The 56360-nt window shown below is 64.4% G+C and carries 55 protein-coding genes and 1 tRNA gene (2 of these 56 running past the window's edge); 30 read left to right on the top strand and 26 right to left on the bottom strand.

The window, feature by feature from the left end:
- On the bottom strand, positions 1-644 hold the 5' portion of the coding sequence (locus CHB65_RS04100; RefSeq protein WP_089383786.1) for a GNAT family N-acetyltransferase. Its footprint begins 4 nt before the window's first position; the window shows 644 of its 648 coding nt (coding positions 1-644); its start codon is at positions 642-644; its stop codon lies off the left edge, out of view.
- Positions 645-768: 124 nt separating this feature from the next.
- Positions 769-1545, bottom strand: a complete 777-nt coding sequence (locus tag CHB65_RS04095; RefSeq protein WP_089383785.1) for a helix-turn-helix domain-containing protein — start codon at positions 1543-1545, stop codon at positions 769-771.
- 233 nt (positions 1546-1778) lie between these two features.
- On the opposite strand from CHB65_RS04095, the gene CHB65_RS04090 reads away from it, so the two are divergent.
- The 5 genes from CHB65_RS04090 to CHB65_RS04070 are packed head-to-tail and all read left to right on the top strand — an operon-like array spanning position 1779 to position 5815.
- On the top strand, positions 1779-2186 hold the full coding sequence (locus tag CHB65_RS04090) for a hypothetical protein (protein ID WP_089383784.1): 408 nt from the start codon (positions 1779-1781) through the stop codon (positions 2184-2186).
- Positions 2183-2989, top strand: a complete 807-nt coding sequence (locus tag CHB65_RS04085) for an electron transfer flavoprotein subunit beta/FixA family protein (protein ID WP_089383783.1) — start codon at positions 2183-2185, stop codon at positions 2987-2989. The genes CHB65_RS04090 and CHB65_RS04085 overlap by 4 nt, the downstream gene beginning before the upstream one ends.
- Positions 2986-4101: an electron transfer flavoprotein subunit alpha/FixB family protein gene (locus tag CHB65_RS04080; protein WP_089383782.1), complete on the top strand. Its 1116-nt coding sequence runs from the start codon at positions 2986-2988 to the stop codon at positions 4099-4101. The genes CHB65_RS04085 and CHB65_RS04080 overlap by 4 nt, the downstream gene beginning before the upstream one ends.
- Positions 4098-5480, top strand: coding sequence for an FAD-dependent oxidoreductase (locus CHB65_RS04075; RefSeq protein WP_089383781.1), 1383 nt, complete (start codon positions 4098-4100; stop codon positions 5478-5480). Before CHB65_RS04080 ends, CHB65_RS04075 begins: the two co-directional genes overlap by 4 nt.
- Complete coding sequence (locus CHB65_RS04070; RefSeq protein WP_089383780.1) at positions 5477-5815, top strand: ferredoxin family protein; 339 nt, start codon at positions 5477-5479, stop codon at positions 5813-5815. Before CHB65_RS04075 ends, CHB65_RS04070 begins: the two co-directional genes overlap by 4 nt.
- A 64-nt stretch (positions 5816-5879) precedes the next feature.
- On the opposite strand, the gene CHB65_RS04065 is transcribed toward CHB65_RS04070, so the two are convergent.
- The 4 genes from CHB65_RS04065 to CHB65_RS04050 all read right to left on the bottom strand — a co-directional run bounded on the left by CHB65_RS04065 (position 5880) and on the right by CHB65_RS04050 (position 11048).
- A complete protein-coding gene (locus tag CHB65_RS04065) occupies positions 5880-6308 on the bottom strand; it encodes a universal stress protein (protein ID WP_089383779.1) in 429 nt (142 codons plus the stop codon).
- A 145-nt stretch (positions 6309-6453) separates the two neighbouring features.
- Complete coding sequence (locus tag CHB65_RS04060; protein ID WP_089383778.1) at positions 6454-7497, bottom strand: tyrosine-type recombinase/integrase; 1044 nt, start codon at positions 7495-7497, stop codon at positions 6454-6456.
- Complete coding sequence (locus CHB65_RS04055) at positions 7490-7870, bottom strand: DUF5805 domain-containing protein (protein ID WP_089383777.1); 381 nt, start codon at positions 7868-7870, stop codon at positions 7490-7492. The genes CHB65_RS04060 and CHB65_RS04055 overlap by 8 nt, the downstream gene beginning before the upstream one ends.
- A gap of 1114 nt (positions 7871-8984) precedes the next feature.
- Complete coding sequence (locus CHB65_RS04050; RefSeq protein ID WP_089383776.1) at positions 8985-11048, bottom strand: transposase; 2064 nt, start codon at positions 11046-11048, stop codon at positions 8985-8987.
- Between the two features lie 219 nt (positions 11049-11267).
- Between CHB65_RS04050 and CHB65_RS04045 the strand changes: the two genes are divergently transcribed.
- On the top strand, positions 11268-11747 hold the full coding sequence (locus CHB65_RS04045; RefSeq protein WP_089383775.1) for a winged helix-turn-helix transcriptional regulator: 480 nt from the start codon (positions 11268-11270) through the stop codon (positions 11745-11747).
- 252 nt (positions 11748-11999) lie between these two features.
- Positions 12000-12170 (top strand): hypothetical protein, encoded by a 171-nt coding sequence (locus tag CHB65_RS17285; protein WP_179213572.1) that lies wholly within the window; start codon positions 12000-12002, stop codon positions 12168-12170.
- A 167-nt stretch (positions 12171-12337) separates the two neighbouring features.
- On the opposite strand, the gene CHB65_RS04040 is transcribed toward CHB65_RS17285, so the two are convergent.
- On the bottom strand, positions 12338-12601 hold the full coding sequence (locus tag CHB65_RS04040) for a hypothetical protein (protein WP_089383774.1): 264 nt from the start codon (positions 12599-12601) through the stop codon (positions 12338-12340).
- A gap of 239 nt (positions 12602-12840) precedes the next feature.
- On the opposite strand from CHB65_RS04040, the gene CHB65_RS04035 reads away from it, so the two are divergent.
- Positions 12841-13518, top strand: coding sequence for a type 1 glutamine amidotransferase (locus CHB65_RS04035; protein WP_089383773.1), 678 nt, complete (start codon positions 12841-12843; stop codon positions 13516-13518).
- Between the two features lie 47 nt (positions 13519-13565).
- Here CHB65_RS04035 and CHB65_RS04030 read toward each other — a convergent pair whose 3' ends face one another.
- From CHB65_RS04030 to CHB65_RS04020, 3 genes are all read right to left on the bottom strand, one after another.
- Positions 13566-14471 (bottom strand): hypothetical protein, encoded by a 906-nt coding sequence (locus CHB65_RS04030; RefSeq protein WP_089383772.1) that lies wholly within the window; start codon positions 14469-14471, stop codon positions 13566-13568.
- Between the two features lie 68 nt (positions 14472-14539).
- Entirely contained in the window at positions 14540-16285 is a 1746-nt protein-coding gene (locus tag CHB65_RS04025) for a coiled-coil domain-containing protein (protein ID WP_089383771.1), read from the bottom strand.
- A 183-nt stretch (positions 16286-16468) separates the two neighbouring features.
- Positions 16469-17299, bottom strand: a complete 831-nt coding sequence (locus tag CHB65_RS04020) for an MBL fold metallo-hydrolase (RefSeq protein WP_089383770.1) — start codon at positions 17297-17299, stop codon at positions 16469-16471.
- Positions 17300-17427: 128 nt separating this feature from the next.
- Between CHB65_RS04020 and CHB65_RS04015 the strand changes: the two genes are divergently transcribed.
- From CHB65_RS04015 to moaC, 3 genes are all read left to right on the top strand, one after another.
- A complete protein-coding gene (locus tag CHB65_RS04015) occupies positions 17428-18210 on the top strand; it encodes a Sir2 family NAD-dependent protein deacetylase (RefSeq protein WP_089383769.1) in 783 nt (260 codons plus the stop codon).
- Between the two features lie 70 nt (positions 18211-18280).
- Entirely contained in the window at positions 18281-19798 is a 1518-nt protein-coding gene (locus CHB65_RS04010; RefSeq protein WP_089383768.1) for an NAD(P)H-hydrate dehydratase, read from the top strand.
- A complete protein-coding gene (gene moaC / locus CHB65_RS04005) occupies positions 19791-20330 on the top strand; it encodes a cyclic pyranopterin monophosphate synthase MoaC (RefSeq protein WP_089383767.1) in 540 nt (179 codons plus the stop codon). The genes CHB65_RS04010 and moaC overlap by 8 nt, the downstream gene beginning before the upstream one ends.
- A gap of 27 nt (positions 20331-20357) precedes the next feature.
- On the opposite strand, the gene CHB65_RS04000 is transcribed toward moaC, so the two are convergent.
- Positions 20358-21179 (bottom strand): HD domain-containing protein, encoded by an 822-nt coding sequence (locus tag CHB65_RS04000; RefSeq protein WP_089383766.1) that lies wholly within the window; start codon positions 21177-21179, stop codon positions 20358-20360.
- A gap of 77 nt (positions 21180-21256) precedes the next feature.
- Positions 21257-22546, bottom strand: coding sequence for an MFS transporter (locus CHB65_RS03995; RefSeq protein WP_394335405.1), 1290 nt, complete (start codon positions 22544-22546; stop codon positions 21257-21259).
- Between the two features lie 287 nt (positions 22547-22833).
- On the opposite strand from CHB65_RS03995, the gene CHB65_RS03990 reads away from it, so the two are divergent.
- Positions 22834-23184: a DUF2209 family protein gene (locus CHB65_RS03990; protein WP_281251547.1), complete on the top strand. Its 351-nt coding sequence runs from the start codon at positions 22834-22836 to the stop codon at positions 23182-23184.
- Entirely contained in the window at positions 23184-24506 is a 1323-nt protein-coding gene (gene hflX / locus CHB65_RS03985; RefSeq protein WP_089383763.1) for a GTPase HflX, read from the top strand. The genes CHB65_RS03990 and hflX overlap by 1 nt, the downstream gene beginning before the upstream one ends.
- A gap of 30 nt (positions 24507-24536) precedes the next feature.
- Here hflX and aroC read toward each other — a convergent pair whose 3' ends face one another.
- Positions 24537-25724 carry a chorismate synthase gene (gene aroC / locus CHB65_RS03980; protein ID WP_089383762.1) on the bottom strand — a complete coding sequence of 396 codons (1188 nt, stop codon included), beginning with the start codon at positions 25722-25724 and terminating at the stop codon, positions 24537-24539.
- A gap of 88 nt (positions 25725-25812) precedes the next feature.
- The gene (locus tag CHB65_RS03975) at positions 25813-26952 is read right to left on the bottom strand and encodes a S1C family serine protease (protein WP_089383761.1); all 1140 of its coding nucleotides are present in this window, start codon (positions 26950-26952) and stop codon (positions 25813-25815) included.
- Between the two features lie 132 nt (positions 26953-27084).
- On the opposite strand from CHB65_RS03975, the gene CHB65_RS03970 reads away from it, so the two are divergent.
- From CHB65_RS03970 to hpt, 3 genes are all read left to right on the top strand, one after another.
- Positions 27085-28440 (top strand): oxidoreductase, encoded by a 1356-nt coding sequence (locus tag CHB65_RS03970; protein WP_089383760.1) that lies wholly within the window; start codon positions 27085-27087, stop codon positions 28438-28440.
- 24 nt (positions 28441-28464) lie between these two features.
- The gene (locus CHB65_RS03965) at positions 28465-28686 is read left to right on the top strand and encodes a hypothetical protein (RefSeq protein ID WP_089383759.1); all 222 of its coding nucleotides are present in this window, start codon (positions 28465-28467) and stop codon (positions 28684-28686) included.
- A gap of 61 nt (positions 28687-28747) precedes the next feature.
- Positions 28748-29317, top strand: a complete 570-nt coding sequence (gene hpt, locus CHB65_RS03960) for a hypoxanthine/guanine phosphoribosyltransferase (RefSeq protein WP_089383758.1) — start codon at positions 28748-28750, stop codon at positions 29315-29317.
- A gap of 132 nt (positions 29318-29449) precedes the next feature.
- Here hpt and CHB65_RS03955 read toward each other — a convergent pair whose 3' ends face one another.
- Positions 29450-29731: a transcriptional regulator gene (locus tag CHB65_RS03955; protein WP_089383757.1), complete on the bottom strand. Its 282-nt coding sequence runs from the start codon at positions 29729-29731 to the stop codon at positions 29450-29452.
- 118 nt (positions 29732-29849) lie between these two features.
- Here CHB65_RS03955 and CHB65_RS03950 point away from each other — a divergent pair, with 118 nt between their 5' ends.
- Both CHB65_RS03950 and CHB65_RS03940 read left to right on the top strand, forming a co-directional pair.
- Positions 29850-30815, top strand: coding sequence for a sugar phosphate nucleotidyltransferase (locus CHB65_RS03950; protein WP_089383756.1), 966 nt, complete (start codon positions 29850-29852; stop codon positions 30813-30815).
- Between the two features lie 461 nt (positions 30816-31276).
- Positions 31277-31801 carry a type II toxin-antitoxin system RatA family toxin gene (locus tag CHB65_RS03940; RefSeq protein ID WP_089383755.1) on the top strand — a complete coding sequence of 175 codons (525 nt, stop codon included), beginning with the start codon at positions 31277-31279 and terminating at the stop codon, positions 31799-31801.
- 27 nt (positions 31802-31828) lie between these two features.
- On the opposite strand, the gene CHB65_RS03935 is transcribed toward CHB65_RS03940, so the two are convergent.
- A complete protein-coding gene (locus CHB65_RS03935) occupies positions 31829-32365 on the bottom strand; it encodes a multiprotein bridging factor aMBF1 (protein WP_089383754.1) in 537 nt (178 codons plus the stop codon).
- 107 nt (positions 32366-32472) lie between these two features.
- Between CHB65_RS03935 and aroA the strand changes: the two genes are divergently transcribed.
- Positions 32473-33795: a 3-phosphoshikimate 1-carboxyvinyltransferase gene (gene aroA / locus CHB65_RS03930; RefSeq protein WP_089383753.1), complete on the top strand. Its 1323-nt coding sequence runs from the start codon at positions 32473-32475 to the stop codon at positions 33793-33795.
- A gap of 27 nt (positions 33796-33822) precedes the next feature.
- On the opposite strand, the gene CHB65_RS03925 is transcribed toward aroA, so the two are convergent.
- Positions 33823-35181 (bottom strand): adenylosuccinate synthase, encoded by a 1359-nt coding sequence (locus tag CHB65_RS03925; protein WP_089383752.1) that lies wholly within the window; start codon positions 35179-35181, stop codon positions 33823-33825.
- A 272-nt stretch (positions 35182-35453) separates the two neighbouring features.
- Between CHB65_RS03925 and CHB65_RS03920 the strand changes: the two genes are divergently transcribed.
- A complete protein-coding gene (locus CHB65_RS03920) occupies positions 35454-35759 on the top strand; it encodes a hypothetical protein (protein ID WP_089383751.1) in 306 nt (101 codons plus the stop codon).
- A 574-nt stretch (positions 35760-36333) separates the two neighbouring features.
- Here CHB65_RS03920 and CHB65_RS03915 read toward each other — a convergent pair.
- The 3 genes from CHB65_RS03915 to btuC all read right to left on the bottom strand — a co-directional run bounded on the left by CHB65_RS03915 (position 36334) and on the right by btuC (position 39747).
- Positions 36334-37323, bottom strand: a complete 990-nt coding sequence (locus CHB65_RS03915) for a class I SAM-dependent methyltransferase (RefSeq protein ID WP_089383750.1) — start codon at positions 37321-37323, stop codon at positions 36334-36336.
- A gap of 91 nt (positions 37324-37414) precedes the next feature.
- The gene (locus CHB65_RS03910; RefSeq protein ID WP_089383814.1) at positions 37415-38596 is read right to left on the bottom strand and encodes an ATP-binding cassette domain-containing protein; all 1182 of its coding nucleotides are present in this window, start codon (positions 38594-38596) and stop codon (positions 37415-37417) included.
- A gap of 8 nt (positions 38597-38604) precedes the next feature.
- Positions 38605-39747 (bottom strand): vitamin B12 ABC transporter permease BtuC, encoded by a 1143-nt coding sequence (gene btuC / locus CHB65_RS03905; protein ID WP_089383749.1) that lies wholly within the window; start codon positions 39745-39747, stop codon positions 38605-38607.
- A gap of 62 nt (positions 39748-39809) precedes the next feature.
- Here btuC and CHB65_RS03900 point away from each other — a divergent pair, with 62 nt between their 5' ends.
- On the top strand, positions 39810-41003 hold the full coding sequence (locus CHB65_RS03900; RefSeq protein WP_089383748.1) for a PGF-CTERM-anchored ABC transporter substrate-binding protein: 1194 nt from the start codon (positions 39810-39812) through the stop codon (positions 41001-41003).
- Between the two features lie 92 nt (positions 41004-41095).
- Positions 41096-41872 (top strand): glycerophosphodiester phosphodiesterase, encoded by a 777-nt coding sequence (locus tag CHB65_RS03895; RefSeq protein WP_089383747.1) that lies wholly within the window; start codon positions 41096-41098, stop codon positions 41870-41872.
- 8 nt (positions 41873-41880) lie between these two features.
- Here CHB65_RS03895 and CHB65_RS03890 read toward each other — a convergent pair whose 3' ends face one another.
- The 3 genes from CHB65_RS03890 to CHB65_RS03880 all read right to left on the bottom strand — a co-directional run bounded on the left by CHB65_RS03890 (position 41881) and on the right by CHB65_RS03880 (position 45611).
- Positions 41881-43065 (bottom strand): MFS transporter, encoded by a 1185-nt coding sequence (locus CHB65_RS03890; protein WP_089383746.1) that lies wholly within the window; start codon positions 43063-43065, stop codon positions 41881-41883.
- A 77-nt stretch (positions 43066-43142) separates the two neighbouring features.
- On the bottom strand, positions 43143-44249 hold the full coding sequence (locus tag CHB65_RS03885) for a methyl-accepting chemotaxis protein (RefSeq protein WP_179213570.1): 1107 nt from the start codon (positions 44247-44249) through the stop codon (positions 43143-43145).
- Between the two features lie 183 nt (positions 44250-44432).
- Positions 44433-45611, bottom strand: a complete 1179-nt coding sequence (locus CHB65_RS03880) for a M24 family metallopeptidase (protein ID WP_089383744.1) — start codon at positions 45609-45611, stop codon at positions 44433-44435.
- Positions 45612-45917: 306 nt separating this feature from the next.
- On the opposite strand from CHB65_RS03880, the gene CHB65_RS03875 reads away from it, so the two are divergent.
- From CHB65_RS03875 to CHB65_RS03855, 5 genes are all read left to right on the top strand, one after another.
- Positions 45918-46892, top strand: a complete 975-nt coding sequence (locus CHB65_RS03875; protein ID WP_089383743.1) for a transcription initiation factor IIB — start codon at positions 45918-45920, stop codon at positions 46890-46892.
- Positions 46893-46982: 90 nt separating this feature from the next.
- Entirely contained in the window at positions 46983-47462 is a 480-nt protein-coding gene (locus CHB65_RS03870; protein WP_089383742.1) for an NUDIX hydrolase, read from the top strand.
- Positions 47463-47614: 152 nt separating this feature from the next.
- A complete protein-coding gene (locus tag CHB65_RS03865; protein WP_089383741.1) occupies positions 47615-49882 on the top strand; it encodes a DUF7527 domain-containing protein in 2268 nt (755 codons plus the stop codon).
- Between the two features lie 126 nt (positions 49883-50008).
- Positions 50009-50081: transfer RNA gene (locus CHB65_RS03860), tRNA-Thr, on the top strand.
- Between the two features lie 30 nt (positions 50082-50111).
- The gene (locus CHB65_RS03855) at positions 50112-50327 is read left to right on the top strand and encodes a hypothetical protein (protein ID WP_089383740.1); all 216 of its coding nucleotides are present in this window, start codon (positions 50112-50114) and stop codon (positions 50325-50327) included.
- A 41-nt stretch (positions 50328-50368) separates the two neighbouring features.
- Here CHB65_RS03855 and CHB65_RS03850 read toward each other — a convergent pair whose 3' ends face one another.
- A complete protein-coding gene (locus CHB65_RS03850) occupies positions 50369-51517 on the bottom strand; it encodes an acyl-CoA dehydrogenase family protein (RefSeq protein ID WP_089383739.1) in 1149 nt (382 codons plus the stop codon).
- A 147-nt stretch (positions 51518-51664) separates the two neighbouring features.
- Between CHB65_RS03850 and CHB65_RS03845 the strand changes: the two genes are divergently transcribed.
- Complete coding sequence (locus tag CHB65_RS03845) at positions 51665-52513, top strand: RIO1 family regulatory kinase/ATPase domain-containing protein (protein ID WP_089383738.1); 849 nt, start codon at positions 51665-51667, stop codon at positions 52511-52513.
- A 92-nt stretch (positions 52514-52605) separates the two neighbouring features.
- On the opposite strand, the gene CHB65_RS03840 is transcribed toward CHB65_RS03845, so the two are convergent.
- Positions 52606-53388 carry a helix-turn-helix domain-containing protein gene (locus tag CHB65_RS03840; protein ID WP_089383737.1) on the bottom strand — a complete coding sequence of 261 codons (783 nt, stop codon included), beginning with the start codon at positions 53386-53388 and terminating at the stop codon, positions 52606-52608.
- A 95-nt stretch (positions 53389-53483) separates the two neighbouring features.
- Here CHB65_RS03840 and CHB65_RS03835 point away from each other — a divergent pair, with 95 nt between their 5' ends.
- On the top strand, positions 53484-55004 hold the full coding sequence (locus CHB65_RS03835; RefSeq protein ID WP_089383736.1) for an aldehyde dehydrogenase family protein: 1521 nt from the start codon (positions 53484-53486) through the stop codon (positions 55002-55004).
- A gap of 250 nt (positions 55005-55254) precedes the next feature.
- Positions 55255-55734 carry a hypothetical protein gene (locus CHB65_RS03830; RefSeq protein ID WP_089383735.1) on the top strand — a complete coding sequence of 160 codons (480 nt, stop codon included), beginning with the start codon at positions 55255-55257 and terminating at the stop codon, positions 55732-55734.
- A 163-nt stretch (positions 55735-55897) separates the two neighbouring features.
- Here CHB65_RS03830 and CHB65_RS03825 read toward each other — a convergent pair whose 3' ends face one another.
- On the bottom strand, positions 55898-56360 hold the final stretch of the coding sequence (locus CHB65_RS03825) for a phosphohexomutase domain-containing protein (RefSeq protein WP_089383734.1). 1004 nt of this gene lie beyond the right edge of the window; the window shows 463 of its 1467 coding nt (coding positions 1005-1467); the start codon falls outside the window, past its right edge; its stop codon occupies positions 55898-55900.

Here is a 56360-nt window from a genome sequence, read left to right as displayed (position 1 = left end):
CGTTCGCGTGCGGCGGGTGGCCTCCGGACGTCGGTCGCGATCGGTTCGTTCAGTTCGAGCGCCATTCGAAGGTCCACCTCCCTGGCTTCGGTGACGAACCCGAGTCGACGGTACACCGTGATGGCGGCCCGGTTGTGTGTCTCGACGTGTAACACCAATCGCTCTCGACCTCGCTCCGCGGCCGTCGCGATCACGTGCCTGCAGAGCTCCGTCCCCAGCCCCCGTCCCCGGTACTCGGGATGGACGAACACCGCCAACTCCGGATCGGGTACGTCCATCGGCGTGTAGACCGCGTGTCCGAGCAGGCGGCCGTCCTCGGCTTCGGCGACGACGTTCCATCCCTCCTCGAACAACAGTTCGATCCATTCCCGTTGACGCCGCGCACCGATCGGCGGAACTCCCTGAGCTCGGTCGGCGGGCCCGAAGGCGTCATACATCTCGAGTAAGGCCTCCAGATCGTTTTCGGCTGCGGGCCGAAGCGTCCATCGACGTCCCTCCTTGTCCAGAAACCGTGGGCATCGGGGGGGACACACCGGGGTTCCAACACAGCGGCCGCTATCCCAGCCGCCGCAGGCGCTCCCCGACGACTCGGACCGCTTTCCCTCCGTCGTCGTCCGGTCCGATCGATCCCTTTGAGCGCTCATACAGGATAGTGGTCGTGCGGTCGGCTTAATGCCGGGGTTGGGCTCTCACGTACTGGGAATACCGTGGCCGTCCCGCCCGCACCCGACGATCCGTCACTCCGCGGACGGGCCGCTTGCGCTCCGATCAGCGGTACGTCCGGGATCCGATCGTCGAATCGTGATCGTACACCGCCTCGACCAGCGTCGCTTCGAGGCCCGTCAGGCGCTGTGAAGCGGCCGAGCGTGAGATACCGAGCCGCTCCGCGATGTCGGCGAGATCAGCCCCACGAGGCCGTTGATAATAGCCCTCCTCGACGGCAACCCGAAGTGCCTGCCGCTGTTTCTCCGTGATGTTGTCCACTTCGACCGTGACCCGGTCGGTCGGGCCCTCCCCATCGATGCGGGCGATTCGCCTGAGTTCCACCGTCGCGCCGCGGTCCCGGAGGGCATCCACGATCGCCGGCAGCTGTTCCCGATGTGGGATCGTGAGCGACACGACGAACTCGTCGCGACGGACGCCCTCGATCGACGGGACACAATCGTGGCTCCGAAATACCGGGCAGATACAGCCGGCATCGGTCCGTCGTCCGCGGAACTCCACGCCTCGATCGGTCTCGACCGTCGCACGACAATCGAACGGTCCGTCCACCGTGTCCGCCGTCTCGGTTCCGGTCGAACACCCCATGTCGGGACACGATAGCCGCTGTGTGTCGACCGTTCGCACCTCGTCGCCGACGAGTGGACACGCGGCCGGGTCGCGGCGACGAACCCGTAGCTCGGCACGCAACGGCTCCTGACGGGCGGTTCGGTCCATCGAGGGTTCTTTGGAGTCAGCTGACCCCTCCGTTACACCCCGGCTCGCGTCCCCCCCGGACCGGGACTCCCTCTCGTCCGTCCCGACGATGGCGTCCGTCGACATCATATGTGACCGTCGCCGTTCTTGACGTTTAGTACCCGGAGGATGTTTTCATTCGCTAAGAACCCCCGACGCAGGCTGTGATCACTCGCTGAGGGACCGCCGGCGGCTGCACTCCAGCACTCGTCATCGCTACTGTAGCACTCGGAAGTGGGAGGCCGTCATCCGCACCTCCCAGTATAAAAAAAGCTGTATAATCTGTATGAACCGGTAGGGGGGCTCGGACCGATCTCACATGTATGGAGGGAAACCGAGACGAACCGCCGCCGGAGGGCGGAACGAACGACTCGGATGTATCGGAGGGTGAGTGCTGCCGATACGTCATCCGTTATCACGAGCCCGATCCACCGATGGACGACCATTGGCTGCTTGAGTGGTGTCTTGGGTGGATAGCCGACCCCGACGTTCGTCGGGTCGATAACGAGCAGGTCGAGGGATCCGCGCCGAACCGACTGATCGTCGAACTCACCGTCGGGCCCGAGGAATGTCGTTCCTCGAGGCTGCGACAGCGTCTCGTCGATCGGGTGACCGAGCGAGTCGATGCGATATCCATCACCTGTCAGCCGATTCCGGAGACACCGGAGCTGCCGGGGACGTCCCGTCCGTCCATCGGCTTCATCGAAAACGGGACGGAGGTGTCGGGATGACGTCCCCGAACGCCGAGGGATGGACCGTCGTCGTCGGGGTCAAGCAGGTCCCCGACTCCGACGAGGTCAGGATCGATCCCGATACCGGCCGGCTCGACCGGGCGAACGCCCCGGCCGTGCTCAACGGCCCCGACCGGGACGCACTGGAGGCGGCGCTCTCCATTCGGGACGCCGTGGGCGGAACCGTCACGGCCATCACGATGGGGCCGCCGACGGCGACCGCGGTGCTCGAGGAGGCCGTCGCCATGGGCTGTGATGACGCGGCGTTGGTCACCGATCGCGCCTTCGCCGGCAGCGATACGTGGCCGACGAGCTACGCGCTCGCGATGGCCGCGAAACACCTCAATGCGGACGTCGTCGTCTGCGGCGAGGAGACGACGGACTCCTCGACCGGGCAGGTCCCGCCGGGGATCGCCGCCCACAACGGGTGGGCCCAGCTCACCTATGTGGAGGACGTCGAGCCGCTTCCGGAGGAGAATCGATTGGCCGCACGCCGTGACGTCGAGGGCGGTCATGAGCGAGTTGCCGCGGATCTCCCCGTCGTCGTGGCCGTCGCCTATGGCGAGTTCGACGCCCGACCCGCGGGGTTACATCGGAAGATCTTCGCCGAGAACGACTTCGAGCCGGATCAACTCACCGCCGAGGACCTCTCGATCGATCCCGGCGACGTTGGCATGGACGCCTCGCCGACGCAGGTCGGCGGGATGGACACGGTCGAACCGGTCGAACGGAAAAACGAGATACTCGAGGACGTCGCCGACCTGCTTGAACCGATCGCGGCGACGGCGGAGGTGGACGGATGACCCAACAAGACGACGAGATGGCGGCGGAAGGAACCGAAGTCGACGAGGTCGAACGCGCCAGCGACGTCTGGGTGTTCTTGGAGGAACACGCCGGCGACGTCATGCCGGTCGCCTGGGAGCTGTTGACCGAGGGACGACGGCTCGCCGACGACCTCGGGGAGGACCTCGTCGCGCTCGCGATCGGCGAGGACCTGGAGGACGTCGCAACGGAGGCGCTCGCACGCGGTGCCGACCGCGTGCTCGTTGCCGACGATCCGGTCTTCGAACCGTACCGCGCGGACCCGTACGGCACGCAGTTCCGGGAGATGGTCGAACGGCGACACCCCTCGATCGTGCTCATCGGCGGCACCCACACCGGCCGCGACTTCGCCGGTCGGGTCGCAGTCCCCGCCCACGCCGGGCTCACCGCCGACGTCACCGAACTCGATGTCGACGAGGACGGACAGCTGCTCGCCCGCCGGCCGGCCTTCGGCGGCAACGTCCTCGCGACGATCGTCTGTCCGGAACATCGCCCGCAGATGGCGACGGTTCGGGCGGGCGTCTTCGAGGCTGCCGACCCCGACCCCGACGAGCTCGCGACGCTACGCGCCACCGATGACTCCATCGCGGACAACGACCGCATCGAACCCGTGGAGGTGTTCATCGACGAGGTCGACACCATCTCGGAGGTCCTCGTCCGCGACGTGACCGAACGGGCCGACGTCACTGACGCGGACCGGCTCGTCGCCGTCGGCGGCGGGGTCGAAGGCGACCTCGGGCCGGCGATCGAACTCGCGGAGGCGTTGGACGCTGACCTCGCGGCGAGCCGCAAGGCGGTCGATGAGGGCTGGATCGAGGGCGCGAGACAGGTCGGACAGACCGGAAAGACGGTCAGACCCGATCTCTACGTCGCGCTCGGCATCTCCGGGGCGATCCAACACGTCGAAGGGATGAACGACGCCGGCACGGTTATCGCGATCAACGACGACCCGAACGCACCGATATTCGACCACGCCGACTACGGGATCGTCGGCGACCTCTTCGAGGTCGTGCCGCAACTGACGGCGCTCCTCGAGGGCGACGAGGAGGTCCCGGACGCCGGGGCCGCCGATCCCGAGGAGGTATTCCAATGAGCGACGATGTACGCGTCAACGGCGAGGAACCGACCACCGGGGAGGCCGAGTCCCCCGACTACGACAACGCGTTCGATGCGATCGTCGTGGGTGCCGGCCTCGCCGGGAGCGCCGCGGCCGTCACCATGGCCAACGAGGGGCTTGACGTGCTCGTGATCGAGCGCGGACGGTACCCGGGCGCGAAGAACGTCTTCGGCGGCGTCCTGTACACGCCGACCCTGCGGGAGCTGGTCGACGTGACCGCCGCCCCCGTCGAGCGATACGTCGCCGAGAAGCGGTTCAGTATGCTCTCGGAGACGGACGAGACGGCCGTTTCGCTCCGTCCCGGCGAGTGGCACGACCCGCCACATAACGACTCCTACACCGTTCTTCGCGGGGAGTTCGACCGCTGGTTCGCCGAGCAGGCCGTCGAAGCCGGCGCCGTCCTCGTCACCGAGACGACGGTCACCGGGCTGCTCCGTGATGACAGCGGCAAACGAATCCGCGGCGTCGAAACCGACCGACCCGACGGCGCGATCACCGCGGACTACGTGGTCCTCGCGGAGGGCGGAAACTCGCTCGTGAGCGAGGGAGCCGATCTCAAATCCGTCGAGCGCGCGGAGAACATCGCCGTCGGCGTCAAGGAGGTCCTCGAGTTCCCCGAGAACGACACCGCGATCCCCGACCGCTTCCGGCTCTCGGACGACGCCGGCGCGTCGTATCACTACTTCGGTGAGGGTGCCGTCGGCAGCGCCGTCGGCGGCGGCTTCATCTACACGAACGAGGACACGATAAGCGTCGGATTGGCGTACCGTCTCGCGGACGCCCGCGGCCGACAGCCGAAACCGGAGCAGACGCTGAACGCGTTCAAGTCGCATCCGGCGGTCGCCCCCCTCGTCCGGGGGGCACGCACCGTCGAATACGGCGCAAAGACGATCCCCGAAGGCGGCCACGAGTCGGTCCCACAGCTCGTCCACGACGGCGCGGTCGTCGTCGGCGACGCCGCCGGTCTCGTGTTGAACAACGGTGTCCACCTCGAGGGGACGAACATGGCGATAGAGAGCGGCCATCTCGCCGGGGAGGCCATTGCGGCGGCCGCTCAGCGGGGGCGAACCGACGAGGCCGCGCTGCGATCGTATCCGGAGCGACTTGAGGCGTCGTTCGTCGTCAAGAACTTGGAGCGGTACGGCTGGTTGATGGAGCGCGTCGAGGCCGACCGCGACCTCATCTTCGAGGAGCTGCCCCACGCGCTGGCCGATGCCGGCGCGGAGTACTTCCGGATGGACCGGGAGCCGAAAGAGCATCACGCCGAGGCGGCCCGTGACCGCGTGCTGGAGGCGGTCGGCGGGTGGCGTGGCGCCGCAAAGCTCGCGTACCGCTACCGTGAGGTGATTCGATGAGTACCACTACCCCAAACGTTCCGAACGTCACGCCGGAGGAACCGTCCGTCACGAACGACTCGCTCGCAGACCGGCTCTACACCGTCCGGTATGACGACGCCGGTGACTCACACCTCGGGGTGAAGCTCCCGGGTATCTGTGCCGAAAAGTGTCACAGCTACGACTGCACGTCCGTCTGTCCCGCAGACGTCTGGCGGGAGGGCGAGGACGGGGTTCCACACATCGCCTACGAGAACTGTCTCGAGTGTGGGAGTTGCCGGTGGGCGTGTCCACACGGCAACGTCGAGTGGAACTACCCGACCCGCGGCGCCGGGGTCTCATATAAAAAGGGCTGACCGACGAAGGGGTCGACGATCCCTCCATTATCTCACCGCACCGCTCTTTTGTCAATCCAATCCCCTATTTTACCAACGTCGTCGGCACGTCGGTTTTCCTGACGACCGCTTCCGCAACGCTTCCGATGAACAGCCGTGCGACACCGTCGCGACCGTGTGTGCCCATCACGACGCCATCGAATCCGGCTGAGTCGACGTACTCGACGAGTCGCTCCTCCGGTTCACCGGTGAGAAACGACACCGTCACCGCCCCGTCGTCCGCCATCTCCTTGATCGCCTCGAAGACTCGCTGTGCGGTTTCATCCCCCACCTCGTCCAATTCGTCGACGGCCGCTTCATACACCTCGGGGGTATCCGTCGGTAGCATATCGTACTCGAGATACGCAACGTGTGCGGCCACGAGGTGTGCGTCCGGAAACGTCTCCAGTGCGTACGCCAGCGCCCTGCGACCGAGCGGTGAATCGTCCATCGCGACGAGAATTGAACGGGCCATATACGGCCTCGATTCCCGGCCCTCATAATCTCTCTGGCGGTCAGCGTTACGTACATGCACGAGATCGTGCGTCGGATCCGTGCACGAATTCTCTATTGCGATATACGATTTATGAGTTCACCACGGGACAGAAATCGGTCGGCTCCTAGACGACGGATTTCGACACTAAGCGGTAGATGTTCCGCTCGTACGTCTCACGCACCTGATCGCCCCAGTTGTGGGTGTAGGTGTCGATGATGTCGTCGGCGACGTCGCCACGGAGGTACTTCACGATCCCGCGGTCCCCGGTACGGTCGCGCAGATGTGTGGTGAAAAAGTGGCGGAAGTAATGGGGGGTCACGTTTTCGCTCGCGCCGCCGCCGGGGCGATACCATCCGACCGCTTTCGTATATCGAGTGACGATATGGCGGACGGCTTCGGGATCCAGACGCTGGCCCCACCCCTCCGAGGTGCCGACGAACACCGGCTGTGCGGGCGATGGCGTATCCGGCCGGATCGCGAGCCAGGCTTTGAGCTCGTGAGCCAGTTCGTCATCGATCGGGATCACGGTCTCCCGTTTTCGCTTGTTCGAGGCCGTCCGCTCTTCGCCATTGAGTACCTCCCCAACCGTCGCATCCGGCGTAACGTACAGCGAATCCGGCCGGTTCGCGAGTGCCGGCCGGGTTCCGAGGTCGTAGGCGGCAGCGAGTTCCGGGTCATCGATCGAGAGGTCCCGAAGATCGAGGTTACAGAGTTCGCCGACCCGTACGCCCGTTTTCAACAGGGTGCAGATCAACGCACGGTGCAGGGGATGGGAGATTCCGGCGAGGAACGTACGCATCTCCGCTATCGGGATATCCCGGCGTGTGGGGTCTTTATCGACCGTTTCGTCCATCTCCTCCATCACGAGCGTCATCGGGTTCCCCTCGAAGACGCCCACCTGCGTCATATACGCGTAGAAGCGATGGAGATACGCCGCATACGTCGCGACGGTGCTGTCGGCGAGTTGCCCCCGAATCGAATGAATAAACGCCATACAGTCCCTGTGTGTCGCCTCTCCGGGCGATTTGTTCTCGATGAAGTCCTCGAATCGACGGAGCACGCGCTCGTAGGACGTCCGCGTTCGTTCGCTCTTTCCATGATAGGTGAGGTCTTCAAGGAAGTACCCGATGGGATCCTCGGGTTCTTCGGTGGTGATCCGACTACTCATCGATCAACACGTATCCTCCGTCCCGCCCGCTGTACCGCACACGGTTTCGATCCTGAAGCGCATCGAGCGCTGAGTCCAACCGATCCTCGAGGTCACCGCGAACTTCATCGATCAGATCGTCCCACGACCGTGGACCCTCGGCAAGTGCCCGTTCGATCCGCTCTTCAAGCACATTACCCCTGGGGTTAGACCCATCAGAAGACGCTTTCGGAGGGTTATTGGGGTCTTGAAGTGTGAACCCACGTCTCCCGGCCTGTACCATCGTTTTGACGAACTCGCTTTGTGACATGCCGAGTTCCTCGGCGTGTCGCTCCCACTCGTGTTTTTGTGCCGCCGGAACGTACGTTTTGACCGTTCGCCTCTCGCTTGACATCGATATCGGTCCCTCGCAGGCCAGTCACTTCAATGTGTCCCAGCATTTTGGATAAGGTCACTTATACTCGTTTGTAGGACTTTTAAACCCGGTCGATAGGTGCTATAAAATGGGATTATACAAACTAGGGCCTATTTCTTATTATATTGCTTTCCCTACAGAAGTACTATAATATATGATTAATTCTGTCTTTTAGTATCGGTCAGATAGTTGGCCTGCATCCAAAGCTAAAGCCGTCCTCGCTCCGGGTCGCTGTGGGATCTCCCCCAGAGTATTTTCGGCGGTTTCCTCGGAGCCGTGTGTTCCCAGTTATCCCTTCTTCCTGTGATGGGTATGTGTGTATTGAAACGTGTGGATTCAACGATCGATCCCTGTATGCGAACATCTTGTGCGGGTCCTTTTCAGGGTAAGAGCCGCTCTCCGTCTTGAGTCCCCCGACGTGACGCGGTTATCGGTCCTGGATACCGGCTCGAAGGGTGTCCGCGGCGTCGATCCGGCGTCGTGCGCTGTTGAGAACGGATTACCACCAATAGGCGACTCACCCGGTGATGACCCGGCGATCAGCCCCAAGCTTGTCGCTTTCTCTTGCCGTGTTCCCCGCCGCTTGTTGCCTCAGATCTATTGTGTACCCGTCTGAGCCGTTACTGAACCGATGTGGCGCATTCGGGATCGTACACTTGATCGACGTCGCTACGGCGCGTCCATGTATGTGGGATTTAGGCGGCGAGGCTGTGGGCCTGTGAGATCGGTGATATTTCACATCCAATTTCGGGGCGGACACCCCATCACGGGCCAAGCGGTTGCCCCCCGTGTTTTCGGTTGATAATGTATGTCCCCTCACTATCTGTTTTATTCCATCCAACAAATTCTGTCCCGGCCCGATCGAATAAATCGTATGTTGCGATACAGAAGAAGGAGCCCTGACGTTGGGCAATTTCACAAGATGGAGAGCAAAACGTCGAATGCAGGAGTATTCTAACACCAAACACTGGCTGAAATTATATCTGATAGAACGATCACCACTACCAGTCGGTAGTTCAGAGAAGAAACCCGGAAAACATCGACGACACAGTAGTGTCGCCACTAACGAGGGGAAAACCCGGAACCAAAAACGTCAGTCGGGGGGATCTAATCCGACGTAATCCTTCGCAATCGTCAGGAACAGATCTGCTGTCACGAGTGGTTCATATCGGAACTCGGACTCAGCCCGTAGCTCCAACTTCACCAGTAGATCGGTGAGTCGCCACACATTGTACAGCGTACACGCGTACAGGAAATTGAAGAACCGGTACTCGTGGCTCATCGACGTGGTACGGACACGGAAACTCTTGATCTGCTTGAACCCGTTCTCAATCCCCCACCGATGCTTGTACTTCCTGATCACCCGCGCCGCCATATGCGCCTTCTCCAACTCGGACATCTCGTCACCGTCCTCACCTGTATCGCCCGGAAGTTCGAGATCAGGGTGATTCGTCTCAAACAGCATATACAACTCCTTGTCTTCCTCACTTCCCGGCAGCTCCTGCTCTTCTTCCTCTTCACGCACCTCATCAATCACGTCACCAAACATCTGCCCCACATCTTTTGTATCCGCATCAGTCGCTTCTGCGAAATCGCGGAGTAACTCCTGACGAAGCACATCCTCTTCGCCTGACTCCTCACCTGCTTCGTCATCTACAGTATCCTCATCGTCCTCTATCGCGTCATTCGTCCGCTCAGCATTCATTGCTGGCACATACACACGCTTCCGTCCACCCTCATCATCGTCGATTGTCTCCTCAGCGGTGAAGTCATCAAGCGTTGTCCCCTCATCAGCGTCAGCGGTGCTGGCCTCATCACTCTCGATATGGACGAGCTTCCCTTGGCGGCGAAGACGCGTACATGTCGCACGCTCACTCGAATGCATTTTCCCCGGATTCAAATACCACACACCGTGATCCTCACAAACCTCTTTCACCGGATCGTGGGCAAACTCCCGATCCATCATCACCAACTCAATATCAACCATGTCCGTCGCAGTCTCCAAGAGCTGGTCAACGATAGCGACACGTGAGAGTCCACGATGCACGGGAATCGCATCCAATACGAGTGGAATATCTAATCCGACAATTTGGATGCTCGCCCACTGAAAGTAGAACTCCGTAGACTCGTCTTCATCATCGTCCTTGTACCCGAGCAACCACGTGTTCGTCACGTTACCGTCTTCGTCAGACTCGATTTTCCGTTTCGTTCGATACGGATTCGACTTCGTGATGTCAATGCTCACGAGGACGCCGTCAACGAGTTCTGAGTCACGGCGTGCCCGCTCGATCAACTCACGTGTCGTGTCACGATGCATTTTCCGAGCTGCATCCGGCCCAATTTTCTGTAAATGATGGCGATGAGTACTGCCCGTCTGAACGCGGTCACGCGTTGTCTCTGCCGCGAAGTTCCACGTACCGTTCTCCGCGTACATCTCTTCGCGTGAACCGATGAACGCATGGGCTTCGAGGAATGCGTTGTCGTGAACCTCTGTGTTTTTGCCACGCGGAAGCTCGTAGTTCTCCGTCACCATCGGCTTGGCTTGCTGCCAGATCTCCCGCGTTTTCGCAATCGTCCGGTCCCGAACTGTTGAATTATCCTGTTCGACACCATCAGGATTGTCAACGCTCGGATCAGGATGGAAGACTTCGTCCGGTGCGGGCACGTCGTGTTCGCGTGCGACATCAACCAGCACCTGCCCGATAGTCCGCATGACCTGTTTGTGTTCGTCAGAAAGGCGATCTTCATTCCATACCCGCCAGAGCGTGGATTTCGATGCGAGCCCATCCTTAAATCCAAGTTCAGCAACCAGCTCTGGGTTATTGTCAAGATAGTCGTGAAGGGCAGTCTCGCCGCCCCATCCTTTGACTATACGGAGCAGATGTGCTTTCAGCAGCGATGCTGGTGGCTGTTTGAAATGCCAGTCAGCCACGTCATACCCGAATTTCGACGGGGTGAGTTCGACGTAACAGATCGCTTCTTCTACGTCGTTGTGTTCTGGGTGTGCGAACCATTCTTCGATGAATGCGGCGGCATCCCACGCGAGCGGCCATGGGTCTCCGTTGACCGTGTCGTGGGCTTCCGAGTATGGCCACTCCCGGTGAGACTCATATAAGGAGTCGAGGACCGTTTGTTTCGTGTTGGGGGTGGCCGTCATAGATTGGTAGGTGGTTTTACTTCGAATCGAAGTGTAAGGTTCGGGGTGTTGTTTCCGGAAACCTGTCTTATCCTACGCTACGAGTGGTTAAACGCGATTTGCGTACAGGATAATTCGATTTCCGAATTATTCCAAATCGAACTCTATTTTGGAACGAAGTGGAGTTCAGAGTAGAAGAAAGTTTGACTACGGATGCCAACAGGGTATAGCGTGTGAGACATGGCAGACACGCTTAGGGAGTTCTTTGAGTTGCGTGGCGGGATTGGTCTCCTCGTGGTGCTGAAGGGTGATTCCAAGCGGTTCAAACATCTGAACGAGCGATTACAGATTAGTTCGTCAACGTTGTCGAAGCGGATCGGGGAAGCGAAAGACCTTGGGCTGATTACTCCGGAAATCGATAATCGGGAGACATCGGTGAAGAATCAGTATCGGATTACAGAGCGTGGGCAGTATGTAGTAGCGAAAATGGAGCGATTGGAGATCGTCCACGCGTATCGGACGATGCTTGATATGCAGGCACAAGTTGAGGGTGGGAAGCAAGAGCTGGTGGAGTGGATTGAGGGTGAGGAGACGAAAGAGGAGTTGGCGAGACGCAGTGACAGCGATCCGTACGTTGATCCGTTCGGTGAAGATGTGACGGGATTCTCCGGTGAAGACTCTGATCGAGATTATGATGATGAGTTCTTCACTAAGGAGTAACTCTCCGAGTGACTTTATTTCGAGATATTGCTTCTTGAGACCGCAGATCACTACGGCTGTTCATTTAGCGGCGAGAGTCCTACCAGTTCCGAGTGATGTTCTAAGTGCCGTGCAAGATGCAGGGCGCGAATCTGGCACGGTGTGAGTACCGATCAACGCGGAAAGTCGAGCGGTCAGTGCAGGACGAGGATTTGCCGAGTAAACGTAAAACTAATGCCAAAGGATTAATGACTAAACGTACAAGGTTAGAATATGGAAGAATTGACAGAAGATCAGCGGAAAACCCTTACTGGAGTCGTTCTGCTCATTATTGGTCTTATAGGGGTGATCCTTCGGACAACTACCTTAGAAATTGATGTTTTTCTGTTGTCAAGCGTTGCCGCTATACTCGTTGGTGTGTATTTACTGACGGGAAGGCTATGAAATCTGAGGTGTACTCCAGTACTCCCAGCCGATTCGTTTAACGAACCTATATCCGACAGTTCTGTGGCAAAATGAACCTTCCATCGTGCCGCACTAATGCTCTGTACTGAACGGTAGCTGCGTGTACGAATTGACCGCTTAGAATATTCTGTTGTAAATACGTGATGTTAATCGCGGAAGGGTGGGATGAGATTGAATGCTGCTGCAGCCAGCAGGCAAGAAACAACAACGAACACTCCGCTGATAGCCATCGAGGAACCGATGGAAAACCCTCTCACACCAATGAAGAGCGCTAAAAGAGAAAATCCAAGGAGAGAAACGGTTCCAATAGCATCTAACACACCGTCCCTGACAGCATTTCGGGACATCTCTACATTCTCATCTCGACTCATTTCGGTCGTCCCACCGTCCGTTTCAATATCGGGAACCATCTATTTGCAATTTGGTGAGATAACCCATAAGTCTGTTTCTGTCGAGCGTTTGTAGAGAGATGTTCTACTTTGGTCATTGTACACCCTGACCTGACCGATCAAGAGAGTAGCTAAATATCCTACGAGTTAAGAACCATTATGATCTAATGAAATGAGCAGAAGCTAGTGAACTCGTCAGGAGCCGTCGCGCTCGATTACGGCCGGATTATATAAACGGGTCGCCGCCATAGCATGTGAACATGAGCGTGGAGTCGGATCCGCAGGTCTACGTCGTCCGAAACGAGGTGGATCCGGAGTATATGTATCACTGTGACGCGCTAGCGGCCCGATTCCCGGATGCGGAGGAGGTCGACTATCCAGCGGGCGAACGTGTGCCCGTTGAACGCGCTGACGGCGTGGTGCTCACCGGGAGCACCGCGGGCGTCTATGAAACCGACACACACGACTGGATCACGATACAGGAGGCGCTCGTTCGTGAACTCGTCGAGAGGGAGATCCCGACGCTCGGCGTCTGTTTCGGCCACCAGATCGTCAATACGGCGCTGGGTGGAACCGTCGAACACGTCGGCACGGAGGCCGCACTCGTGGAGGCGACGCTTTCTGACGACCCGCTCTTCGACGGGCTTGAACCGATCGTCGTCTCGCTTCACGGCGACCAGGTGATCGACGTCGGGGAGCACCTCGAGATCATTTCATCGGCCGAGCACGCGCCCGTTTTCGGCACGCGTCACCGCACGGCTCCCCTGTGGACGGTCCAATTTCACCCGGAGATCACGGCGACGCTGCGCGACCGACTAGAGGCCGATTTCGACTGGGAGGAACGCGGTTTCGATTTCGGTGGAATCGACGGTGGGGCGATCTTCGAGAACTTCAAGCGTCTCGTGATCGAACACCGACGCGAACGGTTGCAAGTGTAGGCGGGTCGCGTCCGGTCGTGTGCCTTCGTCCGCTCGATCCGCTCGATCTACACCGTGATCTTTGAGTTCCGTCGTTCCGAAACGAGCAGCTCACGGACGGTTTCGACGGCTGGCGTGTCCTCCGCGACGTTACTCATAAGAACCGTTTCGCTCGGAAAGAGATGCTCACCGACGACCAGACCGTGTTCACGGGCGGTAGATCCAGTCACGGTGAGATACACCCCGAGGTCCACGCGTGCGATGGCCGCCTCCTCAGGTTCGTCCCCGCTCGGGTAGACGAACTCGATCCCGGCGAGGGCGTCCGTTCCGAGGATCGCGTTGACCAACCGTTCATATCGTGGGGAGATGCAGAGTTTACCCCGGTACTCGGCGACGAACGCACGGTCGAGTTCGGCACCGGGTGGAAGTACTTCTGGCCGTGCCATCAGGGTGTGATAGACGGTGTCCCCGAGCCCACTCACGACTCGAACGTCGGTATCGAGCGGATCGATGCGGTCGTTGACGGCCGCAAGGTCGTCGATCCCCGTCGATTCGATGCCGACGACCTCCTCTAACACGAGATCGGCGGAGTCGAACCCGAGCGCGAATTCGTGGGTCCTGAGCGCTCGAAACGGCTCCTCTCGTCCGACGAGCTTGAGCTTGACGCCGCCGAGGTCCACCGTCGCCGAGTCGAAGACGATCCGACGCGGCTTCCCCTTCCGGTCATCCCGCATCAAGGTGAACTCCGGTTCGTTCGGCTCCCCCGGCTCGGAGTACTCCGCGAGCCGCTGATATGGTCCCGAATCGCCCGCCAGCCGGCCCTTCGTGATCGCCTTCTCGTATCGAAGCGTGTTGCTCACCCGATCCGCGAGCCGATCGAGTGCCTCGTGCTGGCCCGCCGCGGCGATACGTTCGAGAACGGCTTCCAGTGGACGGCCCTTCCGCGGCACGGCGATCGGGACGGGATCGGTCATTGATTGGCGTGGGATACGACGGGTAAAACGGGTTCCGTTTTCGCGTGATTCGTCAGCGAGAGGGTCGATCAGGGCCCGAACGCCTCGTTGAGGCGCTTCCTGAACGCCTCGAGCCGTTCGAGCTGCTCATGTATTTCGTCGATCTCGGCTTCCACGTCCGCGACGTCGTCGCCGAGGCGGCCCTCCACGTCGGTTAGCCTGGTATCGACCTCCGCCATGTCGTCCCAGACATCGTTGAACTCCTCGTCGAACCGATTCATGCGGTCTTTCATCCCGTCGATGCTCCCTTCGACTCCGGAGACCGCCGCATCCACGTCATCAACGCCCTCATACAGCGTCTCGATATCGTCATCGATGTCATCGACCGTCTCGACGAGTTCCGCGAGCTCCGTCTCCACCTCAGTGAGCCCCGTCGTTGTCTCCGAGAGCGACGTTTCGAGCACCTCGACGTCGGATTCGACGGAAGCGACGTCGTCTTCCACCCCGGATACGTCCTCTTCGATCCCGGTGACCCGGTCCGTCACCCGTGTGAGTTCCTCTTGAGTGCCCTCGACGTCATCCGTCAATGAACCCATATCGCCCTCGATCACCCCGACATCGGTCGTCAACGTGTCGACGTTGTCCTCGAGGTCGTCAACGGCGCCGGCCATCGTCTCGACATCGGAGGCAACGTCCTCCCGTTCGGTCTCCGCGGTGTCGAGCCGCTCGGAGACGGTGGACAGTTCCGATTCGACCTCCTCAACCCGGGTTGTAAGCCCTTCGAGGACCTCGCGTGCGGTTCCCTCGTCATCGATGAACTCCGCGAGCGCGTCCGCGTACGCTTCGATGTCGGCCACGCTCGATTGGAGCCGCCCGATCCGCACGTCCACGCTGCGTGGAACTTTGCGATCGAGTTCGGATCGCAGCACCGCGAGGTCGTCATCCTCGACGCGCCCGTCTCTGATCTCCGCCGCCAACGCTGCCGCGACACTCCCCGTACCGGTCGGCACCGCGGTCTCATCAGTAGCGTCCCCGGTGTCGGATGGGGCTTCCGCCGATTCCGCGGCGACCGGGGTGGCCTGCTGATCCGCTCCGCCATCCTGGTCATCGCGTACGGATTCATCCTCGTCCGATTCGACCTCGGTGTCCGATTCGACCTCGGTGTCTGATTCGGCCACGGCGTCCGGCTCGGCATCGGGGGTGTCCGCGTCGACGGCGATATCCGCTTTCAGTTCCTCATCGGCGGATCGGCGAGTCACGGCGGCTGTCGTTTCGTGGTCGGTCGCACGCGGGGTCGGCGCCGTCGCCGTTCCCGACTCCGTTTCCCTCTCCGTCCCTGCAACGTCCGCCTCTGAGTCGGTCTCGGCCGCGTCAACGGGGTCCTCCATTCCGGGTAAGGTCGCCCGCTCGCCGGAAAGTACCTCCCGAACCGCGTCGGTCTCGGCGGTGCCGAGGACGTCCTCGATCTCCTCACCTGCAGGCACATGCTCGATGATCGGTGTGGCCATGAAGCCGTCAAGATCCGGATCGTCGGATCGGATCCCGAAGACCGTCACGACGGACTCGTCGGGCTCCATGACCCGCTCGAACTCCACGCGATGGTCCTTGTATGCGGTCCAGTTGTTGCTCTCGTAGTCCGGATGAAACCCGACACGGTCCATCGGGAACGAATCCGGGATCGTATCGACGATCCGGACCCGTGCTGCCTCCTCGCGGCTGGAGGTGAGTTCATATCGGATCGCCGGTACCGGGAAGTCGTCGTCGGTGAAGGACTTATCGACGCGGATCCCGTCCTCCTCGACGGTGATGGCCGCCTCTGCCGTCCGTTCGCTCATAAACGCATCCTTCGCAACCAAGGGCTTAAATTCCACGGGCCGGCTTTCAGGAGTGATATCCGTCTCAGCGGGCGTCGTCGTCGGGTGACACCGATGAGCGTTCACCGAGCGGCGTGGTCGGTGCTCCTAGGGATCAATGGCCGATCCGGGTGGCGCGTTCAGCGGTCGATCCGGGTGCCGAACTCAGAGGTCGATCCGATCGCCGATCTCGACGATCTCGAGGTGGCACGGATACTCGAAGCTTGCAGTATGTTTGTGCAGGACGGTTGGATCCGCCGTTAGGCCCTTCCACATGTCCCAATGAGTGGGGACGAGTCGATCGAGTTCGAGCGTGCTCGCGGCCTCGATTATCTCGTTTTCGTCGCTGTACCATTTCGTTCGTACCGGCTCCCCCGTTTCCTTATCAGCCACGTTGCCGATCGAGCCAAACGCGAGGATGCCAAGGTCGATATCGAAGCGCTCGCCGAGCGATTCAAACGACGGGGAGGGCTTGCTGTCACCGGCATGGAAGAGGGTTCCCGATTCGTGTTCGATGACGTAGCCGACGGGATGTGTCGAGTCCGGATCGTACGTCTCGACGACGTGTACGGTGAACTCGCCGACGCGCACCTCGTCACCCTCGGCAACCTCGAGGAATTGCTCTGTCTCGACGTCGTAGTCCTCACTCCACGATTCCTCCTCTCGTGCGACCGCGATGGTATCGTCGGGTCCGATGAACTCGGCGCCCGTGTTCTCGAGGATCGGCGCCTGGGAGGGCCCATGAACGTGATCGGTGTGCTCGTGTGTCGCAAGCACGGCGTCGGCGTGCTCGACGTCCTCCGGGTCGAAGGGGACGGGGATCATCCGGACCGTCCGTGGCGGGTCGCCGAGACCGACATATGGATCGATCCAGAGGACGGTCCCCTCAGCACCCTTGATCGCGAACCCGTTACAGCCGAGATACCAGCATGCCACGGTGTCGGGCTCGGCCGCCGCGACCGCCCGTGGGAGCCAGTCGTCCCAATCGGAACTCATGGATAACCGTTCTCCGCTCCCGTCCCTAACGGTTGCGAAGTCGTCGCGAGCGTACCGCCATCGGACCCGCGGCGATCACGAACCCTGTCGGGAGGCGGACTTATACACTTCAGAACGCTATATCGAATATGGACGTGGTCGACTCGGATCGTGACGGCGACGTGGACACACTTCTGGACCGGCTCGCCGAAGATCTCCGGGCTGCGGGGAGCGCGGTCGCACTCACCGGCGCCGGGCTCTCCGCGGCCTCAGGAATCCCCACGTTTCGCGGCGAGGACGGTATCTGGGGCGACGTTTTCGACCCGTCGGCGTTCCATCGGTCCCGGTTCGCGCGCGATCCCGCCGGGTTCTGGCGTGACCGGCTCGCGCTGTATGACCACATGGAGCCGCAGGGCGGTGCCGAACCGAACGCGGCTCATCGGGCCTTAGCCGAACTCGTCGACCTGGGACTCCTCGAGGCGGTGATCACCCAGAACACCGATGGACTGCACCATGCCGCGGACACGGCCGACGTGATCGAACTCCATGGAACCAACGCACGGGTCGTCTGTGTCGAGTGTGATCGTAGCCGTACGGCGACGCCGGTCCGTCGGCGGGCGCGCGGCGGGGAACTTCCGCCCACCTGTGAATGTGGCGGGCCGTTCAAACCGGACGTCGTCCTGTTCGGCGAGTTGCTGCCGGCGGCGGCACACCGCCGGGCGAAACGGCTGGCGGCCGAGAGCGACGTCTTCATCGCGGCCGGATCGTCGTTGACGGTCGACCCTGCCGCCTCCCTTCCGACCCGGATCGGCGACGGAACGCTCGCCGTGATCAACCTCGAACGGACGCGATACGCCGATACCGCGGCCTACGACATTCGTGCGGACGTGACCGACGCGTTGCCGGCGCTGCTCGATCGAGTTCGGGGGTAGGCATCGCACCCATCGCCTTCGAGGGTGATATCCCCGCACGCTTAATCCGTCCCCACGAGAACGCCCCGCCATGATCACGAGCGCACGGATGGCGGCAGTGGATGCCAACGCGGCTGCCCTCGGCGTCCCACAGAAACAATTGATGGAATCGTCGGGAAACGCCGTCGCACGGGCCGTCAGGGAGGTTGCGGATCCGGGGGCGTCCGTCGTAATCGTCTGTGGCCGGGGCAACAACGGCGGCGACGGCTTCGTGGCCGCGCGGTTCCTCTCGGCGTACGACGTGCGTGTTCACCTCCTCGGCCGTCCGGAGTCGATCGCGACGGGGATCGCCCGCGAGAACTGGAACGCGCTAAGAGCCGCAGCGATCCCGACTACGGCGATCACCGACGCCACATCGTTCGCGATCGACGAACCGGACGTTATCGTTGACGCCATGCTCGGCACCGGGGCCGCCGGCGCGCTTCGCGAGCCGGAACGGACGGCGGCGTCGGCGATCAACGAGGCGAGGGAGCGCGGAACGACCGTGGTCGCCGTCGACGTCCCCTCCGGGGTCGACGCGGACACCGGCGAGCCGGCCGGGATGGAGGATGAGACGGATACGACGTCGCCGGCGACGGCAGCGGACGATTCCACGGAGTGTGATTCGCCGATCGTCGTCGAGGCGGACCGGATCGTCACGTTCCACGACGAAAAGCCGGGACTCGCCGCGCTCGATACCCCGGTGACCGTCGCGGATATCGGGATCCCCGAGGCGGCGGAACGGTTCACCGGCCCCGGAGACCTCGAATCGCTTGACCGCGATCCGACCTCACATAAGGGGGACAACGGGACCGTCCTCGTTGTCGGTGGTGGTCCGTACACTGGCGCGCCGGCGCTGACGGCGCGGGCGGCGCTCCGTGCGGGTGCCGACCTCGCCCGGGTGGCCTGCCCGGAGACGATCGCTGGGGAGGTCCAAGGATACGCCGCGGACCTGATCGTGCATCCGCTTCCGGGCGAATCGATAGCGGATAGCCACGTGGAGACGGTTCTTGCGCGTGCCGCCGAGGTTGACGTCGTCGTGCTCGGTCCGGGAATGGGGGATTCGGCGGGCACACGGGAGTTCGTCGGCGCGTTCCTGGCTCGGTATGCGGGACGGGCGGTGATCGACGCCGACGCCCTCGCCGTTGTTCCCGGGATCGACACGGCGGCCGACCTCATCTGTACGCCGCATCAGGGCGAGCTGGTCGGCATGGGTGGCCGCACCCACGAGGATCCCGATCGACGCGTCGACCTCGTTGGCGCGTTCGCCGCCGAGGTCGGGGCGACGATGCTCGTGAAGGGGGCCGTCGACGTCATCGCCGCCCACGACGGCGACGACGTCAGGTTGAACCGCACGGGCAACCCCGGGATGACCGTCGGCGGCACCGGCGACGTGTTGGCGGGGACGGTCGGCGCGTTCGCGGCGAGACTCGATCCCTTCGAGGCCGCGGCGGTGGGCGCGTACGTCACCGGACGCGCCGGGGACGCGGCCGCCGAAGAATACGGCAACGGGCTCGTGGCGACGGATTTAATCGATCTGATCCCACACGGGATGTATATCCATGAGTGACGGATCATCCCCCGAAACGACTGCCGACGAGGCCACCGACTCGGTCGCCGCGACCGGAACGGATCTGACACACACCGACGCCGACGGCGCGGCCCGAATGGTCGATATCGGCTCGAAACCGGACTCGAATCGCCGGGCGGTCGCCCGTGGGACGATCCGGCTCACGCCCGGGACTATCGAGGCGATCCGCGCGAACGAGGTGGCGAAGGGTGACGTGTTGGCGACGGCCCGGATCGGGGCCATCGACGCGGTCAAACACACCTGGGAGACGATCCCGATGTGTCACCAGATCCCGGTAACGAACGTCGACGTCGCCTTGGATGTCGACGCCGATCGGGTCGTGCTCACTGTCGGCGTCGAGACGACCGGCAAAACCGGCTGTGAGATGGAGGCCCTTCAGGGCGTCACCACCGGTCTCAACGTCGTCTGGGACATGGTCAAAGCGGCCGAGAAGGACGCCGACGGGAACTATCCGGAGACGCGGATCGAGGACGTTCGGGTGCTCAAAAAGGAGAAGCTGCCGGTCGAATAGGCTCCGTGCGGCGCGCGGAGCGTCGTTTCAGAGTTCGATCCGCTCGACGAGCGAATCCTCGCCGTTCTCCTTGCTGTTGATGGCGACGATCCGTACCTCCTCTTCGAGCAGCGAGTGATCGACTTTGGCTTTCAACAGCGAGTCGACCTGATAGACGCCCGCGGCGTTGTTCATCCGGATCTCGACGAGCACCGGGGCCCGCTCGCCCTCACAGAGGGCCACGCTTTCGATGGCCTGCGAGGAGATGGTGTTGATCCCACGACCGCCCTTCTCGTAGGGCACGCGCGAACGCCCACGTTCCATATCGAGGCCGTCCGCGATCCGGATGACGCCGGCCTCCCGTGTCAGCGGGATCTCCTCGGTGTGGTGACAGAGGATGGCATGCAGCACCTCGGCTTTCACCCGCACCTGCTCGGGGACGTCATAGAACTCGGGGAGGAACCGGTCGAGGATGTCGGCGGCGATGGGGATGGAGTAATAGGAGTGATCGTCCCGATGGACGACGTGGCCGACGTCGTGAAGCGTCGCCGCGAGCGCGATGATGACCGATTCATCGGCTTCCTCGAGCCCCTGCTGAAGCGCGCCGTTGAACTCCACCCCGCCACGTTTTAACAGCTCATAGAGTCGCAGCGCGCGATCACGGACGATCCGGATGTGTTTCGTCCCGTGATCGTTGTATCCCTTGCGGGTGACGGCGTTCACGTTCTGGGCCTCGAGATAGGTTTCGATCTCCGGATCCGTGGTGATCCGCTCGAGGACCGTATTTAAGCGCTCATCGGGAAACGAGTGATCGGCATCGGGGTCGTACTCACGTCGCTCGACGTGGACGTCGTCGGCGGCCTTGCGCATGGGTGTTGAAGCAGGCCGCCACGGCTTATAAGGGTACGGCGTCGCCGGTGGATCGGTCCTCGGCGCTGTGGCGTAGGCTATCCGTGCTCGCTCCCCTCACGACGCCGCTCCGTCCGCCAGAGGACCACCGAACAGAGAAACCCTATCGTGAGCGCCGCGGCGGTGATCCCGAAGGCGACGCGGTAGCCGAACTCCGTGTATGCGACGGTCCCGCCGACGACCTCGCCGGTTCGATAGGCGTCGAGGGCGGTCCCCATCGCCCACGGGAGGACGGCGGCACCGACGAATCCCGCTGCGTTGACCGTCGCGGTCACCACGCCGCTGGCCCCAGCCGGATACCGCTCTTTCACCACGGTGAGCGTCAACACGCCGGCGCCGACGAGGAACCCGGAGAGCAGATAGACGACCACGATGACGGTGAGGGGCGGACGACCCGTCGCGGCGACGGTGGCGTGTGCGAGCGCGAAGAGCGCGACCCCGGCCGTGATCGGGAGGTGTCTCGTCTCGTATCGATCCGAGAGCCAGCCGATCGCCGGTCCGCCGACGAGCGTCCCGATGGCGCCGATCAGCGTGAACATCGAGGCGGTCTGGACGGTCATGTCGTAGACGACGACGAGGTAGGGAACCCCCCAGAGCCCGATCAACGTAAGGAACGAGCCGTTCACGGCGAAAAAGACGGCCGAGAGGAGCCACTGTGCCGGATCGCGGATCAGTCGGCGGAGGTGTCTCGCGGTCTCCGTGAGGCTTATCGACGGCTGTTCGGGGACGTTATCGATCGGCTTGAGCCCGGCGCTTGCGGGGGAATTCCGCACGAGCCCGTACGCCGCGGCGCCCGAACAGAGCCCGATGAAGGCCAGAAAGGTTATCGACGATCGCCAGCCGACCGCATCGACTGCGACCGCCAGCGGTAACGTCGCGAATATCGCACCGAGCCCCGCGATGGAGGCGGTCATGCCGGTCATCGTCGCGAACTCGTCGGTTCGATACCAGTTCGCACAGAACCGAAGGATCGACACGAAGATCACGCCGCTTCCCAGCCCGATCACCGCCCGGGAGGCAAGCGCGGTCGCATAGCTGTCACCGAGTGCAAAGCCAACGGCACCGATGCTGAGCACGATCGCACCGCCCGTGCCGACGTACCGTGGGCCGACCCGATCGACGAGCACGCCGGTCGGGATCTGCACGACCGCGTAGACGACGAAGAACGCCGCATGAACCGTCCCGAGCTGTGCCGCCGACAGGTCGAATCCCGCCGTCAACTCCTCGGACAGCACGCCCGTCGAGAGCCGATGCAGGTTCACGAGGAGGAAGACGAGCGCCAGCGCGCCCCAGGCGACCCACCGTCGTCGCCGTGGATCGTGGAGGATCGCCTGAAGGACGCCGCGATCGGCCTCTTCAGTCCGTGACAGACTTCCCTCATCTCGTCCATCCGATCGCCCCGTCACGTCGGTAGCCACCCGACGCCGTCGCCTAAGGGTTGGGATCGGGGCGATCCGTTCGGTGGGTATCTCGACGGCCCGGGGGCGACCCCGATCTCCAGTACGGTCGGGAAGTTTCAAGCCACTCCCCGACATACGCGCGAATATGGCATCGAATCCGCGTTCCCGACCAGCCGAGGTGAACGATCCCCGCCCCTGAGGTCGTCGGCGTCGACATCAGCGGCCGCCACGAGGAAGACGGCGAGTATCTAATGGTTGCGGCCGCCGTTCACGCCGTGATCGACTCCTCACGTATCCGGTCGATCGAAGGCATGGGCTTCGCGAGCGTCCGCGAGGGACCGACCCTCGATGCGACCCTCGCGTTGACCGCGGAGGCCGTCGGGAACCTCCCGGAGCCGCCGGATTGTCCGATCGTCTCCGAGGGCGGCGAGTTCTACGGCGAGCCGGCGGAGCTGGTCGCGCTCAGTTTCCGACCCGAGTTTAAATACGTCGAGAGCATAGGTGAACGCGCTACCGTGCAGACTGCCCACCACGCCGCCTACGCCGCGCGGGACCTCCTCCGATGATGAGCGACGAGACCGACGCCGACGCACGCCGAGCCGTCGTCGCGAAGCGGGTCGATTTCGGGGATCCGGACCTGACGGAGATCCGCGACCTCGCCGCCGCGGCGGGCTATACGGTCGTCGGCGAGCTCTCACAGAGCCGAACCGAGGACGCCGCGTTCATGTTCGGCGAAGGAAAGGTCTCGGAGCTTCGCGACCTGGTCATCGCCCGGGACGCAGGGTTCGTGATCATCGACAACGACGTCGGGCCCTACCAGACGTTCAACATCGGCAGCGAGCTGCCCGACGGCGTCGAGGTGGTCGATCGGTTCACGCTCATCCTCGAGATCTTCGGCCAGCGGGCGAATACCCGGAAGGCACAACTACAGGTCGAACTCGCGGAGCTTCGCTACGAGTTGCCGCGCGCCGAGGCGAAAGCGAGCCTCGCGAAGCGCGATGAGCGCCCGGGGTTCATGGGGCTCGGCGAGTACGACGAAAGCGTCGAGCGTGATATCAAGCGGCAGATCTCCGAGATCCGTGACGAACTCGCCTCGATCGCCGAAAAGGAGGAATCCCGCCGGGAGAAACGTCGCGAATCCGGGTTCGACCTCGTCGCGCTCGCGGGCTACACCAACGCCGGCAAGTCGACGCTCATGCGGCAGCTCGCCGCCGAACTCGATGTCGACGAGAACGCCGACCGGCATCCCGACCTCGTGACCACCGCCGAATCCGAGGACATGCTCTTTACGACGCTCGGCACGACCACCCGGCGGGCCGCGATGGAGCGGCGAGACGTCCTGCTCACGGACACGGTCGGGTTCGTCTCGGACCTTCCACATTGGCTCGTCGAGTCGTTCCGATCGACGCTCGATTCGGTCTACCGCGCGGACCTCGTGCTCCTCGTCGTCGACGCGAGTGAATCCGTAGAGGCGATGCGTGAGAAGCTTGTCACCAGCCACGAGACGCTGTACGAGCGCAACGAGGCACCCATCCTCACCGTGTTCAACAAGATCGACCGACTCGCGCCGGGCGAACTCGCGGACAAGCGGGCCGCCCTCTCGGGACTCGCACCGGACCCCGTCGCGGTCTCCGCGCGAACCGGCGCCGGGATCGCGGAGCTGCGTGACCGTGTCGAAGCGGAGCTGCCGCCATGGGAGCGTGAACGGCTCGTCCTCCCGCTTTCGGACGACGCGATGAGTCTCGTCTCGTGGATCTACGACAACGGTCACGTCGAGGAGGAGACATACGCCGAGGATCAAGTGACCGTCGCGTTCGAGGCCAGACCGACCGTCGTCGCGAAGGCGCGATCGAAGGCCGGCGACCTCGCCGCCGTCGAATCGGCCTAAGGAGCCATCCGCGGCCGACCGCCCGCCGACTCACTCGTTCCGCGGGCTGCTCGGATGGTACTCGGTGTCGTATTCGCCGACGGCACCGTCGACGCGGTCGGGGTTGATCCGCCCGGCGAGCAGCATGAAATCGAGGACGGTGAGCGTGAGCATCGCCTCGACGACGGGAACCGCACGCGGCGGGAGGACGGGGTCGTGTCGACCGACGACCTGCACCTCCTTCTCCTCGCCCGTCTCCCAGTCGGCCGAGCGCTGCTTTTTCGGGATGGAGGTGGGCGCGTGCCAGGTGGCCTCCCCGTAGATGGGCTCGCCGGTGGTGATTCCCCCCTGAAGACCGCCATGGTCGTTGCCGACCGGAACCGGATCGCCCGCCTCGCTCACGACGTGATCGAAGGACTCGCCGTCGTCGAACGTCCAGTCCTCGTTTCGGTCCTTGCCGGCCGCGGCGCTGGCCTCCTTCCCGAGGCCGTACTCGACGGCGGTCGTCGCCGGGATGGAAAACATCGCCTGCCCGAGCCGGGCCGGAAAGCTGTCGAACCGCGGTGCACCGAGGCCGCGGGGAACCCCCCGACATTCGAAGTAGATCGAGCCGCCGATCGAGTCGCCCTCGCGCTGATACTCCTCGATCAGCTCCTGCATCTCGGCGGCGGCCTCCGGATCCGCACACCGAACGTCGTTCTCCTCGCTCTGTTCGAGGATCTCCTCGAACGTGACCGGACCGGCCTCGACGTCCCCGATGCGATTGACATGCGCTTTGATCTCGATGTCGTACGGGGAGGCGTCGAGCACCTGTTCTGCGACCGCCCCAGCGGCGACCCAGTTCACCGTCTCACGTGCCGACGAGCGGCCGCCGCCGCCCCAGTTTCGCGTCCCGAACTTCGCGGAGTAGGTGTAATCGCCGTGGGAGGGGCGTGGAGCGGTGACGTACGGTTCGTATTTACCGGATCGGGCGTCCTTGTTCTGGATCACCATCCCGATCGGGGTACCGGTCGTGTAGCCGTCCTGGATCCCGGAGTTGATCGTCACCTCGTCGGGTTCACCGCGCGAGGTCGTGATCATCGATTGGCCGGGCTTTCGCCGGTCGAGCTGTGCCTGAATGGCTTGCTGATCGAGTTCGACGCCCGCCGGAACGCCCGAGACGGTCACGCCCATCGCCTCGCCGTGGCTCTCGCCGTAGGTGGTCACCTGAAACAGCCGACCGAACCGATTCCCGTTCATACCCCTACCTATGGGCGGGGGCATTTAGGGGTTACAGTCGGCGGCAGCGGTTACAGTCGGCGGCAGCGGTTACAGTCGGCGACAGCGGTTATGCCTCGGGTCGGACTCCCAACTCGACATCGACGGTCTCTTCCTCGCCGTCACGCCACACCGTCACCGCGAGGTCGTCGCCGGGATCCGTCTCCAGCGCGAGGTATCGCGAGAGGTCGTCGGTCGTTGCTATCTCCTCACCGTCGAGCGCGGCGATGGTGTCGCCGCCGGTGGGGACGGGGGCCCCCTCGACGACGACCTCCTCATCGTCTCCACGCAGGAGATCCGCGGATGGTCCCGTCCCGTCCACATCGACGATGTACACTCCGCGCATCTCGGGTAGGTCGTTCGCCTCGGCGAGCAGGGGGTCGACCTCGACGATGCTCACCCCCATGTGTGAGTGTTCGAACTCGCCGGTCTCGATCAGTTCCGGGACGACCCGGTTCAGCAGGGCCGCCGAGACGCCGAACCCGATGTTTTCGCCCTGTGTCGCGGTCGCGACGCCGACCACGTTGCCGTCGAGGGTGACGATCGGCCCGCCGCTGTTGCCGGGGTTCAATGCGGCGTCGGTCTGGATCGCGTCCGCGATGGAGAACTGGCCGGCCTCGGTCACCTCCCCGGGGATCGTCCGATTCGTCCCGCTGATGATCCCCTGTGTGGCGCTTCCCGACAATCCGAGCGGGGAGCCGACGACGAGGACGTCCGTCCCGACCGGCGGGATCGACTCCGCGACCGGCAGCGGTCCACCCGGTAAACTTCCGTCCGTTTGAATGACCGCGAGGTCGCTGAACGGGTCGCGGCCGACAACCTCGGCGTCGAGCCACGTCCCCTCCGCGGTTTGGACCCGGATCGCGTCGGGTTCGGCGAGGACGTGATCGTTGGTCACCAGCATGTCGTCGGTGTATCGAAACCCGGACCCCTGTCCCGCCTCGCCGCCCTCGTCGCCGCCGAAGAAACCGCCCGCACCCTCCTCGACGTAGATCTGGATCCGGGCGACAGATGGAGAAACAGCCTCGTACACCTCGCCGTAATCGATCGCCGAATCCACCTCGACCCGAGCCGGGTCGGTCGGTTCCGGGGGCTCGTTAGCGGCATCGACCCCGAGGCGTCCACCGTCGCCGGTCGGGGCCAGACAGCCGGCAAGGGCGGTTATGGCGGCGCCGCCGAGCCCGAGAAATCCACGTCGCGTCCGTTCCATGGACGACCGTGGGGGCGGATGGGGTTAAGGGATCGGCCACATAGCGTTAAGCGGTTGGTCGGATCGGGTTGGCCGGACGTCCGCGACTCGTTTCGGCCGAACCGTCAAGTTACGTGCCGACCGAATACGTGTATGGACCGAGCCGCGGTAACCCTCGATGATCCCGTCTCCATCGGCGGGCTTCGACTCCGTAATCGGCTCTATCGCGCACCCCTGTTGGAATGTGCCGGCAACGGACCCGACGCGGTCGACACGCTGATCGCCGACCTCGAACCGGCGGCCGCGTCCGGGGCCGGGCTCATCCATCAGGGGGCGACGATCATCAGCGGCGAGGGCGGCTGTGCGGCTCCGGGAATGACGCGGGTCCACGATCCGGCGTTCATCGAGGATCTCTCCCGACTCACGGAGACGATCCATACACACGGCGCGCGGATCGCGATCCAGCTCGAACATGGCGGGTTGCGGTCGATGGAGGTCTGGCACGCGGGCTACCGGACGGAACATCCCGATCTCGATCAACTCGCCGTCTCCCGGCCGCCATGGCCCCTCCGCCTCCTCGACCGCGTGGGATTTCTCGATCTGTCACCACACGTCCTCTCGACTGCGGAAGTCGAGGAACTCGCCGCCGATTTCGGTCGGGCGGCGGCGCGGGCGGTCGATTCCGGCTACGACATGGTCCACATCGCCGGCGCGAACATGGGGATCGTCCAGCAGTTCCTCTCGCCGTTTTATAATCGCCGCGACGACCGGTTCGGGATCGACCCGGACGTCGGCGCCGGCGTCGCGTTCCTCGAACTCCTTGCCGAGGAGATCCGCGAGCGTGCGGGCGACGTACCGCTTATCACGAAGGTACCCTCGGAGCGACCCACGTTCCCGGGTATCGGTCCACATCTGACCGACGTGGACGCGGTCCGCGTCTGTGAACGGCTCGAAAAGGCCGGGTACGACGGGGTCGTTCCCGTCCGGACGAGCGTGTTCTGGGATATGAGCGTCGTGCGCGGCGAGTTTCCGACGGCCGCGTGGCGCGAGCCGCGATTCCGTGACGGCTATCGCGAGGCGTTCGGGTCGCTTCCGCGCGCGGCCGCGGTGGCGATAGGCAACTGGATCGAGTCGTTCGCGTACGACTTCGAGCCGGGCTGGAACCGCTCGCTCTGTCGACGCGTGCGTGAGCGGGTAGGCATTCCGGTTCTCTGTGAGGGTGGCCTTCGTGAACGCGCGGAGATGGACGACACGCTCGACCGAGACGCGGACCTCGTCGGCATGGGCCGCCCGTTTTATGCGGAGCCCGAGCTTCCGGCGCGGCTCCTCGGCGAGGTCGACCCCGGCGTTCGGGCCGTCTGTGAGAACTGTAACAACTGTGCGGTCGCACAGGCCGCCGGGGAGTCCGGGGTCTGCCGGACGCCGTCGGTGTTGATGCACGCGGGGCGGCTTCGGAAACACGGCGCGTACGATCGGAGCGCGTCGACAAACGACGACGGGCGTTTATAAACATCGCCGCCGTACCGCCTGCCAGTGCGAAAACAGCTCACCTCCGACCTCGGCGTGTATGCTCTCTCGGGGCTCTTCTCGCTCGTCGTGTTCGTCGTCGCGCTGCTCGTCCTTTCGGCGACGCTTCCGGGTGGGCTCGGGGATCGGCAGCTCGTCGGCCTCGTCGTCGGCTACCTCCTCTTCGTCGCGGTGTATGCGGCCGCGTGGTTCATTTATACCGGAATCGACGCCCGCGAGGAGGTGTGATCCCGACGCACGCCCCCGACGCAACCGCCATCCTTTATGAACTCCCCCGAGTACCGGCGATATGGACCAGTTGCGGCAGTCGCTCCTCGACGCACCGATCATCGAGAAAGGCGAGTACCAGTATTTCGTCCATCCGATAAGCGACGGGGTTCCGATGCTTGAGCCCGAACTGCTCCGGGAGATCGTCATTCGGATGATCCGGAAAGCCGACCTCGAAAACGTCGACAAGATCGTCACGCCGGCCGCGATGGGCATTCACATCTCGACGGCGCTCTCGTTGATGACCGACATCCCCCTCGTCGTCATCCGGAAACGACAGTACGGACTCGACGGCGAGGTGCCGCTGTTTCAGGAGACGGGCTACGGCGAATCCGAGATGTATATCAACGACGTCGAGGCGGGCGACCGCGTCCTCGTCCTCGACGACGTGCTCTCGACGGGCGGCACGATGAAGGCGATCCTCGACGCGCTCACGAGCGAGATCGGCGCCGAGGTCGTCGACGTCATCGCCGTCATCAAGAAGGCCGGCGAGAACGAACTCGACGGCACCGAGTACAACGTCAAAACGCTCATCAACGTCACCGTCGAGGACGGCGAAGTGGTCGTCGTCGACGAGCACGGCGACGGCTGATCGGTGTCGAGCACGGGACAGCAGATCGGTGTCGAGAACGACGACTGAGGCCACTGTTAGAGTCGGCGTGGCGTCGCGTCGGTCATCCCGTGCGCACCGTCGATAACGCACGAACGTCGGCTCCGGTATCGATCACGGGCGTCGAATCACGAACGCCGGTTCCTCGATCCGCTCGTTTTTACACTCCGGGCAGCGGGAGGGATAGTTCACAGGGTCGTCAAAGCGGTCAAACCCGCACTCGCGGCATTCGGGCGGCGCGACGAGAAACTCCTCGTCGTCGAAAACCGACTTCGAGACGTGTTCGAGGTGATCGTACACGACCGGTGTCGGCAGCGCTAGCCGCTCGCCGAGTTCGCTCGCCGTCGCCGGCCCCTCACGAAGACGTTCCGCGATCCGTTGCCGTGTCGTCGCCATAGCCGGGGGATGGCCCGCCCGAATATAAACCCTGATTCGATCGTGGTTGCCGCGCTGGGATCTCCCCCAACTTGACACGGACAAAAGAAGTATAGGGTCGGCGGTCGGGGATAGCGGTATGAAGGCCGTAGTGCTTGCCGGGGGCTATGCGACACGAATGTGGCCGATCACCAAGGACCGTCCGAAGATGTTCCTGCCGGTCGGTGAACACACCGTCATCGACGAGATCTTCGCGGACCTCGAGGCCGACGATCGGGTCGACGAGGTGTTCGTCTCGACGAACGAACGCTTCGAGGAGACGTTCGCGGCATACCTCGACGAGAGCGAATTCGAGAAGCCGACGCTCTCGATCGAAGAGACCGTCGAGGAGGACGAGAAATTCGGCGTTGTCGGCGCGCTCGCCCAGCTCGTCGAGCGCGAGGGCGTCGATGACGACCTCCTCGTCGTCGCCGGCGACAACCTGATCAGCTTCGACCTCGCCGAGTTCACCGACTTCTTCGAGGAGAAAGAAAGCCCGATCCTCGCCGCCTACGACGTCGGATCCTTGGAGCGGGCGAAGTCCTACGGGCTCGTCGAACTCGACGGCGATCAGGTCGTCAGCTTTCAGGAGAAGCCCGACGACCCGAAGAGCACGCTCGTCTCCATCGCGTGTTACTGTTTCCCGGCGGAGACGCTTCCGGATCTCGAAACCTACCTTGCGGACGGGAAGAACCCCGACGAGCCAGGCTGGTTCCTCCAGTGGCTCCAGAGCCGACAGGCCGTCCACGCGTTCACCTTCGATGGCGCGTGGTTCGACATCGGCACGATCGGGAGCTATCTCGATGCCGTCGAGTACGCGCTCGATGGCGAGTCGCTCGTCGACGACGGGGCGACGGTGACGGACTCGGAGATCGGCGACGTCGTCCACGTCATGGACGGCGCGGAGGTCACCGACTCGGCGCTGGAACGAACCGTCGTTTTCCCGAACGCGACCGTTACCGACGCGGATCTGACCGAGACGGTCGTCGACGAACACGCACGACTCGACGGCGTCTCACTGACCGATTCGTTGGTCGGCGAGTACACGTCGGTGATCGAGGACTGAGTCGCGGGCGAAGGTCCCTTTTATCGCTCCCTTTTATGAGCATCGCTCCCGCCAAACTCTCTACTGGCCGATCCGTCTACGCCGGCGGTCGATCCGTCTACGCCGGCGGTCGATCCGTCCACGCCCGCCTCCGCATGGGTGTGGTGATAGCAGTCCATCGCTGGCGTGTTCTCCCCGTCGGTTACGGGATGAAAACAGACCCGCTGGTATCGATCGTTGTCGAGTAAGTTTACGCTGAACCCGCCGGTATGACGTGAGACGGATTCATAGGGTCGGTCACACGTGGGGCAGCGGTCGGGAACGTCGGTTGGGACGTACATGAGGGCGCGGCTAGCGGTGGCTCAGGCCCAGCCGAATAAAACCGATCCGGCGGCCGAACGCTGTCATGTGACGGTCGATGGTGGGGTGACCGGAGGCCAGAGGGCCGCATCATTTAGGCTTCCCGTCCCCGAAGGAGGGACGTGGACGAACTCGTCGTGCGGACGAAGGTGTTTGCGAAGCCCGAAACGGTCTACGAGTTCCTGCTCGATTTCCCGCGATACGGTCGGTACTCGGAGTATTTAACCGAGGTGCGGACGCTCGAAGGCGACGGTGGCCCGGGAACCCGATACGCGCTGCGGTTCGCCTGGTGGAAACTCACCTACACGGCTCACTCGCGGGTGACGGGCGTTGAACCGCCCGGACGGATCGACTGGACCATCACGAAGGACATTGACGCGGGCGGTTGCTGGCGGATCACCCCCCACGAGGGCACCGACGGGACGCCGACCTGCACGGTTTCGCTTGAGGTCGAGTTCGACCCAAGCTCGGCCAGTCCGGACGCGCTCAACCTCCCGCGGCTGGTCTCGTTCGACTGGGTGTTAAAGAAGGCCATTCCGCTCATTCGGACGGAGGCCGAACGGGTCGTCGAGCGCGCGGTTACCGATCTGGAGGGATCGAGACGGGACGTCGAGCTCGACGTCTACGTCGATTCGGACCGGATTTAAAACCGAGGCGGCCCGGCTTGACCGATCTCAATCCTTCCGTTTGACGACGTCGCCGAGGGTCATCGTCCCCGTATTCCCCGTTTCCCAGTCGGCATCGACCTCCCCACCTTCGACGAGCGTGATGTCGAGTTCGCGTTCCAACTTCCGTTGGACCTCGTCGCTCGGGAGGACGTCGCCGCGCTCCAGTTTTCGGATGAGGCTCGCCTTCTCGTTGAGCTGGTTGGCGAGTTCCTCCTGACTGAGTCCGCGTGACTCGCGCGCGCTCCGGATCCGGTCGTCATAGTCGGTCGCGACCTCGTCCATATCGTCGAACATGTCTCGGCGTCGGCGGGTCGTGCCACCGGAGGCGCTCCCGCCGGACGCACCTGACGACCCCGATGAGCCACTCGACGCGCGACCGGAGCTGGACGTCGTCGAGTACTTGCTCCCGCCCGACGAGCCCGTGTCCTGACGGACCTCGGTTCCGAAGTCCGTACAGGAGCTACACAGCTCCAGCTCGGCACCTTCGACCTTCGTGGTCGTTAACGAGGACTGCTCGGCGCCACACATTTCACACTGGGGCATACGCGACGCTAACGCTCCCGGTCGTATAAAGGGTACGCCGCCGGTCCGATGACCGTCCCATCGCCGCGGCCGGTAGGAACTTACCCTTTCGGACGGCAGGGTGGAACATGGACGTACACGTAACCTCCTCGACGGTCGGGGGAAGCGCCCGGGCGCCGCCCTCGAAGAGCTACACCCATCGCGCGATACTCGCCGCGGGATACAGCGACGGCGCGACGGTTCGATCGCCGCTGGTCTCCGCGGATACCCGGGCGACCGCGCGGGCGGTGACCGCCTTTGGTGGACAAGTGGAGCGCGATGACGGAGCCGACACGTTCGAGGTCGCCGGGTTCGGCGGTCGCCCGACCGTCCCGGACGACGTGATCGATTGTGAGAACTCCGGGACGACGATGCGGCTCGTCACGGGAACCGCGGCGCTCGGTGACGGCGGCACGGTGTTGACCGGGGACGGGTCCCTCCGCTCGCGGCCGCAGGGACCGCTCCTCGACGCGCTCGGGGATCTCGGCGTTCGTGCGGAGTCGACCCGTGGCAACGGCCAGGCACCGCTCGTCGTCTTCGGCCCACTTTCGGGCGGGGAGGTCGCGATCCCGGGCGACGTCTCCTCACAGTACGTGACGTCGCTGCTCATGGCCGGTGCCGTGACCGAGGAAGGGATCGACGTCGAGTTGACGACCGAGTTGAAATCGGCCCCCTACGTCGACATCACGTTGGAGCTGCTGGCCGACTTCGGCGTCGAGGCGACGCCAATGGGCAGCGAGACCGCAGAGGGGGCCCGTGGGTTCTCCGTGCCCGGCGACCAGCGGTACGAGCCGACGGGGGGCAGCTACGCTGTGCCGGGGGATTTCTCCTCGATCTCCTACCTCGTCGCGGCCGGTGCCGTCGCTGGCGAGGGCGACGCGGGTGTACGGATCGAAGGGGCTCGGCCGAGCGCACAGGGGGATTCCGCCATCGTCGAGATCGCCGAGCGCATGGGCGCGTCGATCGAGTGGAACCGCGACGACGGCGTGATCGCCGTCGAACGCGCCCCGCTCTCGGGCGTCGAGGTCGACGTCGGGGACACCCCCGATCTCCTCCCGACGATCGCGACGCTCGGGGCGATCGCCGACGGTGAGACACGGATCGTGAACTGTGAACACGTCCGGTATAAAGAGACCGACCGTGTTTCCGCGATGGCCGAGGAGCTCGGCAAGCTCGGCGCGGAGACGACTGAGGAGCCGGACGTGTTGACGGTCCACGGCGACGAGAGCGACCTCGTGGGCGCCACCGTGGACGGCCGTGGCGACCATCGGATCGTGATGTCGCTTTCGATCGCGGGGCTCGTCGCGGAGGGGACCACGACGATCCGCGGCGGCGAGCACGTCGACGTCTCATTCCCCGGTTTCTTCTCGACGCTTACGGATCTCGGCGCGACCGTCGAGACCGACGCCTGAACGGAATACCGTTAGCTCGGGGGCAACTTACCCCTCAACTTCGAACGGGTTCGTCACTTCGATCGTCTCCTCGCGGTCGGGACCGACGCCGACGGCGTAGACGGGCGTCTCCGTCTCCTCGGCGAGGAACGAGAGGTACGCCTTCGTCGCCTCGGGCAGCGCGTCGTAGCCCTCGGCCGCGACGGTCGTCCAATCGACCTCCTCCCACGTATCGAACTCGCGGTAGATCGGCTCACAGCGCTCCCACCGCTCCGTCGAGGTCGGCACCGTATCGATCTCCTCGCCGTCGAGTTCGTAGGCGGTACAGACCTTGAGTTCTTCAAGCCCCGCGAGCACGTCGACGTGATTCACCGCGAGCCCCGTGAATCCGGAGACGCGGGCGGCGTGGCGAACCATCGGGAGGTCGAGCCAGCCGATCCGTCGGGGTCGACCCGTCACGGTCCCGAACTCGCCGCCCTTCTCGCGGATCTCGTCCGCGAGCGCCTCCTCGTCGGCGTCGCCGTCGAGCTCCGTCGGCAGCGGTCCCGCACCGACGCGCGAGAGGTACGCCTTCACGATCCCGACGACCTCGCCGGAACCGACCGTCGTGATGCCGGTTCCGGAACCCACCGCGGCCGCGCCGGCGGTCGGGTTCGAGGAGGTGACGAACGGGTAGTTCCCGTGATCCACGTCGATGTGGGTGCCCTGTGCACCCTCGAACATGATCCGGTCGCCCGCCTGTGCGCGGCGATAGAGGTAGTCCGAGCAGTTCACGGTCATCCCCTCGTCGGCGAGCCGTTCGCCGACGGCGACGAACTCCTCGAAGAGCGCGTCGACGTCGAACGCCGCCTCGTTTTCGGATCCCTGGATATCGAGGCCGTAAACGCGCTCGACGAGCGCGCGCTTCTGCGGGACCGCGTATTCGAGTTTCGCACGGAGGACATCCGGTTCGAGGAGGTCCGCGACGCGCACCCCGCGTCGGCCGGCTTTGTCCTCGTAGGTCGGGCCGATCCCGCGGCCGGTGGTGCCGACCTCCTCCCCGGCGTCGTCGTCGGCCTTCACGGTCTCTTCGATCCCGTCGAGCACGCGGTGATACGGGAGGATGACGTGGGCCCGGCGCGCGACCCGCACGTCGGGGTCGAGCCCGCGCTCCCTGAGTGTATCGAGCTCCTCGAACAGCGTGCGTGGGTTGACCACGCAGCCGTTGCCGAGGATCCCGACTTTGCCCCGAACTGCGCCGCTCGGCACGAGCGACAGCTTGTACTCGTCGCCGCCCTCGACGACGGTGTGGCCGGCGTTGTCGCCGCCCTGATAACGGACTACGACGTCCGCGTCCCCTCCCCACCGGTCGACGAGCGCGCCCTTGCCCTCGTCTCCCAGTTGGGAGCCGACGATGGTGACAGTCATACCGGTCCCCCGTTCCAAGCGGGGGGTAAAACCGATTACGGTCCGTGGCGGCCGAGACGGCACGACCGTGGATCGGTCCCTCGCTGCGGGCCCGAACCTCTCATCGCCCGTGCGCTCCCTCCGCCGCAACCGGTGCAGGTCCGGAACGATCGGTGGGCGCGACGGCGACCAGCATAGTTAATTTCCCTCATACCAATGTATCGGGTTGAGCAGCTATTCTGGCGGCCTCGACAGGAACGTTTAAAAGGTGCCATGACAAGTTAACATGTGGCATGATAGATCGACTTGAGAAAGAGGTGGACATGTTGGAACGGCACCTTCAGGTGCTGAAGATGGTCATCGAGAACGAACCGATCGGCATCGTAAAGATGTCGAACGAGACCGGCTACCCGCATCACAAGGTTCGCTACTCCCTGCGTGTCCTCGAGGAGGAGAACCTTATCGAGCCGTCGAGTCAGGGTGCGATCACGACGGAACGGACCCACGAGTTCGTCGACGAGCTCGGCGAGAAACTCGATCAGACGGTCGAGAAACTGGGAACGATGCGGATCGACGACACCGCGGAAGTCGAGAACTAACGTTTCGAGGGCACATTCCGTTTCATCGGCGAGGGCCCGCTCGTGTGAGATTCACGGACTATAGCGACCGCAACGGCGACGGTGGAGGTGCACCTCTGGCTGTCCGACCGGGTTGTTTTAAGAAGGGTTTAATGCACCAACGGAAGATTTTTAGACGATTGATCTACTATATCACAGAATCGGCGAACTAGCTCATGCAATACGCCCTCGTCGATAACATATAGGATAGTAATGTGCATATAAGGACAATTTTTAAATATCGATCCGGGATCGTGTCTCAATGTGTACCCGCGTCGTCGCGTGCCGTGACGGTGGGGATCGACTCCCTCGGCGACGTCTGCCCGGTCGGAGCCCGTACCGGGCGATAGCGGATTCATCGGTCAGCCGTCGGTCGCGGTCGTCGTGTGTGATCCCACGTCTCCGGCGTGCCCAAGCGCGAAGTCGCCTCTGGTCCGAGCGAACACGACCGCGGACCCTCGTCATGTCACGGGCCGTAGCCACCTCGCCCGTCCCCACCGGGTGAGGTGCGCGTTTTCGTTCGAATGATGGAAACGGACGGAGCGACTGCAGCGCCTCAACGAGACGTAAGCCGCACGTCCAGCCGCACGTTGTGCTCGTGGGGCGCGTACGATCGGACGACACGCTCGGCTTCGACGGCGACGGCGTACGCATCGCCGGCCGCCTCACGGATCGCCGCGATGCCCGGACCGAAGGGGTCGTCCTCGTGTTGGATGTCGTAATAATGGATCACACAGGAGTCGCCCGCGAGCGCGACCGCGACGTCGAGGAACTCGTCGGCCGAGTGCGGGAGGTTCATCACGAGTCGATCGGCGGTGTCCGCGTACTCCGTCGGGAGGTCGCGCACGTCGCCGGCGATCGCCGTCACGCGGTCGGCAACGCCGTTCCGGGCGGCGTTTTCGATGAGGTACTCGATCGCGACCTCGTTCAGATCACAGGCGATGACGTCCGCCCCACGTGAGGCCATGGGGATGGCATACGGACCGACCCCGGCGAACATGTCGATGACCGTCTCGTCCGCCTCCACTCGACTGATCACCCGATGACGGTCCGTCGCCAGCCGAGGGGAGAAGTAGACGGACGCGACGTCCAGTCGAAACTCGTGACCGTACTCGCGGTGGGTCGTCTCGGTTCCGTTGCCCGCGAGGACGTCCCACTCGCGGATGCGGAGTTCGCCCTCGATGGGGGAGGCCCGATTCACCACGGTCTCACACGGGATGTCGGAGGTCATCACCGCGTCGGCGATCTCCCGGGCCCGATCCGGGTCGTCCTCATCGAGAATGACGATGTCGCCGAGCCGCTCCAGGGAGGGCTCATAGCCGAGTATCTCGGCCGGCGTCCGCGGCCGATCACGGGCGTCCGGATCGCGCTCGACCACCCGATCGCGGAGCGCTTGCGGGACGGCCTCGGCGTCCGTGACCGGGAGATAGATCACGTCCCCGACCACCTCGATCCGATGGTCGCCGTCGAGGACGTCCGCCTGAGCGAGCCGTGTGCGGACGGCCTCGCCACGCTCGCGATCGACGGCGACACAGGGAACGCTCATCGGTGGATGCAGACGGTCACCTGGATAAAGCTTGACGCTTCGTCGGGCTCGTAGGCGTCTCGTTCATCCGCGCCGTTCGACGGGCTCCTGTTCACGCCGCTTCCGCCGAACCGTCGGGGTGATCCGTCGACTCGCCCTCGTCCGGCGTTGCGGCCGCAACCGTCTCAAGCAGCTCCGTCGGATCGACGTCCGCCGGAACCTGCACGGTCGGCGTCGCCGTCTCCGTGACGGGCCGGACGTGCTCGTGAGGCTCCCCGACGACGATCACGACGTCGGCGTCCGCGGCGAGATCGGCCGCCGCGGCGACCTGTGACCGCTCCGGGTCCTCAAACGGTGGAACCGTCACCGCGGGAACGTCGGCGTCGGCGGCGACCCCCGCGACCGCGCCGGTTGCGGGAACCACGCCCACCGAGAGGTCGTGTCCGGCCGCGACGAGGCGTGCGACCACACGCGCCGTGGGTCGTCCGATCCCGACGACGTGCACGCGCCGCGGGTCGGTCTCGCTCGTGGGATACGTGGTGACGGCCGGCGATCCCGTCGTCGGGTCGGTGCCGACGAACGCCTCGGCGTCGAAAGACGCGCGGATCGACTCGGCGGTGAACACCTCATGAGGGGCACCGACCGCCTGAATCCCCCCGTCGGCGATGAGGACGACCACGTCACAGTACCGTGCGGCCATCTCGAGGTCGTGGATCGCGGCGACCGCGGTTCGCCCGTCGTCGACGAACCCACGGACCAACTCGAGGGTCCGAACGGCGTGATTCACGTCGAGGCTCGCGGTCGGTTCATCGAGGAGAAGCGCGGGCGTCCCCTGTGCGATGGCGCGCGCGAGCAGCACCCGTCCGCGCTCCCCACCGGACACCTCGGTGATCGGGCGATCGGCGAACCGGGCGACCCCCGTAGCAGCCATCGCCTCCTCGACCGCGCTGACATCGTCGGCGTCGTGGCTTCCGAACCGACCGATGTGGGGCGTCCGACCCATCTCGACGACGTTCCGCACCGGAAAGTCGAACGAGAGCGTCGTCGATTGCGGGACGCTCGCGACCCGCCGACCGACCGCCTTCGCCGAAAGCGTCGAGAGCGGGTCGCCCGCGAGCCGGACCGTTCCGCGGTCAGGTTTCAGCGTGCCCTTGATCGCCCGCAGCAGCGTGGTCTTTCCCGCGCCGTTCGGGCCGACGAGTCCGACGAAGGTGCCACGGTCGACGGTCAGGTCGACGTCCGAAAACACCGGCTCGTCGCCGAAGGCGACCGTGAGTTCACGGACCTCGATCATCGGGTCGCTCACAGCTCGTGCACCTCCCGACTCATGAGCAGGTAGATGAAAAACGGGGCGCCGACCGCCGCGGTGACGATCCCGACCGGCACCTCCGCGCTCCCCGAACGGGCGAGCGTGTCGGCGGCGACGAGGAACGACCCGCCGGCGAGCGCGGCCGTCGGGAGCAACACCCGATGATCCGGCCCGACGACAAGCCGGAGCATGTGGGGAATGATCAGCCCGACGAAGCCGATGACGCCGGCGAAGGCGACCCCCGCGGCGGTGATGAGCGCTGAGGCCCCGAGCAGGATCCGCTTCGTGCGCTCGACTTCGATCCCGAGCCCCTGAGCCTCCTCCTCGCCGAGCAGCAACACGTTGAGGTCCCGGGCGTGCACGAGCAGCAGCAGGAAAAGCGGCGGGACGAGCACGGCCGTCACGGCGACGTCGCCCCAGGAGGCCGCCGAGAGGTGACCCATCAGCCAGGCGACGATCTGTCGCAACGACTCGCCGGCCTGTAGCTGCAGATAGGAGATGACCGCGCCGAGGAACGTCTGGACGGCGATGCCGGCGAGCAGGAGCGTCGCGACCGGCGTCCGTCCGTGACGTGTCGCGATGGCGTAGACCACGAACGCGGCCGCGAGCGCGCCGATGAACGCAAACAGGCTCACTCCCACGCCACGGGAGATCCCGAGGTCGACGGCGCCGACGAGTGGAAGCGCGACCGTCGCCGAAAGCGAGATCGGGAGCACGATGAACCCGACCGCGCCGACGGCGGCGCCGGAGGAGACGCCGATGATCGAGGGGTCGGCCATGGGGTTTCGAAAGAAGCCCTGCATCACGGTACCCGCGGCCGCGAGCGCGAACCCGACGGTCGCAGCGAGCAGGATCCGCGGCAGCCGAACGTACATGACGATCCGGTGGTGAACGTCGGCGACCGGGAACGCGAACGGCGACGTGTAGACCACCTCAAGGGTAGGGAGCGTGAGCGTGCCGGCTCCGCGTGAGCCCGTCTCGATGCCGGCGGGGACGACGAGGGCGTTCAAGACGACTTTCACGACCTCCGCCGGCGGGATCCGGACCGGACCGATCCCGGCGCTGACGACCACCACCGCCACGAGCACCGCGGCTAACGCCCCCGACCATCCGGCGGCTCGCCGCACGACGCGCATTCGTACTTCAACAGAAATTGTAGTAGGTAAATACTTATTGGGCGCGGGGCGTCGATAGGACGATGACACGGATTAACGCGATCCTCGTCGCCGCCATCGTCGTGACCGCCCTCGTGGGTGGCACGGCGGGCGTGGCGACGGGATCTGGGCCATCCGCGATCGTTGCCGGCGATGGCGCGGATGCGGACGTCGCTGACATCGATGGCGGCGCGAACGGCCTTGAAGGCGGTGAGGCGACCGCCGATACCACCGCACCGACCTGTGAGTTCCCGCTCACGATCACCGACGCGACCGGCGAGGAGCTGACGATCGAGGAACCCCCGGAGCGGATCGTGACCACGAACCCCTCGGCCGCACAGGTGTTGTGGGAGTTCGGCGTGGAGGATCGGGTGGTTGGCGTGACGCAGTTCGCGGCGTATCTCGATGGGGCAGCGGAGAAACAGGATGTCTCCGCCGAGTTCGGGATCGATCGCGAGCTGGTTGCCGACGCGGACCCTGATCTGATCCTCGCGCCGAACGCCTCCGCCGAGGACGTCGAGCCGCTTCGAAACGATGGCCATACCGTCTATCATTTCACCGAGGCGAAAGACGTCGACGACATCGCCGACAAGACTGATACCATCGGCAAGGTAGCCGATGCGTGCGCGGAAGCCGAGGAGACGAACACGTGGATGTACGAGGAGGTCGAAACCGTCGAGGAACGCACGGCGGAGTTCGACCGTCCCGCTGCGCTCTATCCGCTCGGTGACGGCTTCGTCGTCGCGGGCGACACGTTCACCGACGAGATCATGACTATCGGCGGGACGGACAACGTCGCGGCCGCCGAACACACCGGATACCCACAGCTCTCTGACGAAGTCGTGATCGAGGCGGACCCCGAGTTGATCCTCGTGACCGGCGAAACCGCCGGGATCATCGACGAGGAGCCCTACGCGCAGACGACGGCCGGAATCGAGGGCAATACGGTTGAGATGGAGGTCCACTACCTCAACCAGCCCGCCCCGCGTAGCGTCGTGGAATCGACACGGACGCTCGCCGACGCCGCCGAAACGTATCAAGAAGTGGCCGCCGATGACGAGGGTACGGACGAGGATGACGTCGCCGAAGCGACACCCGAACCGGACGACGACGCCGAAGCGGCACCCGAACCGGATGACGATGCAACCGACGTCTCAGCACCCGGCTTTGGGGTCGGCGTGACCGCGTTGGCGGTTTTCCTCGCTACCGTGGGCGCTATCCTGCTCGGGAGACGGTAGTTCCGGTACTGTCCTCTCGGGAAGGCGGGGGTCCTGTACGGACGCCGCCTGCGGACGCTTTTAATACTCCCCCGTCGTATCGTCGGTAACCGATGACCGCGCCGCAGATCTTCGCCCACCGTGGGTTTGCCGATACATACCCGGAGAACACGGTCGGCGCGGTCCGTGCGGCCGCGAAACGCACGGACGCGGTCGAGATCGACGTCCGCAGGTGCGGAACCGGCGAACTCGTCGTCTTCCACGACGACGAATTGGACCGCGTGACCGACGGGGAGGGACGGATCGACGAGACCTCGCTCGGAACGTTGAAACGACTCACCGTGGCGGACTCTCGCGAGCCGATCCCGACGTTCGACGAGCTGCTCGCGGCCGTCCCGGATGGCGTTCTCCTCAACGTCGAGCTGAAGGAGGACGGGATCGGCGAGGAGGTCGTCAACGCGTGCCGAGCGCACGGAACGGACGCCCTTTATTCGTCGTTTTATGACGATGCGATCCGCGAGATCCGGGCGGTCGCCCCCGATGCGCCGCTCGCGGTGTTGTGTCACAAGGTGCAGCCGATCGACGAGCGACTGGCGTTGGCCGGCGACCTCGACGCGGAGGCGTTTCACCCGTCGATGGAACTGGTGGAGACCTGGTCGGATCCGGGGAACCTTCGGCTGCCCGCCGCGCTCGAACGATTGGACGCGGGGCTCGACACGGAGGAAACGATCGCGTTGGGCTCCGACGTCGTCGCGCTCGCACACGCGTTCGGGCTCCGGGTGAACGTCTGGACCGCCGAGACACCAAGCGACGTGGTGGGGCTTCGCGAGCGCGGCGTCGACGGGATCATGGTTGACGACCCCAACCTCGTGGCGAAGCGAGCGCGCTAGGGACGAAGTCACAGGTCGAACGCGAGCAACCGATTCGCGAGCAGCGTCGTCATGCCCACCGCCATCACGAGCGCAAGCAATCCGAACGCGGCATCCCATCCGGCGACGTCGGCGAGCGCGCCGACGACGACGCTGCCCGACGCGCCGATGACCATGTAGACGGTGCGCACGAGCCCGAAGCCGGCTCCACGCTCCGCCTCCGAGAGGTGGTCCATGAACCGTGACTGGACGGGCGCGCCCCACGACATCGCGAGGCCGACGAGCAACACGGCGACGAGCAACGGGACGAGGCCCGCGTCGCTCCGTCCGGCCAGAACCAACAACCCGTATCCGAGGACACCGGTTCCCATCGTCAGCATCGCCGCGGTGTCGCGATCGAAGCGATCCGAGAGCGCCCCCGTGACCGGTTGGGTACCCCCATGTACGAGGAAATACAGCGAGAAGAGGAGCGCAGAGAGGGCCGTCGACAGGCCGCCCTGCACCTCCAGAAACGTCGGGAGGAACGATGCGGTCGCCTGCCAAGTGAACGCGCCGAGCGTGGCAAGCACGGTCGTGTATCGGATCGACGGCCGTGAAAGCAGGTCGACCAGGGGTCCGGTTGCGAACCGCTCGCGGAGCGGCTGATCCGGTCGGACCGGCTCAGTCGGACGGATCCGCCACGCGAAGAGGACGAACACCGGCAGGGCGACGAGCGTGCCGAGGGCGACCCCCGTCCGCCACCCGTAGCGGGCACCGACGAGGGCGGCCGCCGGGGGTGCAGCGAGCCCCGCTATCGGCCCGCCGGCGACGTGCACCCCGATCGCCCGGCCGATGTCGTCGAACTGCTTCGTGAGATAGGTCGTCGCGACCGAGTAGTGGAGCCCGGCACCCGCGCCCAACACGACGGTAAAGATCATGAACACCCCGATGGTCGGCGAGGCCGCGAGCAGCAACGAGGCGACAGCCGTGGCGCCGACGGCGGTCAGGATCACGGCTCGTTCGCCGTATCGGTCCCCGAGCACGCCGGATGGGAACTGCGCGAGCGCGTACGCCAACCACATGCCCGAAAGCGCCAGCCCGACCGTGGCGTTTCGCACCTCGAAGGCGTCGGTGATCGCCGGGACCAGCGGGCTGATAACGAGCCGAGCGACCATCGTGGCGGTGAACGCGAGCGTACAGAGCACGAGGGCCGTGTGGGCGTACCGCCAGTTCACACGAATGGTTTCGGACCGGGTTAAAAATCCGTTCGGATCCCGGCGAAGGGGAACCGACGGCGATCGGGGTCGCCCGCTCAGTCGACGATCTCCTCGATCCCGTCGCTCACTTGGACGATCATCGCGGCCTGCCGTTGCACCGCCTCGCTGATCTCGTCGGTTTCGTTTCGGATCTCCGCGGCGTTGCTCGCGGTCTGATCGACCATCGCCGCGACTTCCTCCGTGCTCGCGGCCTGCTCGTCGGTCGCGGCCGCCACCTCGCCGATCCCGGCCGATAGTTCGGTCATTGAGTCGTCGATATCAGTGAGTTTGCCCGCGGCGGCGTCGACCTCATCCTTTCCGTCGGCGACCGCATCCTCGTTGGCTTCGAGTTCAACGACCGCGCCGTGGGTGTGTGAGTCGATCGATTCGACGAGCTCCTCGATCGCGCCCGTTCGGCCCTGTGCCTCCTCGGCGAGCTTTTTCACCTCCTCGGCGACGACCGCAAATCCGGCACCGGCCTCGCCCGCGCGCGCCGCCTCGATGGAGGCGTTGAGCGCGAGCAGGTTCGTTCGTTCGGCGATCGCGTTGATCGCCTCGACCATCTCGTCGATCTCCGAGACGGTGGCTTCGATCGCTTCCACCCGGTTCCCGAGGGCCTCCGCGGTCTCATCGATCCGATCCATCGCCTCGCGTGCATCCCCCGCGGCGGTTCGGCCCTCCGCGGTGAGTTCGTTTACCGCGTCGGCCTCGTTGGCAACTTCCTCCGCGGAGGAGGCGACCTCCTCGACGGCGGCGCTCATCGTGGCGACCTCGTCGCTCACCTGCTGCATCCCGCGGAACTGCTCGGCCGAGAGTTCGGCGATGTCGTCGGTCCCATCGACGACCTCGACGGCGGCGTCGTGCAGTTCGGTGAGGCCGCTCATCGACTCACGGATGGCGTCTTCGTCCTCGGCTGACGCATCGCCCTCATCGACCATTCGGTCGACGTCGGCGATACCCGAGTCGCCCGCGAGTTCGTCACCAGTCCCCGACGCGGCGGGCAACGCGTCCGTCTCCGTGGTCGCGGCTTCGACCCGTCCGCCGTCGAAAGAGACCGTCACATCGTCGTTGACGACGCGGTCGCTATCACGATCACCGATAGTGGTTGTGTCCTCGCTTCCACCGTCCGACTGCGTCTTCGCCGACCGCCTCCGTGCTGTCATCGTTACGTAACTGCCGCGACAGCGGTAAGTACCCGTTGACCTGAATATCGGATACGATAATTTCGGGCACATCGACGAGGATCCGCTCCGCGTTTTTAAGCATGGTACACATCGGTGACGTCCTCCTCGCCCTACACGGCGGGATTCTCGCCTTGAGAAAAGCTCGCCGCTCCAACCCGCCGATCAATCGATCACGAACTCGATCGGGTATTCGGTGAGATTCTCGTAGCCGTCCGCCGTGACGACCACGAGGTCCTCGATCCGGACGCCGCCGACCGCGGGATCGTACAGGCCCGGTTCGACGGTGACGACGTGTCCGGGTTCGAGGGAGCCGCCGCCGCTCGACAGCCGCGGGAGTTCGTGCACGTCGAGGCCGATCCCGTGACCGGTCGAGTGGATGAATCCGACCTCCGTCTTCGGGTCGGTCCGGAACGTCGGGTAGCCCGCATCCTCGTAGACCGAACAGGCGGCGGCATGGACGTCCTCGCCGGTCGCACCCGGTTCGATGGCCTCGAGTGCGGCCGAAAGCGCCTCCTCGGTGATGGCGTACCGCTCCCGCAGCTCGTCGCTCGGCTCGCCGACGCAGAACGTCCGCGTCATGTCCGCGTTGTACCGGGTCGTCTTCGATCGTGGGAAGATGTCGATGATGATCGCCTCATTGGCTCGGAGCGGCCCGCTTCCCCGATCGTGTGGGTCCGCCGCCTGTTCGCCGCCCGCGACGATCGTCTCGTCGAGCGCACAGCCGTGGTTCAACAGCTCGATCTCGATCGTCGATTTTACCCGCTCGCTTGTCAGCGGCGTTCCGTCGTACAGGAGGGTTTCCTCGACGAGGTCCCCGTCGTGCCCGTCGGCGACGTCCGCCTCCCTCAAGAGCTCCTCGGCGGCCCGCATGGCGGCTTCGTTCGCCCGCTGGGCCTCGCGGATCGCCGCGATCTCCTCGTCGGTCTTCACCGCCCGCACCTCGGTCAGGCGGTCCTCGTGATCGACACGCACGTCGATGCCGCGCTCACGAAGCGCGTCGGCGGTCCCGACGGGGCCGCGCGGGGGCATCGAGACCGACTCCACGCCCTTCCCACGCATGAAGGCCGCGTACATGTCGTATCGCTCCTCCCGGCCGCCGTATTCGTAGTCGTAGTCGGCGTGTCGTTTCACGACGTCGACGGTCGCCTCCGATCGCGCACGGCCGTACTCAAGTCCGGAGACGAGCATCGACGTCTCCCCGTCGGCAGCGAGGGTGAGAAACGGGTCCGGACCCGTGAACCCGGAGAGGTAGAACTGGTTGGCGTCCTCCTGTGAGGCGTCGATCAGATAACCGTCCGTGCCGGTCGTCGAGAGGGCATCATCGAGGCGTGAGCGGTCCATACCGCTCGGTCGGTTGCGGCCGGGATATGAATTCCCCTCCGATCCGTCGGAGGGTCCCTCGATGTGCGAAACCATTATATATTCGTGGTCGTCGGTAGTGGGGCTTCGAACCTGCTCCCGGGAGTCGCCCGGGACGTTACCACATTCTCACGGAATGGATCGGTTTTCCGACCGTTTTTCGTGGGTTCTCAGCCTCGATATTCGACCAATGATTTAAGTAGCTTCAAGCCCTTTGAAATTGTGAGGATGAGTAGATCCGAGACCCTTCTCTCGGACCCCTGATCCCGTCCCCCATTTCCCAACACAATGAGCGAGAACGTCCGAGCGTATACGGCGGAACACGTCGACAATGAGCGGGAGGAGCGACCTTCCACGACGGAGGAGCTGAGCTGTCCGGAGTGTGGCGGCCAGCTCGCGACCGACACCGAACACGGCGAGACGGTCTGTGCCGACTGCGGCCTCGTCGTCGAGGAGAACGAGATCGACCGCGGGCCGGAGTGGCGCGCGTTCGACTCCCGCGAGAAGGACCGAAAGTCCCGCGTAGGGGCCCCGACGACGAACATGATGCACGACAAGGGGCTCTCGACGAACATCGGCTGGCAGGACAAGGACGCCTACGGCAAGTCCCTCTCCAGCCGCCAGCGCGAGAAGATGCAGCGGCTTCGCACATGGAACGAGCGGTTCCGCACCCGCGACTCGAAGGAGCGGAACCTCAAGCAGGCGCTCGGCGAGATCGACCGCATGGCGAGCGCGCTCGGGCTCCCGGACAACGTCCGTGAGACCGCCTCCGTGATCTACCGGCGCGCGCTCGATGAGGACCTCCTCCCCGGCCGGTCCATCGAGGGCGTCTCGACGGCCGCCCTCTATGCCGCCGCCCGACAGGCCGGTACCCCACGGAGCCTCGATGAGATCGCCGGCGTCTCCCGCGTCCAGAAGGACGAGATCGCCCGAACGTACCGCTACGTCGTCCGCGAGCTCAAACTGGAGATCCGCCCCGCGGACCCCGAAAGCTACGTCCCCCGGTTTGCGAGCGACCTCGGCCTCTCCGACGAGGCCGAGCGCCGCGCGCGCGCCCTTCTCGGGACGGCGAAATCGGCGGGGATCCACTCCGGAAAGTCACCGGTCGGGCTCGCCGCCGCGGCCGTCTACGCGGCCGCCCTGTTGACCAACGAGAAGGTCACCCAGAGCGAGGTGAGCGACGTCGCGAACATCAGCGAGGTCACCATCCGCAACCGATACCACGAGCTGCTTGAGGCCGAAGACGGCGTCGCGATGAACTGATTTTTCGCGGTTCGACGCGCCGTTTTGTACGGTTCCATCCCGCCACCGTCGAACGACACGTTTCAGGTTCCAGAACGCGGAGCGGAAGCCATGGAAACCACTCGGCATTTCACGGCGACGACGTACATCGTCAACGACGGCGCGACCGCGCTTCATAAACACGGCCGGCTCGGGATCCGACTCCCACCCGGCGGACACATCGAGCGGGACGAGCTCCCACATGAGGCGGCGATCCGCGAGGTCCGCGAGGAGACCGGGTTGGACCCGACGCTCGTCGGGGAGCACGCGACGATCGACGCGCCAAACAGCCGCCCGTTGCCTGAGCCCGCCCACCTGATGCTTCACGACATCAACGTCCATCCGGACGGCTCGGTGGGCCATCAGCACATCGACCACCTATATTACGCGTCGGTTCCGAGCCGTCGGATCGATCCCACCGATGCAGAGGAGGCGGACGCCGCCGACTGGGCATGGTACACGCGGGCGGATCTCCACGGGAGTGGCCTCGATGCCGACGTCGTCACGCTCGGCTGCGAGGCTATCGACGCCGTGGAGGCGGCGAACCGTTGATCGGCACGCCGGTCGCTGTTCGTGCCGACGAGCAGTGTGTCCGGTTCACCGCTAACGCGGTCGGTTCCCCGGCAGATGCGGCCCACACCGAACCGAAGGGCCGTCATCCGCTCCGGAAAGTATTTGAGCCGTCCTCGGCGAATACTGTTTAAATGGATGCCCAGCGTATCGAGGACGTCACCGAGTGGGACTCGCGGCGTTTCTCGGACGGATTCGCCGACCTCAGACGGCTCGCGGATCGGGGCTTCTCGGGGGCGGCCACGGACGGATCGGGCTGGCTACTGTTTTTAAACGGACGGATCGTCGGGATCGTCGACACCGAGCTCGAGGCGTTCGCCGAGGCCTCCGGGACGGCCTATCATGCACCCGACGAGAGCCTTCCCCTCCTTTTCGCTATGCAGGAGGTCGGCGGCACGAAGCGCGCACAGTACTACACCAACGATACGTCGCTCACGGAGGCGGATCGGACGCTCTCTGCGGGCGGGTTCACCGGCTACGTGGAGCTCTCCGAGAACGTCCTCTCGGGCGATTATTACGTGACGTACACCGGCGGGGAATCGCGTGCGGTCGCGTTCGTCGGCAACGCCAGGCGGGTCGAAACCGGTGCAGACGCCTTCGAACTGGCCGATGACGAGATCGGGATCTACACCGTCTACGAGGTCGATCTCGACGTCCAGGAGGTCCCCAAGCCGACGGCGAAATCAGGGGCGGACGATCGACCGGCGGACGGACCTGACGGGACGTCCGGGGAACTCGATGAGGCTGCTCCGGAGCCCGAAGCGGACGACTCGACTACACCGACAAGCACCCCGGATCCGGGCCGCACGGACGACGCGGCACCCGCAGAAACGGGGACGACGGAGGCACAGGGAGCCGGAAGCGAGGCGTCGGAAGCCGAAACGGAGCCAGCGGAGGGAGCGACGACATCCGTGGAAGCGAGCACGAACCCCGCAGGGATGAGAGCAGAAGACGGGCCGTCCGGGGATGGCGAGGACTCCGACGCTGCTGCGGCCGATGCCGACTCGCAGGGGGCCGATCTCGACGCAAAAGCGACCGACACGAGCGTCGCTGCAGCCGATCAGGACGCACACACGGTTGCGACCGAGCCAGCAACGGCCGAAACTACCCCCGATGTGGATGGGGCGAAGCCGGCCTCCGCGGCGGAAGCCGTCGCCACCCCACCGGCTGAGCCACGAACGGACGAACAGGACTCGGGGTCCGGCGACGATGACGTCTTCTCCGAGGAAGCACAGTGGCGCGAGGCGACATCGATCCCGGCGCTCGATCCACAGGACGCGAGCCCAGCGCCTGACACGAAGCCCGATTCCCGTCGTGCCCACCGGGATCGCAACGCTCGAACCGAGAACGAGTCGGGGGGTCCCCGACGGCGTCGTTCCGGGTCGACACCGGAGCAGGGATCCCCGGATCCGCGCAGCGGAAACGGCGGCGGCCGTGCGGCGGTCTCGAGGCGAACCACGGAGGATGAGCGGATCGCGGAACTCGAGTCGGCACTCGAGCGGGCCGAAGCGGAACGGGAGGCGCTCTCGACGGAGCGCGATGCGGTCGCGGCCGACCGCGACGAGCACAAAGCGGAGCGTGAACGACTGGAGGCCGAAGTCGAGTCGCTTCGTGCGGAACGGGACCGTCTCCGGGACCAACTCGATGAGGCCCGTGCGAACCTTCCGGATGCGGAGCGAACCGTGCCGGCGGCGCAGGCGCGAAGCGAGACGAACCTCTTCATCAGATATCGATCGAAAGGTGCCGAGACGCTCGCGGACGCCCACGAGGGGGAGATCGACCGTGACGCGCTCCGTGAGAACCTGCGGATAGAACACCACACGAGCTTCGAAAGCGAGGACGTGACGGTCGACGGGCTGCCCTACAGGGAGTTCCTTGAGGGAACGATGGAGTACGGCTTCATTCGGTGGCTCGTCGAGGAACTCATGTTCGAGATCCGTGACACCGACAACGAGAGCGCCCTGCGTGACCTCTATGATGCGCTTCCGGAGGTGGATCGAGCCGAGATCGACGGGTCGGTTTCGATGCGGCTTACCGAGGGCGGTGAGGAGACCCGCGAACAGCGGACCTTCGACCTCGTCCTGCGCGATCGCATGGGTAACCCGCTTTTTATCGCCGATCTCAACGATAGCCGCGCACCGACCGGCGGCGGAACCCTCGAATCGCTCATCTCGAACGGGCGTGACGTATCCGAGTCGAACGACTCGTTCGCGGCCGCCTTCGCCGTCACCGCGAGCTTCTTCGAGCCGGACGCGCTGGAGGCCGCCGGCGACGCCGTGGGGGGTGGACTGTTCGGCACGAAGCGGCGAAGTTTCGTCAAGCTCTCACGAAAGCAGGGGTATCACCTTTGTCTCGCCGAGTCGCGTGATGGCGGGTTCCATCTCGCGATGCCGGATCTCTAACCGACGGCCACGCAGGTTCGGAGGCGGAATGGCCGGCCGTGCCCCGGATCCGTCGAACCGGACGGACGGAGGTGGGCGGTCGTTTCGGAACCCTTATTTTGCTCTTCGGAATACGAATACGTGAGCGCCGGAGTAGCTCAGCTGGCAGAGCGATTCCTTCGTAAGGAATAGGTCGAGGGTTCAAATCCCTCCTCCGGCTTCCCCCTTCGATGCCGTCGGATACCCAGACATGTCGCCCACGCATACGGAACCGAGCTATCTGACGCTCCGGTTACTCTGTGCTAACGCGGCCGGCATGGTCGGCTTTCTACTTGCATACGTCGTCGCCAGGGAGCTTCCAGTCGCGATCGTCGCCGGCTTACTGATCGGGGCGATCGGTTACGTCGCATCGAGCGTCGTCGTCGAATACGCGTCGGCCGACGTGACCGATCGACGCCCCCCATGATCACGGCGGAAACCCGATGACGTGACAACGTCGAAGAAGCGCTAGAGCCCGAGTTCCCGACCCAACACGACGTGTTGGATCTCGCTCGTCCCCTCGCCGATCTCCATCAGCTTCGCGTCCCGATAGAAGCGCTGTGGGGCGAAATCGGTCGTGTAGCCGTAGCCACCGAGCGTCTGGACCGCCTCCTCGGCGACTTTTCGGGCCGCCTCGCTCGCGTCGAGTTTCGCCAGCGCGGACTCCCGGGTGACGGGCTCGCCCTCGCCATAGGTTACGGCGGCTTTGTGGGTGAGGAGCCGTGCCCGCTCGATCTGTCGGTACATGTGGACGACCTTGTCGCGAACGGCGTCGAACTTCGCGATCGGGCGGCCGAACTGCTCGCGCTCGCCGGCGTACTCCTTGGCCGCCTCGTAGGCACCCTGTGCGAGACCGACCGAAAGGGCGGCGATGGAGATCCGGCCACCGTCGAGCGTCTTCATCGTCTGTTTCCATCCATCGCCTTCATCGCCGAGGAGCCGGTCCGCCGGAAGGCGGACATCATCGAGAACGATCTCACAGGTCGGCGAACAGTTCAGTCCCATCTTCTCCCAGACGGTCGTCACCTCGAAGCCGTCGTCGTTCTCGGGGTCGACGATGAACGTGGAGATGCCGTCGTACCCCGCATCGGGGTCAGTAACGGCTTTGACCAGCACGCTGTGTGCGACGTTCGCGTTGGTGATGAACTGTTTCGTGCCGTTCAGGACGTACTCCTCGGTGTCGGGGTCGTACTCGGCGACCGTGTCCATGTTCGAGGCGTCCGATCCGCTCCCGGGTTCGGTGAGCGCCCACGCGCCGATCTCACCACCCTCAGTGAGGGGACGGAGCCATCGCTCTTTCTGCTCGTGGCTCCCGAAATGGTCGATCGGTTTAGCCCCCAGTGAGGTGTGCGCGGCATACGAGAGCCCGATCCCGCCGGACACCCGACCCAACTCCTCGGTCACCACCGCATACAGCAACTGGTCGCCACCGAGCCCACCGTACTCCTCGCTCACCGGAACGCCCATCATATCGAGCTCCGAGAGGGCCGCGAACACCTCGTCGGGGAACCGGTGTTCGTCCTCGATCTCCTGAGCGATCGGCCGGATCTCCTCCTCGCAGAACCCCCGGACGGTGTCCCGGATCATGCGATGTTCCGCGGGTAGCTCGAAGTCCATGGGCAATACTTGCGAGCGAAGGGCATAAACGATCGGCATCGTCCGTGAGGAACGGCCGTATGCGAACAGCCGCGTGATCCCCCCACTCGGTCCCTTTTAAGTTTCGCCGGCGATCATTTAACCGTCGGTGGCGTCTCCACCATAGATATGGAACTCCGTCGACTCGTCCGCGGTCGCGTCGAGTGGCCCGAGATCGAACGGGTCGCCCGAGAGTTGGCGGACCGCTACGATCGCGATGGAATGTCGGTCCGGTTTCTGGAGGCCGACAACTGGCTCTCGACGCCGATGGTCGTCGATGAGGACCTCTTCGTGAAGGTGATCACCAGACAGAACACCCTCGTTCACACACTCTTTACCACCGGTCGCAACCTCGGGGCGTTCTCCGCCGGCACAGAGGGCTTTTTTGAGCGGTATGAGACGCCGTACGAGATGGCCCGTCACGAGCTCGAAGCGACCGAGCGGATGCGCGAGATCGGTGTCAACACCCCGAAGCCGGTCGAGGCGTTCGAGGTCGGGGACCTCGGCGTGGTCGTGTTGGAGTATCTCCCGGCGTTCTCGACGCTCACCGAACTCACCCAGGCGGAGGCCGCGACGGCCGCCCCGGAGCTCTTCGAGACGCTTCGTCGGGTCCATGACGCCGGGCTCGCACACGGCGACCTCCGTGCGGAGAACGTGTTGGTCCGCGACGGCGATCTCTATTTCATCGACGCGACGAATGTCAACGATCAGCAACGGGACGGCGCTCGCTCATACGACCTCGCGAGCGCGCTCGCCGCGCTCGAACCGCTTATCGGGCCGGGGGCGACGGTGGACGCGGCGCTGACAAGCTACTCCGCGCCGGAGCTACTCGCGGCCCGTCGGTTCCTCGATTTCGTGGCGATCCGACCCGACCACGAGTTCGACGCCGCCTCGCTGAACGGGGAACTTGAGAAGCGTGCGACCGACGCCGAAATCGACGGTTCCGACGACGGGGGCGCGGCGACGAACGGTTTTTAAGGGACGGGATCGGTCAGCCGCCGAGATAGCGTCGGGAGCCCTCGTCGTCGCCCAGCAGCTTCGCCGGCTGGTGTCCCCGGCGACCACCTCGATCAGGGGTCAAGCAGCTTCGCCTCGGCCTTTCGGAGGTGTTCAAGCAGCGTCGTCTTGGAAATATCGAGATCCGCGGCGAGATCACGCGTCGACGTCCCACGTGGCCACTGATAATATCCCTCCTCGCGGGCGTGTTCGAACACCTTCCGTTGTGTGGGTGTGAGCGTATCGAGCCTGTGTTCCCGGGCTGAACCACCGTTTCCGCTCGTCGACGTGATTGCGGTAACCTCGACTTCGGCACCCGATCGCTGCATCACTCGGTCGAGTGCGGGTTCGATCTCGTTCCGATCCCCGGTGAATAACACCTGCCACTCCTCGCTCCCGTCCTCGATGCGCACCGGCGCGCTGTGGACGAACCCCTGCTCAAGCAGCGTCGGACAGATCATGTCTGCGGGGTCGTATTCGAGGAAGAACTCACGGACCACGCTTCCCGGTGCGTTTCGTGCGCGGCCGAATCGTTCCTGCAACTCAAGGGGATTTCCGCCGTGTGGCGACTCCGCGACCGCGTCTAACAGCGTCTCCACCTCCTCTTCATCGTCCCCGAACGCCGTGAACAGACCGGTAACCGTGGACGGTACGCCGTCGTCATCCGCGTGGATTCCACGCTTCGACGTGCTATCTCCGTTCGTCCGATCGACGGCCCCACCGACACCGGGAGATCCGTAGACGGCGTGCGCGAGAATGCCGCCGGCGGTCCGGTCGGTCGCCTCAATGGCCCAGCATCTCGGATGCCACAGGTCAAGCGTCAGTCGGGTTCGTCCCATCGATTCGGCCTCGCTCATGTCTCACGGAAGGGTCGCTGGCGGCTTAGCGTTTCCCATCGTTACCGTCCATGGTCGGGGTGCATAGTTAGCCGTTGGCGACTCACCATCGATCCATGACGCAGGTGTACAACCACTACATCAGCGGTGACTGGACCGACGGCGAGGGAACCGAAACCTTCGAGAGCGAAAACCCGGCGACCGGCGAGCCGCTCGCCGAATTCCAACGGGGAACTCCAGCGGACATCGACCGAGCGATCGACGCGGCAGCCGACGCGTTCGAGGACTGGCGCGCCCGCTCGCGGGTCGAACGGGCGGAGTACCTCTGGGACGTCTATCACGAACTGCGCTCCCGGACCGACGAACTCGGCGAGATCGTCACGAAGGAGTGTGGCAAGGAGATAAGCGAGGGGAAAGCCGACGTCGTCGAGGCCGCACATATGGTGGAGTGGGCCGCGGGCGACGCGCGTCACCCCAACGGCGACATCGTCCCCTCGGAGATCGCCGCGAAGGACGCCTACATGCGTCGGAAGCCGCGGGGCGTTACCGGCTGTATCACGCCGTGGAACTTCCCCGTCGCCATCCCCTACTGGCACATGGCGATCGCGCTCGTCGAGGGCAACACGGTCGTCTTCAAACCGGCAGAACAGACCCCGTGGTGTGCACAGATCGTCGCGGAGATGTTCGCGGACGCCGGCCTCCCCGAAGGTGTGTTCAACATGGTACAGGGCTTCGGCGACGCCGGCAACGCCATCGTCGAGAGCGACGATGTGTCGACCGTGCTCTTTACCGGCTCCGCGGAGGTCGGCCACGCGATCCAGGAGAAACTCGGCGGCGTCCCGGGCAAGCGGGTCGCCTGCGAGATGGGCGGCAAGAACGGGGTCGTGATCACCGAGAAGGCCGACCTCGACATCGCGGTTCACTCCGCGGTGATGTCGGCGTTTAAAACGACCGGCCAGCGCTGTGTCTCCGCCGAGCGGCTCATCGTCCACACCGACGTCTATGAGGAGTTCAAGGAACGGTTCGTCGAACTCGCCGAGAACGTCGCCGTCGGCGACCCGCTCGATTCGGACACGTTCATGGGGCCGCTCATCGAGCCGGAACACTACGAGAAGGTCGCCTCGTACAACCAGCTCGCGAAGGACGAGGACGTCAACGTGCTCGTCGATCGAACGGAACTCGACCCCGAGGAGATCCCCGACGGCCACGAGGACGGCAACTGGATCGGCCCGTTCGTTTACGAGGCCGACGCCCACGCCGACCTCCGCTGTACCCACGAGGAGGTATTCGGCCCCCACGTTGCGCTCTTGGAGTACGACGGCGACATCGAAGAGGCCGTTGAGATCCACAACGATACCGACTACGGGCTGGCCGGGGCGATCATCTCGGAGGACTACCGGCAGATCAACTACTACCGTGATCACGCCGAGATCGGATTGGCCTACGGCAACCTTCCCTGCATCGGTGCGGAGGTCCAACTCCCGTTCGGCGGCGTGAAGAAGTCCGGGAACGGCTACCCGAGCGCCCGTGAGGCGATCGAGGCGGTCACCGACCGCACCGCGTGGACGCTCAACAACTCGAAGGACATCCAGATGGCACAGGGCCTCTCGGCGGACATCAAGACCGACGACGACTGAACGGCCCCGTCGTCGTTTTGATCGCCGTCGCTTTCGCTGCCGTCGTCGCTTTTGATATCCTCCACGAGCGTCCTCCGTGGATGTTTATATACCTCTCACGAGCGCCCTCCGTGGGTGTTTATATACTCCATGGATCCCAACTCGCGTCCCCGACGCCGATGTGTATCATTCACGATCGATGCCCGTCCTCAACGGATTATCACCGGCAAAAGCCCTTATCACGCATCAAGCCCTACGTTACGCCGTACTCATGGCCACCCAATCGGCCGCCGAACCGGATCGGATCGAGATGTACCGCGAGCGGTTCGACGAGATCGACTCGAGGATCGCGGAGCTCATGGAGCGCTGGGGGATCCCGACGCTTCGGGCAGCCGTCGGCATCGTCTTCATTTGGTTCGGCGCGCTCAAGGTGGTCGGCAGTTCGCCGGCGGCCGAGCTGGTGGCCTCGACGGTCTACGTCGTCCCGCCGGAAGTGTTCGTCCCCGTCCTCGGCGTCTGGGAGGTCATCATCGGGCTCTGTCTGCTCTACCGCCCGCTGATCCGGCTCGGGATCCTGCTCTTGGCGCTACAGCTGCCGGGGACGTTCCTCCCGCTCATCTTGCTCCCGGAAGTGACGTTCCTCACGTTCCCGTACGCGCTCACCGTCGAGGGACAGTACATCGTGAAGAACCTCGTCATCATCGGCGCGGCGCTCGTCATCGGGAGCACCGTCCGGAACGAGGACCGCTGACGGTCGGATACCGCTTGCCGCCACTCGCCGACGATCGGATCCACCGCTCTTTTATAAACCGTCCCAGCGAGTTCCGTTTATCAACTGACCTCCGGAAAAGACGGTTAACACCGGCGTGGACGCTCAACGGCCGCTTATATATCCCGAGTGGAACGGATCGGCTCTATTCGTCCGCGATCGCGTCCTCGACGACCGCTCGGACGTCCTCGACGAGCGTGTCGACCGCGTCGCTTTCGGCGTAGATCCGAATGTACGCCTCGGTGCCCGAGGGGCGGACGAGCGCCCACGCGGCGTCGGGAAACTCCAGCCGAACGCCGTGGTCGGTGTCGACGCTCGCCTCCGGGAATGCCTCGGGGAGCGACGTTGCGAGCGCGTCCATCGCGGGTCGTTTCCGCTCGTCCGAGCAGGTCACGCTCAGCTTTCGATACGGCCGCTCGGTGACGGGCTCCCGGAGCGCGTCGAGCCCCTCGTCGGCGACCAGCCGAGCGATCACTGCCGCCGAGCAGACGCCGTCGATCCAGCCGCCGAACGGGACGTGGATGTGTTTCCAGGGCTCCGCGGCGAACGCGACGGTCCGACCGCCCTCCCCCCCGTCCTCCGATCCCTGCTCGACGCGGGCGATCCCC

The organism is Halorubrum vacuolatum (assembly GCF_900188065.1).
GTDB lineage: Archaea > Halobacteriota > Halobacteria > Halobacteriales > Haloferacaceae > Halorubrum > Halorubrum vacuolatum.
The sequence above is the reverse complement of the archived record's forward strand: the minus strand, read 5'-3'. Positions and strand labels throughout refer to the sequence as shown.

Bases quoted from the DNA above. Each gene is read 5' to 3' on its own strand.
- moaC (WP_089383767.1), top strand. From the start codon at position 19,791: ATGAGTGACGGATCATCCCCCGAAACGACTGCCGACGAGGCCACCGAC.
- CHB65_RS04050 (WP_089383776.1), bottom strand. From the start codon at position 11,048: ATGACGGCCACCCCCAACACGAAACAAACGGTCCTCGACTCCTTATAT.
- CHB65_RS03855 (WP_089383740.1), top strand. From the start codon at position 50,112: ATGTCGCCCACGCATACGGAACCGAGCTATCTGACGCTCCGGTTACTC.
- CHB65_RS04020 (WP_089383770.1), bottom strand. From the start codon at position 17,299: ATGAGTTCCGATTGGGACGACTGGCTCCCACGGGCGGTCGCGGCGGCC.
- CHB65_RS04045 (WP_089383775.1), top strand. From the start codon at position 11,268: ATGGCAGACACGCTTAGGGAGTTCTTTGAGTTGCGTGGCGGGATTGGT.
- CHB65_RS04035 (WP_089383773.1), top strand. From the start codon at position 12,841: ATGAGCGTGGAGTCGGATCCGCAGGTCTACGTCGTCCGAAACGAGGTG.
- CHB65_RS04075 (WP_089383781.1), top strand. From the start codon at position 4,098: ATGAGCGACGATGTACGCGTCAACGGCGAGGAACCGACCACCGGGGAG.
- CHB65_RS04040 (WP_089383774.1), bottom strand. From the start codon at position 12,601: ATGGTTCCCGATATTGAAACGGACGGTGGGACGACCGAAATGAGTCGA.
- CHB65_RS03880 (WP_089383744.1), bottom strand. From the start codon at position 45,611: ATGGACCGCTCACGCCTCGATGATGCCCTCTCGACGACCGGCACGGAC.
- CHB65_RS03885 (WP_179213570.1), bottom strand. From the start codon at position 44,249: ATGACAGCACGGAGGCGGTCGGCGAAGACGCAGTCGGACGGTGGAAGC.
- CHB65_RS03925 (WP_089383752.1), bottom strand. From the start codon at position 35,181: ATGACTGTCACCATCGTCGGCTCCCAACTGGGAGACGAGGGCAAGGGC.
- CHB65_RS03850 (WP_089383739.1), bottom strand. From the start codon at position 51,517: ATGGACTTCGAGCTACCCGCGGAACATCGCATGATCCGGGACACCGTC.
- CHB65_RS03870 (WP_089383742.1), top strand. From the start codon at position 46,983: ATGGAAACCACTCGGCATTTCACGGCGACGACGTACATCGTCAACGAC.
- CHB65_RS03865 (WP_089383741.1), top strand. From the start codon at position 47,615: ATGGATGCCCAGCGTATCGAGGACGTCACCGAGTGGGACTCGCGGCGT.
- CHB65_RS03835 (WP_089383736.1), top strand. From the start codon at position 53,484: ATGACGCAGGTGTACAACCACTACATCAGCGGTGACTGGACCGACGGC.
- CHB65_RS03950 (WP_089383756.1), top strand. From the start codon at position 29,850: ATGAAGGCCGTAGTGCTTGCCGGGGGCTATGCGACACGAATGTGGCCG.
- CHB65_RS03830 (WP_089383735.1), top strand. From the start codon at position 55,255: ATGGCCACCCAATCGGCCGCCGAACCGGATCGGATCGAGATGTACCGC.
- CHB65_RS04080 (WP_089383782.1), top strand. From the start codon at position 2,986: ATGACCCAACAAGACGACGAGATGGCGGCGGAAGGAACCGAAGTCGAC.
- CHB65_RS03975 (WP_089383761.1), bottom strand. From the start codon at position 26,952: ATGGAACGGACGCGACGTGGATTTCTCGGGCTCGGCGGCGCCGCCATA.
- CHB65_RS04065 (WP_089383779.1), bottom strand. From the start codon at position 6,308: ATGGCCCGTTCAATTCTCGTCGCGATGGACGATTCACCGCTCGGTCGC.
- CHB65_RS17285 (WP_179213572.1), top strand. From the start codon at position 12,000: ATGGAAGAATTGACAGAAGATCAGCGGAAAACCCTTACTGGAGTCGTT.
- btuC (WP_089383749.1), bottom strand. From the start codon at position 39,747: ATGCGCGTCGTGCGGCGAGCCGCCGGATGGTCGGGGGCGTTAGCCGCG.
- CHB65_RS04095 (WP_089383785.1), bottom strand. From the start codon at position 1,545: ATGATGTCGACGGACGCCATCGTCGGGACGGACGAGAGGGAGTCCCGG.
- CHB65_RS04055 (WP_089383777.1), bottom strand. From the start codon at position 7,870: ATGTCAAGCGAGAGGCGAACGGTCAAAACGTACGTTCCGGCGGCACAA.
- aroC (WP_089383762.1), bottom strand. From the start codon at position 25,724: ATGAACGGGAATCGGTTCGGTCGGCTGTTTCAGGTGACCACCTACGGC.
- CHB65_RS04030 (WP_089383772.1), bottom strand. From the start codon at position 14,471: ATGACCGATCCCGTCCCGATCGCCGTGCCGCGGAAGGGCCGTCCACTG.
- CHB65_RS03970 (WP_089383760.1), top strand. From the start codon at position 27,085: ATGGACCGAGCCGCGGTAACCCTCGATGATCCCGTCTCCATCGGCGGG.
- CHB65_RS04015 (WP_089383769.1), top strand. From the start codon at position 17,428: ATGGACGTGGTCGACTCGGATCGTGACGGCGACGTGGACACACTTCTG.
- CHB65_RS03920 (WP_089383751.1), top strand. From the start codon at position 35,454: ATGATAGATCGACTTGAGAAAGAGGTGGACATGTTGGAACGGCACCTT.
- CHB65_RS04025 (WP_089383771.1), bottom strand. From the start codon at position 16,285: ATGAGCGAACGGACGGCAGAGGCGGCCATCACCGTCGAGGAGGACGGG.
- CHB65_RS04000 (WP_089383766.1), bottom strand. From the start codon at position 21,179: ATGCGCAAGGCCGCCGACGACGTCCACGTCGAGCGACGTGAGTACGAC.
- CHB65_RS03900 (WP_089383748.1), top strand. From the start codon at position 39,810: ATGACACGGATTAACGCGATCCTCGTCGCCGCCATCGTCGTGACCGCC.
- CHB65_RS03955 (WP_089383757.1), bottom strand. From the start codon at position 29,731: ATGGCGACGACACGGCAACGGATCGCGGAACGTCTTCGTGAGGGGCCG.
- CHB65_RS04090 (WP_089383784.1), top strand. From the start codon at position 1,779: ATGGAGGGAAACCGAGACGAACCGCCGCCGGAGGGCGGAACGAACGAC.
- CHB65_RS03895 (WP_089383747.1), top strand. From the start codon at position 41,096: ATGACCGCGCCGCAGATCTTCGCCCACCGTGGGTTTGCCGATACATAC.
- CHB65_RS03875 (WP_089383743.1), top strand. From the start codon at position 45,918: ATGAGCGAGAACGTCCGAGCGTATACGGCGGAACACGTCGACAATGAG.
- CHB65_RS03915 (WP_089383750.1), bottom strand. From the start codon at position 37,323: ATGAGCGTTCCCTGTGTCGCCGTCGATCGCGAGCGTGGCGAGGCCGTC.
- CHB65_RS03910 (WP_089383814.1), bottom strand. From the start codon at position 38,596: ATGATCGAGGTCCGTGAACTCACGGTCGCCTTCGGCGACGAGCCGGTG.
- CHB65_RS04085 (WP_089383783.1), top strand. From the start codon at position 2,183: ATGACGTCCCCGAACGCCGAGGGATGGACCGTCGTCGTCGGGGTCAAG.
- CHB65_RS04060 (WP_089383778.1), bottom strand. From the start codon at position 7,497: ATGAGTAGTCGGATCACCACCGAAGAACCCGAGGATCCCATCGGGTAC.
- CHB65_RS03840 (WP_089383737.1), bottom strand. From the start codon at position 53,388: ATGAGCGAGGCCGAATCGATGGGACGAACCCGACTGACGCTTGACCTG.
- aroA (WP_089383753.1), top strand. From the start codon at position 32,473: ATGGACGTACACGTAACCTCCTCGACGGTCGGGGGAAGCGCCCGGGCG.
- CHB65_RS03935 (WP_089383754.1), bottom strand. From the start codon at position 32,365: ATGCCCCAGTGTGAAATGTGTGGCGCCGAGCAGTCCTCGTTAACGACC.
- CHB65_RS04010 (WP_089383768.1), top strand. From the start codon at position 18,281: ATGATCACGAGCGCACGGATGGCGGCAGTGGATGCCAACGCGGCTGCC.
- CHB65_RS04070 (WP_089383780.1), top strand. From the start codon at position 5,477: ATGAGTACCACTACCCCAAACGTTCCGAACGTCACGCCGGAGGAACCG.
- CHB65_RS03845 (WP_089383738.1), top strand. From the start codon at position 51,665: ATGGAACTCCGTCGACTCGTCCGCGGTCGCGTCGAGTGGCCCGAGATC.
- hpt (WP_089383758.1), top strand. From the start codon at position 28,748: ATGGACCAGTTGCGGCAGTCGCTCCTCGACGCACCGATCATCGAGAAA.
- hflX (WP_089383763.1), top strand. From the start codon at position 23,184: ATGAGCGACGAGACCGACGCCGACGCACGCCGAGCCGTCGTCGCGAAG.